Raw genomic sequence first — 57,671 nt, forward strand, 5'->3', positions numbered from 1 at the left:
AATTTGGCTTTGTGGCCCGGCATTAGTTACAACCGCATAGCCCTCTCCAATTTCATTGGCCGCAAAGATACGTCCCGCCGCCGCAACCAATGATCCTGTCGCCGAAAGTGCAACCTGATCGTTGTCGCCAAATCGGTTATAACGTCCCGTCAGGTAAGCTGCTCGTGCTCGGTAAGATGCATAGACCGATGCATTGTTTTCTTTTGCATCCTGATCTCGCTCAACATAGCCACCCCAGCCAAATGAACCAATTTGGGGTTCTGACAAACCGAATATTTCTTGGCGGTACCGTAGGCTACCGCTGTCACTAGATACACTCGTGATCGCATTCACTCTACTGGACGGGGTATATCGCAGCGCAAAATAAATGCCATAGTCCTTATGGTTTTCATAATCTTTATAAGCTGACGCATAAAAGCCCCAGTTCTTGTCCAGACTTCCACTTAAATTGCTAGACAGTAACTTGTAAGAGTTGTCACTATATTTAATCTGGTTATAACCCAGATAAACCCCATAGCCTGCATAAAAGTTATAGTTAATCCCTGCCCTGAAAATCTCATCTGCCAATGCGCTGTAGTTCAGGTAGTTCTGTGACTCGGCATTGATCTGGTTATCTTTTAAATATCTCACTTGAGATACACGGGCAAGGTCAAAATAGTTATCAAATACTTTGCGGTAACTGGTGTTAAATGAAATATTTTTACTGATGCGTCCTTCTAAACCCAGCAAGGCAGAATAGCCGTTTTCATCTTTATATTGGCTCGCTGCAATGTCAGCATTGATCACGCCAATACCCAAAACATTCTTGGCAAATCCTGTGCCGAGATTCGACAGACCATCTGTTGAAGCCTCTGCACCGCCACTTAAGGTCAGTGAATTGTTGTAGCCATATCGGATCGCACCTGAGGCAAAAGTGACATCATCATAATCATTTGAATAAAGCCCATAGTTGTAGCGTGGCATACCCACATCTACTGAAAACTCATTTATGCCTTTTGCCAGAATCTTCGATGAAAAATAGTACGGCTTTTTGGTAATGCTCTGCTGTCCCGTTGCATCGGTAGTCACCAGTGTGACTTCATTTCCCGAAATAAACGGGAGCTGTTTAATATCAAATGGACCTGATGGCACTAACCCCGAATAAATCTTTTGCTGATTGACATATAAATCTAGCGTTGAAGGCAGTGCTGCCGAGCCTGAGAATTGCGGGAGTGCCGAAGTGACAATATCACCGCGTTGACTATAAGCACTCGACCACTGAAAACCGGCAAGACGGACACTACTGCCCCAGTCTGGGCTATTAGAAATAAAATCCCCTAGGGTATATATCCTGATCTTTTCAGGGTCGACATATTGCCACTTACTTTCCAGTCGTACCCACTTTTCATGGCTATAACTATTTTCATTACTACCGTTATATAAAACGCCTGAAGAAAAGTTACCGATTGCACTGTTAAAGATCCCTTCTGCCGTACCTGAGAAAACATTCTCATCATTGGTTATGGTGTTATACAGACTGTAATTCAGAATGGCTGCATTTAAGGGTTTCATCTTTAGCAAATGTGGGCTAGTGACCTGCTGACCATTGAGGTCCACTGCATAGCCTGTCAACATATCCGATGGAACATTTAGGTTTAAAGACTGCTCATTCTCGAGATATTTAAACTGGATTCCGTTTAGATCGTTGATACATACCCACTGGTTATCTGGGATATGTTCATCCATTTTTAGTCTTAAAGTTTTTAAGGCACTAGAACGAATATATAGTTTTCCATCCTTAGATTGCTTTACAGCAACCAAATCTTCAGAAGCATTTGAGTTAATCGAAATATTTAAAAATAGATGAATGAAATTAAGATCTTGCTCCTGCTCATTCGTTCCTACGTGTTTATATTTATTATCGTTACCAACAGATTTAGGAACACTCGGAACTGCAGTATTCGTATAATCTAGTAACTGTTCGGCAAAAGAATACGTAGGAAAATACGCAACACATAAGACACCTATAATGTATTTCATATAAGCCTCTTAAAGTGTGGTTTTCTTACCATTAACTGTTAGAGATACGCTGTATTTATGATTTGGTTGATAGGTAAAGTTACTAATCGAGTAACTTTTCGACTTCTCCGCAAGAATATAACCATTCACAGTATTTACTTTAATGGGATAACTTTTATTCGCTGTTGTATCTACAAGCGTTAAAGTATTTAACAACGCATGTCGGTTACCTATATTGCTAATATTTAAAGAAGGTGTGTTCTGGTTAACATCAATTTTCCAACTCAGTTTGGTAATTGCATCTTTATTGACAACAAATACAGGTAATGATGAGCGAAGTAATACATTTACTCCCTGAGCTGCTTTACGGCTATCAATTGGTTTTGGTAACTCATCAATTATAATACGATAAGTTTTTTCACCCGAAATAGGTTCTGGGTTAATTCTAACTACCCGTAAGTTATAAGAGTCACTAGGTTGTAGTTTTAAAAATGGTGGACTAACTACAATTTCATCCGTAGGGATTAACTGATCTTGACCAGCATTTTGTCTCCATTCAAATACACGCACCTGCAAATCAGCACTTTCATTTGACTGGTTATATAAACTAATTGAAGCAGCATTTTGATTACTTAATATTTCTACATTTACAGGTGAAAGACGGATTGTTGCGGCGTTAATAGAGCTAGATAAAGATAAGAATAATCCCGTAATAATAAAAATATTTTTTTTCATGATTTGCTCAAATATACATTTTTAATGTATTAGCCCTTTCAAAAGGGCTAACGTAATTCTAATTTATGCAAATTAATAAGTTACCGTTACAGTCACACTGTCAACATAGCTACCTGCACTTGGTAAAGTTGTTCCTGCAGGAATACGACCATATACATTTACAGTTTGAACATTACCCGTTCCGGTTCCACTGTAGGCAGTCGTTGCAATACCAATTGCTGTGGCACGTCCTGTGTCAGAGAAAAGGTTGTAAGGAATATATTCGTTGCTAGTCGCCCCGCCGATCATGCGACGTTGGGTTGATAAAACATTCTGACCACCATCAAATGACAAAGTCCATGGCACAGTATTATTACAAAGGACTTTAATTGAGGTACCACCAGTTGTTGTGGTATCTGCATCAACATTGCCAGCAAGTGAACTTAATGTACCAAAATCTAAAACGGCATTTGTTGTCGTGCCAGTTGCAGAGGTATTCAATACACAACTATTCGTTACTGCTGCTCTAACAGTTAATGTACCTGTTGCTGTAGCTGCATTTGCTGCATTAAGAGAAAATACTCCTGCAACAACTGCTGATAAATAAATAAAAGTCTTTTTCATGGCCAAAACCTTTTAAACTAAATTGTCGAATTAATAGATATAAAAAATTTAACCCTTATTCTTACAATCATTTTTATTTGACTGCTCTTTTAAAGCTTATTTTTTTATCCTACTTTCCAACATAATACATAAAAATAAATAAAATGCATGTTCACGTTATTATTTTAATTTCTAATCAATAAAACAAATTTACCTAAACCTATCTTACGGATACAAAAAAACAATAATTATAAAATTTAAGTTTTTGATTTAAATAAATTTAATAAAATTTTAAAAAAAATTATTTATTTAAATTTAAATAAATATGTCAAAAAATTATCAAACTTTATGAAATTAAATTCTATTTACATAAGTACTTAGTTATTTCCTGACTATACTTTTAATAGTAATTTTATATTATTACTTAAAAGTTTATCTCCAACAAAGTATTCAAGATTATAATTTATATGAAAATAAAATGATAAAACTTGATCTACAGATGAACTATAACAAGGATAGTTTTATTTATTTTAAAACTTGAAGAGCTATGAGATATAAAAAATAAAGGCCTCTTTAGAGACCTTTATTTAGTAATTTTAAATAATTAAACGCTCAGCATACTATTTAAGGTTTCAGAAACATTTTTCGATTTCACTTTAGGCTGCAATGCTTTTAAAGCTTGTTGAACTTGTGTTCGCTGAGGCTCTGCAAGCGTATACCAGCGAGATAACACCTGTAACAGACGTGAACCTAAAATCGGGTTTTTCTCGTCAAGATATTCTGCAAGATTAATAAAGTGAGCGACACCAAAGCCCCAAGTATTTTCAGGATTATTTGACAAGCCACCACTTACCGCACGAATACGATTTGGAGTTGTTAAATCATAGTCAGGATGTTGAGTTAAGTACTCGATTGTTTCTGTTGTCGCATTTGGGTTTGCAGCCTGAATCATAAACCACTGGTCTAAAGACAAGGCTTCATCTTTAAAGCGATCATAGAAATCAGCAAGTGCCTCTTGAGCTTGAGGTGCGTTTTGCCAAACCAATACACGTAGCGCACCTAAACGCTCAGACATATTGCCTGTGTTTTGGTATTGAACATGCGCTAATTCAAATGCACTTTGATCGCCTTGACGAGCCATCATCAGCAGCATGATATTTTTTAATGCACGAACACCCATCGCTAAAGAGAATTCTTTTTGCAAATCTGGGTCAAGTGTAAGGTAGGTATCTTTCCAAAACGCACCCAACTCTTGTGCCAAACGATTCAGTAAAGCTTCACGTTTTACATGAATATCGGCTGGTACATAGTTCTGATCAATACGACTACCCAAATAACCTTCACTTGGTACATCAAACAAACGTGATGCTAAAAGCGGGTCGCGACCAACCAACTCAGGCAAAGTACTTTGAATAGCTTGAATGTATGCATCTGCAGAATGGTCTTCTAGCAAAATACGCTCAAGCAAGGTTTGCGTTGCTTGCCATTGGTTAAAGCCGTTGGTTTCGTGTTGAATTAAGAATGCTAATTCTTCATCACTGTAATCAAATACAAGATTTACAGGTGCAGAGAAATTACGTAGTAGTGAAACAACAGGTTGCTCAGTTACCCCTGTAAACTCAATAGTTGCCTCATCTTGATCAAACAAGTACACGCCATCTTTAACATCATTTACGAATAGACTGTTACTGTGCAATGTATATTGTTCCCCTGTTTGAGCGTTAAAAAGCGCTAAAGCAACAGGAATTGGAACAGCTTTTAAGTTTGGATATTTCGGATGCGCTTTTAGGCTTTGTTTAAAGCTTAAACGGTAAGTTTGTGCTGTTGCATCGTACTCACCTTTTGCTTCAAGCTTTGGCGTACCTGGTTGGTTATACCAAGTTAAGAATGCAGATAAATCAACACCTGAACCCGCAGATAATGCAGCAACCCAGTCTTCTACTGTTACGGCTTGTCCATCATGACGGCGGAAATATTCATCGGTTCCTTGACGGTATTTTTCTTTACCGAGTAAGGTCGACATCATGCGGTTAATTTCCGCACCTTTTTCATAGACTGTCGCTGTATAGAAGTTATTAATTTCTACAAAGTGATCTGGGCGTGGTGGATGCGACAATGGACCAGCATCTTCAGGGAATTGATGCGATTTAAGTACAGCGACATCATCAATACGTTGAACTGCAGCAGATTGTAAATCTTCAGAGAAAGACTGGTCACGGAAAACCGTTAAACCTTCTTTTAAGCACAGCTGGAACCAGTCACGGCAAGTAATACGGTTACCTGTCCAGTTATGGAAATATTCATGCGCAATCACAGACTGTACTCGCATAATGGCTGCATCAGTTGTGTACTCTTCATCGGCAAGCACGCATGAGGTATTAAAGATGTTTAAACCTTTATTTTCCATGGCACCCATGTTGAACTGGCTAACAGCAACAATCATATAGTTATCGAGGTCATAAGCACGACCGTAGTGTTCTTCATCCCAACGCATTGAATGCTTTAATGCTTCCATTGCGATATGGCATTTTGGAATGTCTTTCTCGATTGCATAGATTTCTAAAGCAACATCGCGCCCTTCAGACGTCGTATAGCGGTCTTTAAGAACAGCTAAATCACCAATAACACAAGCAAACAAGTAGCTTGGTTTTTTAGTCGGGTCTTGCCAGATCGCAAAGTGGCGGTTTTCACCTACCTCACCTGTTTCAAGCAAATTACCATTGGCAAGTAACACTGGATATTTTTTGTCGGCTTCTACACGTGTCGTAAAGACTGAAAGTACATCTGGACGGTCTGGATAGAACGTGATTTTGCGGAAGCCTTCAGGTTCATTCTGGGTTACAAACAACTCATCTGCTTTATACAAACCTTCAAGCTGAGTGTTGGTTTCAGGATGAATAATCACTTGAGTTTGTAAAATGACTTCATCTGGTGCATCAGTGATCACCAGTTGTTCACTATCGAGTGAATATTGTGCAGGATTAAGATCTTGACCATTGAGCTGAATAGATTGCAACTCAAGATCACGACCTAATAATACCAAGTCTCCAGCAGTTTGACGCTTCATGACTAATGTTGAATCAACAATTGTTTTATCGTCATATACTTGAATATCAAGATTAATGGATTCAACCAAGAATGAAGGTTTTTGATAATCTTTTAAATAAACTGTTTGATCTGCCTGAACTGGAGGCTGCGCCGCAATATTCATCTTTATTCCTTATATACTTTTCGGAAACCGTAGTACGAATTTTATGAACTTGATCATACACATTCATACATACCGTGTTTGTTTACCTTTATAAAATTAATGGGACTTCATTTATACATTTCAAATTAGAATCGTCTTTTATTAGCACAGATTAGACCAAATTTACGATAATCGTTGCTTATATAATCAATCTATACAATAAAAATAAAACAACTTCAGCTTTTAACATTTTTTAGAGTCAGCTTACATTTTGGGCATGGTTCTTGCCTTCACTAATACACCAATATAAATATTTCAATCAGAACAAGAGGTGTCAGTATGGAATTAAAAGCACATTTTCATCGTTTAGAAAATATTAAAGCGATTCATGATCTAAACGCAGCAGGTCTCGATCACCATGTGATTGCGGTGTTTTTATCTGCAGAAGGTATTTCAATGACTGCTCAGGAGGTAACTTCTATCGTCAATACTTACGACGCTTTAGGTAAAGTAAAATTACCAAGTAAAAAAGTGCAGGCACTTATTAATGCCAAAAAGCTTGGACAGAATGATGAGAGCTTGCCGTGCCCTGTTTAATCTTAACTTTTAGTCTGTTATGAAAACCTAAAATCAAAATAAAGATTTTAGGTTTTCTATTTTGCACCAAACAAAAAGACAATCTCAGCTATCGGCAATGTGGCTGTGTATAATAGCTCTATCCTGACTAATTTATGCATTCGGAGCGAAATGGCCTTACAAATTCTACAGAAACAGCTAGATGAAAGTAGCCATTGTCCTCTCTGCCAAGCTTCAATGTACTGGGTAGATGCCGAGCAATTTGAGCAAGACATTCAGTTTCATGAATGCAGTCATTGTCAGCACCGTGTATTTAAAGATACGAAAATGACTTGTCATTGTGAAACATGCACAAAACAACGGAAAAAGCTTTTACAGCAAACACGCCTACAAGAACAACGCCAGTTTAAGTCAAAAGAGCAACCTCAACGTAGTCTGGAACAGCTCAGTTTTTTGCATAAACTTTTTTTACTCAGCCTGCTCGACGACTATGCACGAGACGATGTTGCTCATGACGAATATATTCACTGGGACAAAATTAAATATCATTCTATTACCCCGAACTGGATTTTTCAAAACTATCTGATTAAACAACTCCATAAAGATGGAATTTTAAACGCCCAAGATCAAGCTGATGAACCTCAGTGCTTTTATTTAAATATTCGCTTGGACGGTTATAGTGACCCAAGTTTATTTAGTGTAGCTCAGCAACTACGCCACTGGTTTTATGAAAATTTAAGTCTTGGTATTCCGTTTCGTAGTGCCGATGAAGTAAAAGACGTACTTTTTCAGGTGCTCTATCAAGAGATTATTCAGTTTATGCAGTTCTATTGCCGAACTTGGGGCATTCAAATTGCAGGAAGCTCTAATTTTCAAACTTTTTGCTATCGTTTAATGGATTCATTGGCAATTGGTCAGATTTATTATTTAATTCAAACCGCGCTCGAATATCTTTATAAACAGAAAGCCCTACAGCCGCGTAATGAAAAATTTATTAACACCAATTTGTTAAAGAAAACCTTAGAGCAATATCGCGAGAGAGCCTTAGCTGAAAAGTGGGAAACCTCAATGTTGCCTCGTCCTCACAATATTCCCTACAGTAAAATGAGTTATATTTTACTTAACCGCTTCTTAGGTTACGACGAACAGATCTTTGTACAACCTGTCTGGAAAGCATGGCGAAAAATTGAACCTCGATTAAACTTTTATTCAGTTAAACGTTGTATGCATTGTGGTTCAAACGATTTAAGTGTTGATTATGATGCGGCAGATTATGTTTCTTTGATTTGCCAAAGATGTAAGCATCAAGATCATTATTTTACTCACTAAATCTACAACCACTTTGGCTTAATAAGGATAATAACATGACATCAGCATCGACTTTGATTGAGCAGGTAATTGACGCTTGGCAAAACATGCAGGCAAAGACGCCTCTTGTGCAATGCATTACCAATAGCGTCGCGGCCAACTATACAGCCAATGTTTTACTTGCTTCTGGTGCTTCACCTGCCATGATTGATAATCCTTATGAAGCAGAAAGTTTTACCAAAATTTCATCGGCTTTAAGCATTAATTTGGGCACACCTACTTCAGAGCAAATGCAAGCCATGCAAATATCTGCCAAGACTGCACAGCTCAATGGCATTCCATGGGTGCTTGATCCAGTCGGCTATGGACCAATTTTAGCTTGGCGTAGTCAAATGACAGACGAGCTTTTACAGTTCAAGCCAAGCATTATTCGTGGTAATGCTTCAGAAATTAGTACACTTGCAGGCAACCAAGTTCAATCTAAAGGTGTGGATAGTACTTTAAGCAGTGATCAAGCCTATCAACAGGCTTATGCACTATTAGCACATACGGACTGTATCGCTATTTCAGGTGAGTCAGATTATATTTTGTCTAAAGAATTAGACATTGTGATTCAAGTAAACGGCGGAAGTCCTTTACAGCCCAAAATCACAGCAACTGGTTGTGCTTTGGGTGCGCTAATCGCAGCATATAGTGCTGTGACGACACCAACAATTGCTGCTCTTTCTGCTCATGTTCATTTTGCGATTGCGGGTAAACTTGCTGCAAATCAAGCGCAAACTATGGGAAGTTTTAGCACCATCTTTATGGATTACATCCACATGCTAGATGACAACTTGATTGAGCAATATGCAGATATTAAGCTTTTAGAGATACAGGCATAATCTAGGTTATACCTGTATCACGCTAGACTCACTTTAAAAGTAAGTAGATTTCTGTTCATTCGATAGCACTACTTTTACATAGTGCTAATCGCTATTCTTGATCGAAATTGCGCTTTTTAGTGTTATACAACTTGCTTGAAATAATCTTCTCTTGGCATATCGACAAGCTCAACGCACAATTGAATTTCTTTATTAAACTCTTGTTGTAGATATTTTTTATTACTAAGCGCCGCTAATAACTGCTCACCCATAAGCTGTTTTTGTTCAGCCGTTCTTCCCGACAAAATGTAGGCTTTTACATGAATATAGGCTTGATCAGCTCCCAAACCTATGAGGAAAACATCATCTTTACGCGCACGGCTTTTAATGTCTTCTGGACTAAATAGCTCTGTTTCAATCAGTGTGGTATTAATTTCTTCAAGTAATTGTTTTGCGTTTAATCCAGTTAAATTTTCTGAATAATCAACTACAACGTGCGGCATAGCCACCTCAATTTATATAATAAGTCATTAAGCGAATTAAACTTTATTCAATAAATAATAAAGCTAATCGGACCTGATCATATCCCATTCGAGGGCTGGTTGCTTCAACAATTGGTCTTAGTTTGATCGAACCATCATCAGAAAAATGATCTGGATTTTGACGCTTTTTCAGCTTCTTATAAATTTTACGAATTTCTTCGACCACCTCTTCACCCGGATGGGCAACCGAAATATCCAGCTTTTGCTCTTTATGCAGTCGAGCCAAATGATTAATAATCGTCGCTGGGGTTAAACCACGTTCATGCGCGATGTCTTCAATCTCATAGCCTTCTTCAAACAGCACACGTGTCTCATCTAAAGTTGCCGTAGCATAATTTTGCTTGCCACCTTTTGCGAGTTTCTTCTCATTACGAGAAATCTCAGTTTCATTCAACGTGCCGCCACAGTGACGAATAAATGCTTTATGTTGAGCCGTTAAATCTACATCTGCAAAGTTATCTTCGGCTTCTTTTGAAAGCTCTTGGAAACGGCGATCGGCTTTGACAGCTAAACTATCTAACTCTAAAGCTTGCTCGTTAATCCCTAATAGCTTTAACCCAGTTAAAGATTTTAAGCGCGACAATGCAACATAACCCTGACCTTTTTCAAAGGTGTTCATGAGGTTAATTTCAGCGGCTTCTAAAGTCATCCCTTGGCTTTTATGAATAGTAATCGCCCACGCTAAACGAAGCGGAATTTGCTGAAAACTTGCAATCACTTTGCCTGCTTCATTTTCAACGGACCAAGTTTCAGGAGCAACCAGCAAAGTCGTGCCATCAGTCAGTTTTACTTTCGGCAGTAAGCCATTTTCGTCATCTTCCTCAAAGCCGATGACTTCACCCAAACTTCCGTTGATATAGCCCATATCAAAGTTATTTTTTACAAACATGACTTTGGCATGCTTTTTAAGTGTGAGTTCTTCTGGCGCACGCACTGAAGATTTTAAAGTTTCTAATAACTTTTCATTACCATCTAAAACAGCATTGAATTGATGCCCTTCATTATCAATTTCATTTAAGTGCTGATAGTTGATGTTATCGACATCCATATTGTGTGTATAAAGACGAGTAAAGGTCTCACCAATATCATGTGCTCGTGATTGACGCAGTGCTTGCAAATGATCTGCTTGAATATTTTGCGCGCGAATAGCGTTTAAAATCTGATTCAGAATTTCATCATCTTGACGGTGTTGTTCTGTTAAATAACATACGCGGAATTTGGCTTCGACCCATGCATCTGACATAAAGCAGAACTTGTCACGATTGGCTTCACCATTACGTCCTACAGGCGGCAACTGGAAGAAATCTCCAGCCACAATGACTTGAATACCACCGAATGCTTCGTCGCTTTCTTTAAAATATTTTAGGACTTGATTGACCAGATTGAGCTGCTTCGCATGTAGCATCGAGATTTCATCAATTACAAGAACTTGCGCATTTTCAAGGTGTTCCTTGAGATATTTACGCTCTTTCATGCGTTTTAGATCGTCGTCAGTTAACAGATCTTTAATGCCAATGCCAGCCCAGGTATGAATGGTCATACCGTTCATATGTGTTGCTGCAATACCTGTAGATGCCGTAATTGCCACAGGCACTTTACGTGCTTTTAAGTATTGGATGTACTGATTAAGTGTATAGGTTTTCCCTGCACCAGCCGAACCGGTTAAAAAGACATTTTCACCTGCTTTAAGCAGTTTAAGCGCAGTTTCCTGTTTCATAATCTCATATGTACATCTTCAACAGCCCATAGCTTAACGATTTTCCCGAAAAATTTAAATGAATGTGCCAAACTTTCTAAAAAGCACATATAAATCAATAATTAAAAACAAAATAATATTTGGTAGGTTTTTGGTAGGTAGGAAAATAAACTTCACATCACAATACTAAGGCCATGGTGAGGCTCACCTGTAATAACAAACAATGGATTTATGGAAGAAGGAATCACTCCATGGCTTTTAAAAATATTGCAGATCAAACAAACGGTTTTTATATTCCATGCGTATCACTCTTTGGACCAGGATGTGCTAAAGAAATTGGTACAAAGGCACAAAACCTCGGCGCAAAAAAAGCATTAATTGTGACCGATGAAGGCTTATTTAAATTTGGTGTTGCAGATCTTATCGCAAACTATTTAACTGAAGCAGGCGTTGCAAGCCATATATTCCCAGGCGCAGAACCTAACCCAACCGATATTAATGTTCATAATGGCGTAAATGCCTATAACGACAATGGCTGTGACTTTATTGTGTCTTTAGGTGGCGGTTCATCTCACGACTGTGCAAAAGGGATTGGTTTAGTCACTGCGGGTGGTGGTCATATTCGTGACTACGAAGGCATCGATAAAAGTAAAGTACCAATGACGCCATTGATTGCAGTGAATACAACGGCTGGTACGGCATCTGAAATGACTCGTTTCTGTATTATTACCAATACTGATACTCACGTAAAAATGGCGATTGTTGACTGGCGTTGTACTCCACTTATCGCGATCGATGATCCGAAACTCATGATTGCAAAACCGGCTGGTTTAACCGCTGCAACAGGTATGGATGCATTAACCCATGCAGTTGAAGCATATGTTTCTACGGCGGCAAACCCAATTACTGATGCGTGTGCAGAAAAAGCGATTACGATGATTAGCCAGTGGTTACAACCTGCTGTCGCAAATGGTGAAAACATTGAAGCGCGTGATGCGATGAGCTATGCACAATATTTGGCTGGCATGGCATTTAACAATGCATCTTTAGGTTATGTTCACGCAATGGCGCACCAGTTAGGCGGTTTCTACAACCTACCGCACGGTGTATGTAATGCAATCTTGTTACCACACGTTTGTGAATTTAACTTAATTGCTTGCCCAGATCGTTACGCAAAAATCGCAGAGTTAATGGGTGTAAGAACTCACGGATTAACAGTGATGGAAGCTGCGTATGCTGCAATTGAGGCCATTCGTAAACTGTCTTCATCAATTGGTATTCCATCTGGCTTAACCGAGCTTGGTGTAAAAACTGAAGACCTTGCGGTGATGGCCGATAATGCTCAAAAAGATGCATGTATGCTCACCAACCCTCGTAAAGCAAATCATGCACAAGTTGTAGAGATTTTCAAAGCAGCACTTTAATACTGATGTAATGGCATATCCCTCTAGTAAGTCAAATCCCTCCGACCGTTGACTTACTTTTTTGGGGAATACTTAGCTCCAGCGGTATTCCCTTTTTTTAGAATCTATACTCCAACCTTTTCCAAACCTAATTGACAATTCACCCATTTCATTGAAGGATACTCTGCATGTCTTAATTACAATAGCTCGATAAAAATGAATACATCTTTAGCTAATCAAACTTATGTTCCAGATATTTTAGGCACAGGTTACGAACAGCTCACACTTAGTTTTCCTGATGATTATGAAGGGAAAGTTGTAGCAACCTTAGTGCGTAAAAAAGCCGCTCAATCTACTCAAAAAGCCGTGCTGTATATTCATGGTTTTTTAGATTATTTCTTTCAAACCGAAATGGCTGAGCAATTCAATGCTCATGGTTATGACTTCTATGCACTTGATTTAAGAAAATATGGCCGCTCAAAGCTGCCTCATCAAATTTTCTATAATGTGCTTGATTTAAATGAATACAACGCCGAAATTACTCAAGCATTACAGATTATTGGCGAAGAGCAACACACTCAGGTTTTACTCGCAGGGCATTCAACTGGTGGTTTGACAGCAACGCTTTATGCTGCCCATCATCCAGATCATCCTCTTATTAAAGCGCTATGGGCAAATAGTCCGTTTTACGACTTTAATTTAAGTCTAGTTGAAAAGAAATTTGGTATTCCAATGCTCAGTCGAGTAGGAAAATATCTACCAAAAGTTAAATTTCCAAGCCAATTAAACAAATGGTACACCACCAGTCTTCACAAGCAGCTCAAAGGTGAATGGGAGTTTAACCTTGACTGGAAACCAACCTCTGCCCCTACAGTTCAGCTCAGCTTTGTACATGCGATTCATACGGCACAAAAAGAGATTCACCGTGGGGTTAAACTGAACGTTCCCGCACTGATTATGCATTCGCATCAAACTAAAAACCCAAAAAAATGGGGACCAGATGCAACTCAAAGTGACGTGATTTTAGATGTTAATGACATTGAAAAACATGGTAAAAAAATTAAAGGTGATGTCTCGGTTGTCTCTATTCACAATGGATTACATGACTTAGTCCTTTCGGCCCAGCCAGTACGAGAACAAGTCTATCAACAATTGTTCCAGTGGCTGGATCAAAAAATTACTTAACTAAGCTTAGGTGAGTCAAGGTATTTCACCAGCAGTTGATGCGCAGGATGTTCACTCGGTAAGAGCTCCATAAGGCGTTCTACCGCATCAATTGCTTCAGGGAAATGAGCTAAATGCTTAAGTAATAAATCTGTTTCTTGAGTTTTAAAAATCGCATCGCTCAAGCGTGACTCAAGGCAATCGCGCCATGCACACAAAAACGGACTTTCAGTTTTTGCCAGAAATACACCTGTGTAAAGCTTTAAAGCAGAGGCCGCATATCCCGCATCGAGTGCTTGTTCCGCTTGTAAAAAATCGGCCTCTACATGTACAAGTAAACGATATGGACGAGAACCAAGTAAACCACCCAAAATATCTCGTAGTTGAGACATTTCAGCTTTAAGTGTGCCCATGCTTACTTTACGTTCGCCATAGAGCGCCTGATAAAGATGCTCTAAAGTTAAACCATGCGGACATAGTGCCAATATGGTTAAAATTTCAATTTGACGCGGCGTTAATAATAAACTTTTGCCATTAAATTTAACTTGCGGTGTCGAAAATGCACGAATATGTAATTGCTGGCGCTGCTGCTCTAACAAAGCAGACTGAATAATGGATGCACAACGTTCAGCGGCCAGAATTCCTAAACTATTATGGTTCTTCCAAGTGGTTGATAAATCAACGACACCAAGGGTTTGTTTTGAGTATGGATCGATAATCGGTGCGGCATAGCAAACCCACTCATGAATCGATTCCATATAATGTTCATTTGAAAAAACACAGCTTGATTGTTGAGTTTTTAAAGATAAAGCCAAGGCATTGGTGCCCACAAATTCTTCACGCCACTGACCACCTTGTACGAAATGTACACGCTCAGCAGCACTTTGCATTTGAGCACTTGGTGCCGTCCAGATAATCGTACTGCCAATATCACCGACAGCAATTACCATTGAAGATTGCTCTGCAATATGACGTAAGTCATCGGCACATTGGCTTAAAGCCATATCTAAAGCATTTTGTGAAGCAGTTTTTTTCTCGACTAATGGAGCAGCAAAACGCTCTTTAGGAATCGCGGCAGAAGCCGATCGTTCCCACGAGCTTGCAATACTTTGGCCGAGTTTGGCAGCGTTCTGAGGAGAGAGACTATTTTGCGTGCGCAGTTGATCAATCAACGTCCGTTGCTGCAATAAATCCTTTTTTGTGAACATTTGTAAATTCCTTATATATCCACATTTCTATTCCAACCTTTCTCCAACCTTCTTCTTTATATCCTAATTATACAAAGTACGAAAGTACCTACTGACAGGGTTCTTGTTAGTCTTTAGTCCTAAAAAGCAAAGGAATATTTATATGCGCTATATCGATCCAAATCAACCAGGCTCAAAAGTTCAATTTAAATCACAATATGAAAATTTTATTGGCGGTGAATGGGTGGCACCTATAAAGGGTGCATATTTTGATAATGTATCTCCTGTTGATGGAAAAGCTTTCACACGTATTCCACGCTCTAGTGCCGAAGATATTGAACTCGCTCTAGATGCAGCACATAAAGCGAAAGCAACATGGAATAAAGCATCACCAACAGTACGCTCAAATATACTTTTAAAAATTGCCGATCGTTTAGAAGCAAATCTTGAAATGCTTGCGGTTGCAGAAACTTGGGATAACGGTAAAGCAGTTCGTGAAACTTTAGCAGCTGACCTTCCGCTCGCGATCGACCATTTCCGTTATTTCGCTGGATGTATTCGTGCTCAAGAAGGCGGAATCTCTGAAATTGATGAAGATACCATTGCTTATCATTTCCATGAACCACTCGGTGTAGTTGGTCAAATTATTCCATGGAACTTCCCAATTTTGATGGCAGCATGGAAACTTGCACCTGCTTTAGCAGCAGGTAACTGTGTTGTGATTAAGCCAGCTGAACAAACTCCAGTGGGTATTTTGTTGGTGGCTGAACTCATCCAAGACATTTTACCGCCGGGTGTACTTAATATTGTCAATGGTTTCGGTTCAGAAGTCGGCCGCCCGTTAGCTACCAACCCACGTATTGCAAAAATCGCATTCACAGGTTCAACCCAAACTGGACAAATGGTAATGCAATATGCGACTGAAAATATTATTCCAGTCACTTTAGAACTTGGCGGTAAGTCACCAAACCTTTTCTTCGAAGATATCATGGATAAAGAAGACGACTTCTTAGAAAAAACGCTTGAAGGTTTTGCTATGTTTGCCTTAAACCAAGGTGAAGTATGTACTTGCCCTTCTCGTGCTTTAGTACAAGAAAGCATTGCTGATCAGTTCTTAGAGATGGCTGTCGAGCGTGTAAAACGTATTAAAACTGGTCATCCACTTGATACTGAAACGATGATTGGCGCACAAGCATCTTTGCAACAACAAGAGAAAATCTTACGTTGTATTAACACTGGTCGTGAAGAAGGTGCAGAGCTATTACTTGGCGGTAGCGGCCGTAAAGAAGTAGGCGATGGTTACTATGTCGATCCGACTATTTTTAAAGGTCACAATGGCATGCAAGTTTTCCAAGAAGAAATTTTTGGACCTGTACTTGCTGTGACAACATTCAAAGACTTTGACGATGCAATTAAAATTGCCAATGACACCATGTATGGTTTAGGTGCAGGTGTATGGTCACGTTCAGCTCACATTTCGTATCGTGCAGGTCGTGCTATTGAAGCTGGCCGTGTTTGGACAAACTGCTACAACATCTACCCTGCACATGCTGCATTTGGTGGCTACAAGAAGTCTGGTATTGGCCGTGAAAACCATAAAATGATGCTAGATCATTATCAACAAACTAAAAACTTGTTAGTGAGTTATTCAACTAAACCAATGGGCTTCTTCTAAGTTTCGCACCAAGTTGATACCAAACTATCAACACTAGAAAGAAGTAAGATAATTAATTATATAAGAAGCCAGTAATTTAGATTGCTGGCTTCTTTATTTCCGATTGTTAAGCTTGAATTTTTATTATTTAGAATAAAAAAGCTCCATCTACTCTCTAAAGTGCTTCATTTAGGCATTGCTTTTGCATTGATTCATACAAACCCACTCGCAGGAGTATTGTATGAATCAACCAGAAACAGCTTCCGTTATTTCCTCAAAGACAGAAGTCTCGTCAGCAGAATATTTTGCTCAGCGTCAACTCAAACAAGGTACGGTTGGTTGGTTACTCCTGATTGGTTTAGGCGTAGCTTATGTGATATCGGGTGATTTTGCTGGCTGGAACTTCGGCATAGCCCAAGGTGGTTGGGGTGGGATGTTTATTGCCACTGCACTCGCTGCAATCATGTACCTATGTCTATGTCTTTCTATGTCAGAAATGTCCACCATGATGCCGACAGCAGGCGGCGGTTATAGTTTTGCGCGTGCTGCTTTTGGTCCTTTTGGAGGCTATTTAACAGGAACAGCTATTTTAATTGAATACGCAATTGCTCCTGCGGCGATTGCCGTATTTATTGGCGGTTATTGCGAATCTCTATTTGGTATTAATGGCTGGGTGATTTACCTCGCCTGCTATGCCATTTTTATGGGCATACATCTAAAAGGTGCCGGCGAAGCCTTAAAAATCATGTTCGCAATTACGCTTGTCGCTGCTGTTGCCCTGGTTGTGTTTATTATGGCAATGATTCCACACTTTAATGCACAAAATTTATTTGATATTCCAGTTGGCACAGCAGCTGGTGCAAGTCGTTTTCTACCTCATGGCTATTTAGGCATCTGGGCCGCAGTTCCCTTTGCAATCTGGTTTTTCCTTGCAGTTGAAGGTGTGCCATTAGCCGCCGAAGAAGCAAAAGATCCAGCAAAATCCCTGCCACGCAGTTTAATCGGAGCAATGCTCATCTTAACGGCCTTTGCCATGCTCATTTTATTCTTAGGTGCAGGTGCAGCGGGTGCAAGTACTTTACAAAACTCTGGCGCTCCCCTCTTCGATGCTCTGGTTAAAGTGTATGGCACTAATACTTGGCTTGCGACTTTTGTTAACTTTGTTGGTTTAGCAGGTTTAATCGCGAGTTTCTTTTCAATTATCTATGCCTATTCGCGTCAAATTTTTGCACTCTCTCGTGCTGGTTACTTACCTACTTCACTCTCTTTAACCAATAAAAATAAAGCCCCTTATCTCGCAATTATTATTCCAGGTATTATCGGGTTCTTGCTTTCACTCACCAAAGAAGGTGATTCACTCATTTTAATCGCTGTTTTTGGTGCCACCATTTCCTATGTATTGATTCTTTTATCTCACATCAAACTACGCCTATCTAAACCCGACATGCCTCGTCCTTATAAAACTCCTGGAGGAATCTTCACTTCAAGCATTGCACTGATTTTAGCAGTCGCTGCTGTGGTCGCAGGCTTTGTTGTTAATCCGAAAGTTTGGTTTATTGCTGCCGCTATTTATATCGTATTTATTGCTTACTTTTTATTCTATAGCCGTTATCATTTAGTGAAAGGTACACCAGAAGAAGAGTTTGCAAATATTAAAGCCGCAGAACAAGAACTATAAAAAGGATTCAACTATGAGTTATCGCAATATTGTCGCCAATCAACAGTATCACTTTGCTGACTTGAAGACCTTGATGGCAAAAGCTACACCGTTACGTTCAGGCGATGAGTTAGCAGGTGTAGCTGCCAGAGATGCAACCGAACATGTTGCGGCACAAATGACTTTGGCCGATGTACCGCTTAAAACTTTTTTAAATGAGGTTGTGGTCGATTATGAAACTGATGAGATTACCCGTTTAATTATTGATGAACATGATCTGGCAGCCTTTGCCCCTATTTCACACTTTACAGTAGGCGATTTTCGAAATTGGTTACTTGGTGAAGAAGCCACTGCTCAAAGCTTAAAAGCTTTAGCATCAGGTTTAACTCCAGAAATGGTGGCTGCAGTCAGCAAAATTATGCGCAATCAAGATTTGATTTATGTCGCCAGCAAATGCGAAGTGGTCACCCAATTTCGCAACACAATCGGTTTAAAAGGTCATCTTTCTACCCGTTTACAACCCAATCACCCGACCGATGATGTGCTCGGTATTTCTGCCAGTATTTTAGATGGTTTAATGTATGGCAATGGTGATGCCGTAATTGGCATTAACCCCGCCACAGATAATCTTCATAATTTGTCAGAGCTACTAAAATTACTTGATCATGTCATTCAGGAATATCAGATTCCAACACAATCTTGTGTTCTCACACATATCAGCTCAGGCATTCAACTTGCTGAAAAAAATGTGCCAATTGATTTAATGTTCCAATCAATCGCTGGTACCCAGCTAGCAAACGAAGGATTTGGAATTTCACTCGATTTACTACAAGAAGGATATGAAGCCACACTTGCACTCAAGCGCGGAACCATTGGACAAAACGTCATGTACTTTGAAACGGGTCAAGGCAGTGCCCTATCCAGCAATGCACATCACGGAGTGGACCAACAAACATTAGAAACTCGCGCTTATGCAGTCGCCCGTAAATATAATCCGCTTTTAGTGAATACAGTCGTTGGTTTTATTGGTCCTGAATACCTTTTTAACGGTAAACAAATTATACGTGCGGGACTAGAAGATCACTTCTGCGGTAAGTTGCTTGGCGTGCCAATGGGCTGCGACATTTGCTATACCAATCATGCTGATGCCGACCAAAATGATATGGATGTTCTCCTTACTCTATTTGGTGCCGCTGGCATTAACTTTATAATGGGGATTCCGGGTTCAGACGATGTCATGCTCAACTATCAAACAACATCATTCCATGATGCCCTCTATTTAAGACAACTCCTCGGTTTAAAACCCGCTCCTGAGTTTTCAGCTTGGCTTGAACAGCAAGGTATTTTTAAACAACAAAACTCTCAAATCTGTTGGGCAGACCACATGCCCGACCAATTCTCTCGTCTGCTCATGAACTAGGGAGAACGCCATGAAACTGAACCGTGATATTGAATATCCATCCTCTACCCATCAAGATCAGTGGGAAAAACTTAAACAGTTTACTGATGCCCGTATTGCTCTGGGCCGTGCGGGTTGTAGCATTCCAACACGTGCCTTACTTGAGTTCCAGTTGTCGCATGCGCAAGCAAAAGATGCGGTTTATCAAGAGATGGATGTTTCCTACCTCTCGGAGCAATTAACGCAACGGCAGCTGCAAAGTCTTCATGTACAAAGTAATGCACCTAATAAGGAAATTTATCTTAAACGTCCAGATTTAGGACGTCAGCTTTCAGAACAATCAAAAGAAGCCTTAATTAAGAAGTATGCAGAAAACACGCAACAGTATGATGTTTGTATTGTGGTCGGTGACGGTCTCTCCGCAAGAGCGATTGAAGCGAATGCTATCTCATTCATTACAATGCTGAATGAACAAATTCAGCAAGAAAACTGGAGCCTTGCACCAATTACAATTGCGACAGGCAGTCGGGTTGCATTAGGCGATGAAGTCGCAGAAATCTTTAAAGCAACCATGCTTGTGATGCTAATCGGTGAGCGCCCTGGTTTAAGCTCTCCTGATAGTATGGGAATTTACTACACATGGAATGCATATTCAGGCTGCCTCGATGCTAAACGTAATTGTATTTCCAATGTCCGTTCAGCAGGCTTAAGTATTCCAGTTGCAGTGCAACGGTTAATGGCACTCATGAAAAAATCCAAACAACTTGGTTTCTCAGGAGTTAATCTAAAAGATGAGCATCAACTTTCAAATATAGATTTTGAAGAAACTCAAAAGCTATTATTTTAAGCAATGGAATATGCAAAGAGATTTATTGGAAAATAGATAATCCTTTGCATAACAATATTATCTTAACGAAAAATATCAATTTTCAGGTATTGACGATTTATACAGATATTTTCTTCTTTATATTTATCGCTATACTCCACCTATTGATCTTCTATGAATCATTTGTATGAACACAACAAACGCCTTCCCTAAAACTATTTATGCCATTCAGCATCTTGCTTTCGAAGACTTAGGTTCATTAGAAGATGTCTTTTATCAACTCGGATTTCGCGTCCGTTATTTTGAAGCAGGTGTAGATGATTTAACTGCTGCTTTTGCACACGATGGATTAATTATTATTTTAGGTGGTCCAATCGGGGTTTATGAAACTGAAGATTATCCATTTTTAAAAGATGAAATTGCTTTACTCAAACAACGTTTAGCAGCAGATAAACCTACACTTGGTATTTGCTTAGGTGCGCAGCTGATTGCCCATGCGCTTGGCGCAAAAGTATATGCAGGACATCAAAAAGAAATTGGTTGGGGACCACTGAGCTTAAGCCTACGTGCCAATCAGGTGTTATCTCCTTTGCTTAATAATGTCCATGTTCTACATTGGCATGGCGATACTTTCGACCTCCCTGAAAACGCGGTGTTATTAGCTAGTTCAGAGATTTATACCAATCAAGCATTTGAAGTTGGAAATAATATTCTCGCATTGCAGTTTCATATTGAAACAACAGAAGAAAATTTTGAGAAATGGTTAATTGGCCATACATGTGAACTTCGTAATGCCAAGATTTCGATTCAGAAACTTCGCGAAGAAAACTTACAATATGCTCAAGCACTTGAACATGCTGCATTTGAGGTTATTCAAAGATTCTTAAAAAGAATTGGTTATAGTGGATAAACTATAAAGACTGTAATGTGCGCGAATATTAAATTTTACCATTTGGTATGATTGCTTGCTTATTTTTCAAACAAAGAGAGTGCTATATTCGCCTTTAACAAACATTTAATAAAATTTTCAGTGTATTATTAATTTGTAACACAAAATATACGTTGATTTACTATGGATATCTGGAAATTTCTTAAAAGCTTTAATACGGTCAATACTTATTTATTGCTTTCATGTATTCTCCTTATAATCTTGGTTCTTTATTTTTATGTGATTAATCCAACCTAAGCTAATTTGCCAGGGATATTAATCATAAAGAAAAAGAAAATATGAGAAGACATCTAAAAAAAAAGCCCAACTGAGTTGGGCTTTTTTATATCTGCTTTTTACTCACAACATATTGTTCGTCTTGCGAAAAAGTAAGAGATAATCAATCTCTTACTTTTTCTCAGGCTTGAAGCTATCTTTTAAATCGAGAATACGGTTGAAAACCGGTTTCTCTGGCGAATGATCATATTGATCAGCGACAAAATAGCCTTCACGCTCAAATTGGAAACGATCTTCAGGATTCGCTTGTGCCAAAGCTGGCTCAATGACAGCTTGTACCACTTTCAATGATTCAGGATTAAGATTTGCCAAGAAGTCATCGTCTGCATCAGGTGCGGCTTCAGTAAATAAACGATCGTAAATACGCACTTCAGCAGGAATCCCTTTAGTCGCAGATACCCAGTGAATCACGCCTTTAACTTTACGGCCTTCCGGATTCTTTCCTAGAGTTTCAGGGTCAATTGAACATTTCAATTCAATCACTTCACCATTTGCATCTTTAATAACTTCATCACATTTAATCACGTAAGCATGGCGTAAACGCACTTCACCGTCAGGAATTAAACGTTTAAAGCCTTTTGGCGGTACTTCTTCAAAATCTTTACGATCAATATAGATTTCCTTAGTTAAAGGAATCACACGATCACCCATATCAACATTAGGATGGCGAGCATGCGTAAGATCCATATCTTCAGGTAAATTAGTTAAAGTCACTTTAAGTGGACTTAAAACAGCCATACCACGCGCAGCAGTATTTTCTAAAGATTGACGAATACAGAACTCAAGCATTGCAACATCAACAATACCATCAGTTTTTGACACGCCTACACGCTTACAAAAATCACGTAAACCTTCAGGAGTAAAACCACGACGGCGCATACCGACTACGGTTGGCATACGTGGATCATCCCAACCATTTACATACGCACCTTCCACCAATTTACGTAATTTACGTTTTGATGTGATGGTGTAATCCACGTTTAAACGTGAAGATTCATACTGATGCGGAACAGCTTTAGATTTTACTTTTTCAACAATCCAGTCATAAAACGGACGGTGATCTTGGAATTCTAATGTACAAAGCGAATGGGTAATTCCTTCAATGGCATCAGACAATGGATGAGCATAGTCATACATTGGGTAGATTTTCCATTTATCGCCAGTTTGGTGATGCTCTGAATGTAATACGCGATATAAAATCGGATCACGCATATGTACATTTGTACTTGCCATATCAATCTTGGCACGTAAAACTGCTTCACCCTCTTTAAACTCACCGCTACGCATTTTTTCAAATCGAGCAAGATTCTCTTCAATAGAAGCATCACGGTATGGAGAGTTTTTACCTGGTTCAACAAAGCTACCGCGGTTTAACTTAATTTCTTCTGGAGATTGTAAATCTACATATGCATCGCCTTGTTCAATAAGTTGAACTGCCCATGCATATAATTGATCAAAATAACCCGATGCATAGCGTGGTTCACCATTCCAGTTAAAACCAAGCCATTTCACATCGTTAGCAATACCATCAACATACTCTTGTTCTTCAGCATCCGGGTTTGTATCGTCAAAACGCAAATTACACAAACCATCAAATTCTTCAGCCACACCAAAGTTTAAGCAAATCGCTTTTACATGGCCAATATGTAAATAACCATTTGGTTCTGGTGGAAAACGCGTTACGATCTGCTTTGCACGTCCCGTAGCCAAATCATCAGTAATGACTTGGCGAACAAAATCTAAGCCAGCCTGTTGTTCTTGCTGCGCAGAATCGACAGAGGCATGAGTATTCGGTGTCGGGTTATTAGGCAGGCTCGAGACAACATCATTAGGCTTCATAGTGTATCAATCACTTCTTTGTAGATAAATTTCGAAAAATTTAAACGCTATCTTCATTTTTCACAAAGATTTTAACGTTTTTTACTTGCCTTGTAGTTTACAGTTTGCTTATGCTTCTCTCAACCAAAAACCCATGGTCATAAGCCCATGTTTAGGAGATTAATGTAATGAGTTTTCCTCAAGTCGAATTAAACACCAATAAAGGTCGTATTGTTCTTGAACTAAATACTGAAAAAGCACCAAAAACAGTAGCAAACTTTTTAGAATATGTACGTGACGGTTTTTATGACGGCGTTATTTTCCACCGTGTCATTGATGGCTTCATGATCCAAGGTGGCGGGATGGATGAAAACTTCAAAGAAAAAGCAACTCGTGATTCTATCGAAAACGAAGCTGACAACGGTTTAAGCAATGATGTTGGTACGATTGCTATGGCACGTACTCAAGCACCTCACTCTGCTTCTGCACAGTTCTTCATTAACGTAAAAAATAACTCTTTCTTAAACCATACCTCTAAAACTGCTCAAGGTTGGGGTTATGCTGTATTTGGTAAAGTTGTTGAAGGTATGGATGTTGTTGAAGCGATCAAAGGTGTTCGCACTGGCAACCGTGGTTACCACGCTGACGTTCCTTTAGAAAATGTTGTAATCGAATCTGCTAAAATTATTTCTGAATAATTTTAGGAATAAGCTGTGACTTATCTGTTTATCTCTGATTTACACTTGTCACCTGAACACCCTCGACTTGTTCGAGGGTTTTTAGATTTATTGGTGCATTATCAAAATAAACAAACACAGCTTTATATTTTAGGTGACTGGTTTAACGCTTGGATTGGCGATGATTACTCAGCACCATGGCTCGATGAAATTGTTGAGGCATTAAAAGACTTTAACAAAAAAGGAAATCGGGTTTACTTCCAAGTAGGTAATCGTGATTTTGCCTTAAATCAGGTTTTCCTTAATAAATTTAACGGAGTACTACTACCTGACATTTATTATCTTAATATTGCTGGACATCAGTACCGTTTAGAACACGGTGATGCCCTATGTACAGATGATATTTCTTATCAAAGATTTAAGAAGATTATTCGAAATCCGCTCTTAGTTGCTCTTTTACGCCGTACACCACTGAGTTTTCGTACCAAACTGGTTAATGGCTTTCGAAAAAGAAGCTCCGCAGATAAACAGCAAAAAAGCTATGAAATTATGGATGTGAATGAACAAGCCGTTATTTCTGCTTTAGAAGATGCAGATATACTGATTCATGGGCATACCCATCGCCCTTCACTTCATAAAGTAGAAGCTAAACAACGAATTGTTCTTGGCGATTGGCGTGAAGATCAAGCTTATATTTTGGAAATTGATCCATCTTCAAATACGCAACAGCTTGAATTGATTATCTGGAATTATTAACTAAAAATTAGTCACTTTTTATTTGAACTTTCAATTCTTTAATTTTGTTATTTAAATCAAAATTGTAAATCGCACACATACTGGCAATAAATACAAATTTCCAGCTTATATGTGCATGATTGTGATACTCAATGTATAAAATCAAAAGACTCAAAATAAATGCAAAAATGATAAAGGCTTTCACAATTCTAATTTCCCGCAGCTTACTCTTTGCATCTGTTGGCATTAAATCAATCATTTTCAATAGATTACTAAAACTTTATATGAAATTATATTTCTTTATCAAACTACACAGGAAATGTTTTTAAATAAAATAGCGTATGATGGCAAAGATTAAATTCTCTCAATTGCTATAAAACTGATATGGAGTAAAGTATGGATTTATTAAATACGGTTAAAAGTCGCTATACAACAAAAGCGTATGATTCTGAAAAGAAAATTCCTCAAGAAAAAATTAAGAAATTATTAGAAATTTTACGTTTTACCCCATCTTCAGTAAATATTCAGCCTTGGCACTTTGTAGTTGCAGATAATCTTGCAGCTAAAGAACGAATCGCAAAAGCATTAACAGGAAAGTATGCTTACAATGCTCCTAAAGTGCTTGAGTCATCACATACACTTGTATTCTGTACAAAAACGGATATTACATCTGAGTACTTAAATCAACTACTTGAGCAAGATGATTTAAGTGGCCGTTTTAAAGATGAAAAAGCAAAATTAGGTCAAAAAGATACTCGCCATGGCTACGTCGAGTTCTACCGAAATGAACAGAAAAATTTATTCGGGTGGATGGAAAATCAAACATTCATTGCTTTAGGACAGCTACTCTTTGCTGCTGGCTTAGAAGGCATCGATGCAACTCCAATGGGTGGATTTGATGAAGAAGTTCTAAATACTGAGCTCGGGTTAACTGAAAAAGGCTTACGAAGCTCTGTGATTGTTTCTCTAGGCTACCGCAGTGAAAATGACTTTAATGCTAAGCTTCCTAAATCACGTCTGCCAGATGAAGTGATTTTCACATATTTATAAAAATCTCTATAGTTCAAGAGATTCTATTCTCTTGAACTATCAAGCCATTGCGCTAGCTAAACAAACTACTCCACTTATTCCTAAAAGAATCCCCAAAATGGTAGGCCATTTTAATTTTTCTTTATATAAAATCACTCCGCTTAAAATTCCCAATAACACAACAAGAATATTCATGCTTGCAAAAACAATTGCAGGAGAATCTTTTAAAAGAATATGAGCTTTTACATATAAAGCAATATTTGAAAAATTGAGTATTCCTAATATTAATCCAGCTATCGTACTTTTAAACTGCCACTTTTGAGTCTTCTGTAGCAATAAATATGAAATCGACAATATAAAAGCAGTAATAAAAATAAGATTTAAAGTGAGTGCAAACTGCAGACCTAAACTACTTGTATATTTCAAGAGAATATCTACTGCTGCATAACCACACCATACACTTAAAAGAGCAAAGATCGCTTTTCGAGATTGGTGATTTGCTGAAGAATTGATTTGCCCAAATAATACGAGTAAGACCGCAGAAATCCCTAGGCCTACACCCCACAGTTTTAAGGTATTAAATTGTTCATGAAAAAAGAAATATGCCGCAAGTAAAGAAAGAACAACTGAAAGACGCTGTGCAAGTTCGGTTCTCACAATTCCTGCATACTCTAATGATTTAGCAAGACATAAAAAAATACTAGGTAAAATTATTCCTAAAGCAAAGATTAACCACCAAGGCGTATGTTGTATTGAAACATGTTGAATATCAGGCTGAAACCACCAAAAACAAAAAAGACTTGCGCTTACATAGTTCCATGCAATCATTTGTAGTGGTTGATAACCTTTTCTCTTTAAATTTTTTAATAGGATAGATACCAAGACGCTGCTAAAAGCAGCAGCTAATATTAATAGCATTCATTAAAGCCCTATTTATTTAAATAAAATTAGTCATCATGGCAAATCATTCTCCATGACCAGTTAAATATTCTGAATCAACTTTTAAATACACATAAAAAAACCAGTCATTGTCTGACTGGTTTCTTTTTAAGATTTCAATTAACGATTATTTTCGTCGTCTTGACCATCTTCAAATTTAGAATCGTTGTCAAAACCACCTTGATGACCACCGAAACCACCTTGACCACCGAAGCCACCTTGACCACCGAAGCCACCTTGACCACCAAAGCCACCTTGACCACCGAAGCCACCTTGACCACCGAAGCCACCTTGAGCGCCACCGAAGCCACCTTGAGCGCCACCGAAGCCACCGCCTTGACCGCCGCCAAAGCCGCTACCTTGACCACCAAAACCGCCTTGAGTGCCGCCTTGTGCTGGGAAGCCTGTACCTTGAGCGCCTGCTGGACGAGGGTTACGTGCTGGAACAACAGTTGAAATCGCGTGTTTGTAAACCATTTGACTTACAGTATTTTTTAATAAAACAACATATTGGTCAAAAGATTCAATATGACCCTGTAATTTAATACCGTTCACAAGGAAAATAGAAACAGGGATACGTTCTTTACGGAGAGAATTTAAGAACGGATCTTGTAAAGTTTGACCTTTAGACATTTTTAACTCCAAAAAAAATTTTTAAATCAGCGCAAAAAAACTATCTTTATTTTTCAACTAAAAATTATAAAAAGACAGTGTGCAAATTTTGCTTTATCCATAAGAGTTTCGCAAGTCTTCTTTCGCCTGCTTTATCGTCAAGTAAGTTTTAAAATCGTGTATTTCTTGCAAAGAACGTAACCACGTATATTGACGTTTGGCAAGTTGTCGTGTTGCAAATAAAGCTTTATCCTCCATTTCACGTTTACTTTTGAGACTTAGATCACTTTTTAATAGAAATTCTAGTGCTTGTCGATAACCCACCGAACGCACTGAGGGTAAATTTTCATCTAAATCGTATTTTTCAATTAGAGCTTCAACTTCACTCAAAAAACCGATATCCCACATTTTGCTTAATCTTTGCTCAATGCGTTGATGTAATTCTACCCGATCTGGAAGTAAAGCGTAGTTATGAAATATGTATCGATATGGTACGTTTTTTGGTTGTTCTGCCTGCAATTTAGTAATTGGTTCACCGGTAATTTTATAAACTTCCAGTGCCCGAATAATTCTTTGCTTATCAGTTACATTAAACTTTATAGCGGCAGCAGGGTCTACAGAAACCAACTCATCATAAACTGCTTGCCATCCTTCATTTAGAGCTTTTTCTTCAATTGCAGCTCGAACTTGAGCATCAGCACTTGGTAGATTACCAGATAATCCTTCTAACAATGCCTTAAAATATAACATTGTCCCTCCTACTAAAATAGGAGTTTTGCCACGTGAATGCATTTCATCAATCAATTTACATGCATCTTCAACAAACTGAGCAGCTGAATAGACTTCCAGAGGAGTAATAATATCAATAAGATGATGAGGATAGAGTTCTTGCTCTTCACGAGTTGGTTTAGCCGTGCCGATATCCATATCTTTATAGACAAGAGCGGAATCAACAGAAATTAGCTCAAAATTTCCACGCTCGTATAATTCACATGCCAAAGCGGTTTTTCCGCTCGCAGTTGGTCCCATTAAATTGATGACGGGCAATTGATTTGACATGTAAAACTACTCTCCTCGAGCAAATAATTTATCTAATTGAGGTAATGGAAATGCACGCCAAGTTGGCCGCCCATGGTTACATTGGCTCGCAAATTCGGTTTGTTCCATTTGACGAAGTAAAGCATTCATTTCTGAAAGACTGAGTTGTCGATGTGCACGTACTGCTCCATGACATGCCATTCCAGCTAACAACTCATCTCTTTTTTGAAGTAATCCTTGTGCTTCATCATTTGGATCTAAATCATTTAAAAGCTCTGGAATAAGATTTTCAAAATCAGCTTTTTGTAATATAGCTGGCACACCGCGAACAATAACTTGCTCATCACCATATAAATCAATTTCCAAACCTAAGCGCTCAAGCTGAGGTTTTAATTCTTCGACCCTAACGGCTTGCATACGGCTAATGGAAATCACCTTAGGTATAAGCAATTGCTGAGATGTCCAAAATTCAGGTTTATCCCAAGCGTTTTTCATTTGCTGTAATAAAATACGTTCATGTGCCGCATGCATATCAACAATAATAAGCCCTTCGGTATTCTGCGCTAAAATATAAATTCCATGCAGTTGAGCAATTGCGATACCTAATGGAAATTCATCTACTTTAGCAACTGGCTCAATATCCTCATTTACCGAAAAACTAGTAGGTTGGTCGCGAAGTGGGGCTAAATAAGTTTTTAAAGCATTATTTAGTTGAGCAGAACCATTATATTTTGGTGTTTGATCTGCATAGTGAACAGCTTGCGGACGACTAGCGTTAAAATCAGTTAATAATTCTGTCGGTGCAGGCTGAGTTCGTGCTTCACTGTCAGAATTTAAAGTTTCATTTGCACGGTGCAATGAAAATTGCTCTTGATATTTGGGCTGAGGTTGTACTGAATAATCTGAGCTTTCATCCGCTTTCATCGCTTGAGCTAGATCAGCACTCGCTGTCTGAAATTGTGCGAGAGTTTCTTTTGCATAATGTCTTACAAACTCATGCACTTCTCTTTGATTTAAAAATCGAATCTCATGTTTAGTAGGATGGACATTGACATCAATATTTTCAGGGTCAACTTCTAAAAAAAGTAAATAAGATGAATGTTGATGACCATGTAAAATACCGTCATAGGCCATGCGTAGCGCATGCGAAATCGTTTTATCTTTGACAATACGACCATTTACATAGACATATTGCATATCAGCCTGTGCACGTGCATCTGAAGGATGACCAAGCCAACCTGATAAACGCATACTAATACTTTCAGCATCAATCCAATATGCATTTTGAACAAATTGTGAGCCTAATAATTGCTGAACTCGCTGAAAACGTAGCTCTCCGCTATCCGCTATAGGTAAATTAATTCTTATATTATCATTATGTTCAAGCACAAAACGTATATCGAAATGTGTTAGGGCTAGACGACGAACAATCTCTTCAATATGACCAAATTCTGTAGTTGGCTTTTTTAAGAATTTACGGCGAGCAGGAACATTAAAAAATAAGTCTTGAACTCGAATATGGGTACCCTTTTGCGCTGCAACAGCTTGTACCTCTTGATGATCAAATGCTGTTCCATTTACTTCAACTTGATGGCCGATACCACTTTCATCTTGGCTACTGGTCAAAGTCAATCTTGAGACAGCAGCAATCGAAGCTAAGGCTTCCCCACGGAATCCCAAACTCACAATCGCATGTAAATCTTCAGCAGTTTTAATCTTACTTGTGGCATGACGCATGACAGCAAGCGCTAAATCATCCGGATGAATACCATGCCCATTATCAATGATTTCGATTAAAGTCGAACCACCTTGAGCAATCCGTACAATCAGCTCAGTTGCACCTGCATCAATTGAGTTTTCTAATAATTCTTTGACCACAGAAGAAGGACGCTCAATCACCTCACCTGCTGCAATCTGGTTCGCTAACGCTGCGTCTAATGTATGAATACGACGTTGTGTTAGCTTTTCATCAGTCATGAAGCTGTTCCTGCAAAGTCTGATACAAATTTTCTGTTGGTAAAGTTAACATTACTAAACGAGTCAACTCATCATCTGACTTCTGAATGTCAATGATGATATCCGCTTGTGGAATTTCATCACCACCTTTAGAAGGCCATTCAAATAGAAATAACGCATCTGTGATATCTAAATAATCACGGATTCCCATTAATTCAAGTTCGTAGGGGTCATTCAAACGATATAAATCAAAATGAAAAATTTCTTTATCATTAATTTTATACGGCTCAACAAGCGTATAAGTTGGGCTTTTAACAGAACCTTTATGACCCAAAGCCTGTAAGAAATAGCGCGTAAGTGTGGTTTTACCCGCACCTAGGTCCCCAATTAAATAAATTACACCCGACTGAACATGCTGCGCCAAAGCTTGAGCTAAACGCTCAGTATCTTCTTCATGATTTAAGACCAATTTCAATGAATACGACATAGCACACATAACATGATTCAAAATAATCGATATGATAACATTGCCCTGCCTTAAAAGCCTACTTAAGCCCTAGAAGTTGGCTTTTTTTATATCAATTTTCTTAAATATTCACACTTTTTTATGTCTAGTCCAAACGAATTTCTACCGCCCATGATTGATGGAGTAAGTGCGAGTCAAGTCTATCTTCCTGTACAAACAGATGCTCAAACGATTTATGAGTATCTCTGTGGTCACTTTCCACATATTAAAACTGAAGAATGGGAACAAAGATTTCAGGACGGCCTTATATATGCAGCAAATGGGGATAAATTAACTTTAACCAGTCCGTATGTCGGCAACACCCATATTTTTTATTATCGCTTTCTTGCTTATGAAGTCCACGTTCCATTTGAACATCGGATTTTATTTGAGAATGATGATTTATTAGTGGTCGATAAACCACATTTTTTAACAATTAGCCCGACAGGACAATATGTTCAAGAAACTCTTTTAGTGCGGCTAAAAAAACAAACTGGCAATGAATTTTTAACCCCTATTCATCGCTTAGACCGCGAAACCGCGGGTGTTGTTCTATTTTGCAAGCGGGTTGAGTCGCGTGGTATTTATCAACAATTATTTGCAGAGCGCCGAGTCAATAAAATTTATCACGCTATTGCACCTTATAAAAAAGATTTAAATTTTCCTCAAACATTATATTTGCATTTAGATAAAGGCCATCCTTTTTATACGATGCAGGTTATAGAAAATGCGAAAGCCAATACCCAGACTGATATTGAGCTTATCGAGCATAACCAGATTTGGGCAAAATATCGCTTAACCCCTACAACGGGGAAACAGCACCAACTTCGAGTGCATCTTAATTACTTAGAAATTCCGATTAAAAATGATCCATTTTATCCAGCAGTTCAGCACAAAGCTGAGGATGACTTCTCGGAACCATTACAGCTTCTGGCTAAGCATATTTCATTTACAGACCCCCTCACAAAAGAGGGAATGTCTTTTAATTCCGAGTTTGAATTGACACTGTAATGTAACCGTAATGACAAAAAGATTATTTTTTATGCCAAAAAGCATTGAAATTACATTGCGATGGTTTAAAATAAATTCCTAAAAATTAAAATCATTTGGTTTTGTTATTCATGCGAAAAACAGAAGTTTATCAGGTTCGACTTGACTCCCAAGAAAAAAAGCAGGCTTTTGCTGTTTTTAAACAACTGGGAATTACCCCTGCCCAAGCAGTACGACTTTTTTTTAAACAGGTCGTATTAACTAAATCTATTCCTTTTGCGATCGAAAATCAGAATATTAATATGGAACAATTATTAAAACTGAGAAAAGCAAAAGCATCTTCATTAAACCAAAATTCATCAACTTTAGCTGAAGATGATGACCATGAAGATTTATTTGAAGAGTTGAATGCACTTCTTGGTGAAAGCGACAAAACTTAACACTGTTGCATTTATAAACAAGTTTTAACGTCAAAAAGCTCTTTTTTTCGTTATGCTCTCTTTGTAAAAACATAATGATAAGTTACAAGGAGTGCCAAATGATCGTTAGACGAGCGACTTTTGAAGATTTAGAGCAACTCGCCGTTTTATTTGATGAATATCGCCAATTTTATGGGGCCTCTTCTAATTTTAATGAATCACTTCACTTCCTAAAACAACGTTTTGAGAATAGAGAAAGTGTGTTCTTCATTCATATTAAAGACGATAAAATTACGGGTTTTATTTTACTCTATTTAGGTTTTTCTTCAGTTGCTTGTTCAACTTACTATATTTTAGATGATGTATATGTTACGCCCGTTTTTCGTCGTCAAGGTTCTGCTAAACAGCTAATCGATACAGCAATCTTATTTGCAAAGCAAGAAAATGCTTTGCGGATTAGTTTGGAAACTCAAAGCAACAATCATGAATCTCATCGCTTATATGAACAAATGGGATTTATTCGAGATAGTGAGTTCCAAACCTTCCATTGTTTTCTCAAATGATATTTTGAGCAAGCTGTTTTTGTTGTTCAGATAAATAAACCCATTCACCATCTTCAAGTTCAGGTAAAACCAATTGCCCGACTTGATGGCGATGTAATGCTTCTACTTTATTTCCCACAGCTGCAATCATTCTTTTTACTTGATGATAAACACCTTGATGAATCGTCATGGTTAATTGATGCGTTTCTAATATCGCTACATCCGTTGCAGCGAAAACACCTTTTTCCTGATGTAGGCTCACACCTTGGCTCAGCATTTCAATTTGCTCAGGTGTAACCGGATCTATGGTCGTAACATGATAAACCTTTGGAACATGCTTACGGGGATGAGTTAAAGCTTGAAGATATTTACCATCATCGGTAAGCAAAAGTAAGCCAGTTGTATCTTGATCTAGACGGCCAATGGCTTGCACACCACGTTGAATCATGATTTCCGGTAAAAGGCTAAATACGCTTTGATGATGGTGAGGTTGGTGTGAACATTCAAAATCTTTCGGTTTTTTTAGCGCAAGATAAACTTTTTCTCGATATCGATAAGTTTCCCCGAAAAGAGAAAATTCTAAATTTTCTGGAGAGAATTGCTTTTTGAGATCATATGCAACCTCTCCATCAACACTTACAGATCCGTTTTTTATTAACTGCTGACAATATTTACGAGAACCAAACCCTTGTGATTGTAAAATTTTTTCCAGCAGCATGAAGTTTTCTCATTAGAACTAAGCTGTAATTTTAACGTAGTTTCCATTTTTTACTAAACACTACTCGCTACTGTTTTCATCTACTTGAACTAGCTCGCACCCTTACTCTTCAACGACTCGATAAATATTTTCGTTCTGTTCGCTTTCAAATAATAATTCTGTAGTAGGCAAAATAATTTCATTATCAACAATAATATGCTCAATTCGTTGGCTTAGTTTTAAAGATTCATTTTCATGTTCCACTAAATTTTTCTTTAGTTGTGCTTTTGCATCATGAATCTTATCAAACTGATCTTTGATCTTGATATCTATAATGTCCATAAAAATATCCCGTACTCATGAGTAATGATTATTTTTATATCATTATTTTTAAATGCGATAATTTTTAACTTGTTAATTTATATAACATTGTGTCCATGCGTAACTAAAAATTAAAACTCCTTATCATTGAGAGATATACACTCAATTTTTAATTAAGAAGAGCCGAAATCAGCTGTATCTTTTAAAGCTTTCACATTCCAACTCTTAAATATTATACAATTCCATTTATTTATAATGCCCTCCGCTCGCCATGCTTGCCCAATTTGATGTTAATTTAATTGTTCTACTCGTTCTGCTTGTCTGCGGCTTATTAAGTCAAAATGCAGCTGTAACTATTGCAGCAGGTGTGTTGATTGTCGTTAAAATCACACCATTAAATGAGTTTTTCCCTTATATTCAAGCTCATGGTCTTAATTTAGGAATTCTTATTTTAACCATTGGCGTACTCACTCCAATTGCCAGTGGGAAACTCAGTGGAGAGAGTATTTTAAAATCCTTTATTAGTGTTAAGTCTATTATGGCTATCGCAATTGGCCTGTTAGTCGCCTGGCTAGGTGGTCGCGGAGTAAAACTAATGTCGAGCCAACCTGACGTGGTTGCAGGTTTATTCATTGGTACAGTTGCTGGCGTCGCCTTACTCCGTGGTGTACCAGTCGGTCCTCTAATTGCAGCAGGCTTACTCTCTTTATTTATTGGCAAATAAAAAATCAACATGAAAAAGGTGCAATAAAGCACCTTTTTAAGACTTAGGCTAAATTATTTTTTAGCCAGAGTAATAGGCGTTTCGTTTTAAAGAGAACTTTTCCAACTGCTTTAAAAAGCCTTCAAAATAACTTTTCTCTTTTTCTTCAGTTCGGTAGCCTGCATATAAAGTTCGTCTTAAACCTGTAGGAGAAACACAATCTAAACGACGACTAGTAACCCATCCCTTTTGTTCATATTCATTGACTACCCAATCAGGTAAAGCAGCAATACCTCGTCCACTTGCAACGAGTTGAATAAGCATTTGAGTTAAATCTGTTGTCCGTATTTGTTTAGGCTGAATATTCGCGGGGATGAAAAGTTTAGACATAATATCTAAACGGTGCTTATCAACCGGATAAGTAATTAAAACTTCTTCGGCCAACTCTTGAACTGTAATATTTTCAGCCCGCACCAAAGGGTGAGTATTTGATAAGACTAACCGTGACTCATATTCAAAAATCGGAAAATACTCAATTCCTTTTAACGCAATTGGATCAGCTGTAATCAGTAAATCAAATTCTGCATTTTGTAAGAGTTCATGCGGATTGGCTTCAAAACCCGAAGCAAAGTCTAAATCGACGTCAGGATATTGCTGGCGATACTGATTTAATAAAGGCATTAACCAGTCAAAGCAACTATGGCATTCCGATGAAAAAATAATTCTACCTGTCTGTCCATGCACAATGCGTGTGATATCACTATGTGTAATCTGGATTTGTGGTAAAACATCATCAGCCAATTTTAATAAGCGCTGTCCAACATTAGAAAAACTAACAGGTCTACTTCGACGATTAACTACTTCCACCCCGTACCAATGATCTAATTCTTTTAATTGATGGGAAATAGCAGATGGCGTCAAACAAAGGTCATTAGCTGCGGAAACTAATGAACCATGCTCACGTAAAGCAACTAAAGTTTTAAGGTGGCGTATTTCTAACATGGGCCCAAGCCTAAAAAACAGATTTATCTATAAATGGTTAAAGCTCATCTTTGCTTTTCCATAAAACTTTCGACAAATCTTTATTAATGAATTTTATTCACTTTAACATAAAATTAGTTAGTTTGTCTCAACATGAATTTTATTTCATTATCTTTTACTTGCAATGAATTTTTGTTTCCTCTGAAACTAAAGTGAAATTAAACGTTTTAATAAAGTTTTTTTAATGAGTAAGAATATGAAAACTAAAAATAGGCCTAATAAAGACCTATTTTTTAAAACACTAAAAACTATTGCGCTAAAACATTTAAGCTAATAATCGTATAGCTCTGATCTTTAGGTTTTAATTTCAAATTTAGAGGAGCTGTTACTTCTACTAGGTACTCTCCAACTTTTGGAAACGTAAGTTCGACTTGACCGTTGCCTCCCGCCTTAAACTGCTGCGCTTGCTTGTCAGTTGCACCCTTTTCTCTTAAATTCACTTCAGCATAAGCTAAAGGATGTCCTTTTTCAGTTATGGTTAATTTAACAGGTTGAACAGCTTTAATCTGGTTAGGATGTACAGAGAAACTAACTTTAATCGGTGTATTCGGAAGTTGAATATCTGAAACTTTTCCTTTAGAAAGATAACTCTGCAATATCCACTCACGTGTTACTTGTTCTGTTTTAATTGTTTTTGTTTTAAGGTCAGTCGGAATCAAATATTCACGTTCTGCTTTCGGTGGAGCTTTATCAGCTGGCATATCAAAAAATAAATGCCATGCTTTTTGGTCGTATACATATTTCAAAGGATAACTTGCCTGAGTTTGAACAATGTATGTGCCTTCTTCAGGTAGATCTACATCAAAAACAGTAGCAGACTTATGCAGGGCTTCTGAATTGATGGTTTTAAGCTCATTTTTAGGTGTAATTACAGTAAGCTTAGCATCCTTTAAAGCATATTCACTATTTAATGCTTCTTCCGCATAACCAGCAATTACGGGTACTTGAGTCTGTTCAGTTTTATAAGCTACAGGAGCTACATAAGGTTCATGAGCAAAGCCTGTTGTACATATCAATGCAAGTGACGTCATTAGAAATCTATTCATTATTACAAAATCCTGTTATACGCAAAGTTAAAAATTTCAGACAAAATATAAGCGGATACAGTATACACAAATAAAAATAATTCTTATTATCATTAATAAATTTAATTTTACTTTAAAAAGAAATACGTAATCTTTCTCTCAATATTTTAGTTTTTTATTATTCTGTTCTCTTTTCCCTTATACTTCTCTTTTTGAGTCTTCCCTTAACTTATTATGGCGTCCCTGCAATCTCCTCTTTCCACACCTCAACATTACTCTCTCTTTTTAGCAATTTTCTCACTCGCTGTAGGTGGTTTTTGTATTGGAACCACTGAATTCGTCGCAATGGGACTGATTCAGGAAATTGCAAATAATTTAAATATTACAGTACCTGAAGCTGGTCACTTTATTAGTGCTTATGCATTGGGTGTAGTTATTGGTGCTCCTATCATCGCTATTCTCGGAGCCAAAGTACCTAGAAAAACTTTATTGCTCGGCTTAATGCTGTTTTATGGTGTTGCGAATGCCTGTACTGCTTTAGCTCATACACCTGAAACTGTTTTAATCTCACGTTTCATTGCAGGTTTACCACACGGAGCATATTTTGGAGTCGGTGCGTTAGTTGCAGCTGAACTAGCGGGTCCGTCAAGAAGAGCTTCTGCAGTCGCCCAAATGATGATGGGGCTTACAGTCGCAACTGTCATTGGTGTTCCTTTAGCAACTTGGTTAGGTCAAAACTTTGGCTGGAGAGCAGGTTTTGAGTTTTCAGCAACTATTGCTTTCGTCACTTTAATTGCTGTTGGCTTCTTTGTACCCAATATCCCAGTTCAAGCTACTGCCAGTATAAAAACTGAATTAGCTGGCCTTAAAAATATCAATATGTGGTTAACACTAGCAGTGGGTGCAATCGGTTTTGGAGGCATGTTTTCAGTTTATAGCTATGTCTCACCAATTTTGACTGAATACACACAAGTTAATATCCAAATCGTTCCTATCGCTTTAGCTATCTGGGGTATAGGTATGGTTATTGGTGGCTTAGCGGCAGGATGGCTTGCAGATAAGAACCTCAACAAAACTATAGTAGGTGTATTAATTAGCTCAGCTATCGCTTTTGTTGTCGCTAGTTTTTTAATGAGTAATATCTATACTGCCATCGCATCTTTATTTTTAATTGGTCTCACGGTAATGGGGTTAGGTGGAGCATTACAAACTCGTCTAATGGATGTCGCAGGTGATGCCCAAACTTTAGCTGCCTCACTCAACCACTCTGCATTTAATATGGCCAATGCATTAGGTGCATTTTTAGGGGGCTGGGTACTCAGTCACCAAATGGGTTGGATCGCTCCAATCTGGGTAGGTTTTGTTTTAAGCCTTGGCGGTCTGGTTATTTTACTTATCGCATTTGCAGTAGAAAAAGCCAGCAAAAAAGCTTAATTAAAAAAAAGGCTAACTTATTACTTCTAATCAGTTAGCTTTCCACCACAGTGTGGGCAATAACATTTTTTCTCTCGGACGGACTCTTCTTCCTCTAATACTTTTTCACGCATAATTTGAATAATCAGGTTATGCGCTTGCTCTTTTGGCAATCCTACTTTTTGACGGACCCGCTCAATTTCAACTTCATCATGTAAAATATCAATACCTCGTGCTTGAAGTAGCTCACGAAACTCTTGCTCTAGTCTCTGATTCCGTTGATTAAGCTCATTTGCAAGTCCAGACGCCAAAATACCGGCAGGCAATGCTGCAATACCCACACCTAAAATAGTAATAAGCGCCCCTAATAACTTTCCTAGGCTAGTTACAGGAGTGACATCGCCATACCCCACTGTAGTTAAGGTAACCACTGCCCACCACATAGATTTAGGTATTGAACTAAAAGCTTCTGGCTGAGCTTTGTTTTCAACCACATAAATTCCAGAAGCAGTCATAATAATCATGATAATTAAAATAAAGATAACTGCTTGAAAAGATCCCTTCTCGCGTTTAATCACACATAACAATATCTGTAGTGAGATGAAATAGCGTGTTAATTTTAATAAACGAAGTAGACGTAAAATCCGAAGCATACGAAGATCGATTCGTACAAAGAAATTCAGGTAAGCTGGCAAAATTGCCATCAAATCAATAGTTGCTTCCCCACTTTTCATCCAATTCAAGCGAGTTTTCCATGCGGATTGTGTCGTATCTCGATCTGCAACACTCCACAACCTTAATAAATACTCAATACTAAAAATTGCGATTGAAATATTCTCAAAGTAGTCAAACCAAATACGATAATTTGAGTACAAATCATTTACTGTTTCCAATAAAACAGCAGCAACGTTACCAATAATTAAAATAACTAAAAAATAGTTAATGCATTTACTTACCGTCGTTTCATAGTCATGGTTATGAAGATTATTATAAAAAAACTTACGTAATCCCTTCCAAGCTAAATTATGCATATTGATCTGACCACTTAATATTGTAGATATAGTAAGCTCATAGCCTCTATTCACCAATATCGTCTCTAACAATTTTTGTTTTACTTACCCCAATATTTGAGCCTTAATTTTTTTCATCAATTCGTGGCTACACATCGAAATTCATTCTCTTCCCACCACATCACATCATAGATGCCTGGATGCGATTTTAAGATAATATTTATATAATTTTGCAACACCATAATATGATGAGTAATATCAATTTTTCTAAATAGAAATTTTCTTAAAATCGGAGTATTTGGAGAAATAAAAATTGCGAATCCATTACTATATTCTTCATAAACACTAATTCCGAGATACATTGTTATTTCAGCTAAGGGAATCTCAATTTCCCACCCCCAGCTTTCACTATATAACTCTACATTTAAATGATATCTATTCTTTAATATACTAAAAATATATTGTGCAATATCTTCAGTTTTTTGAACTAAAATACCACCTTCATCAGCATAAGTTTTTTGGTCATATAATTGATAATCATCAAATTTAAATTCAACAATTGTCTTTAGCATTCTTAAGTTCCCTATATAAAATACTCATATTTTTTTTAATTATTTTCAAGTTCGTTCAAATATTCTAAAACAAAAATCAATTTAATATCTAGAGTAATATTTATTTTTACATTTTCATTAAATAAAATTTGATCTATTTATTATTTTCTAAGTCTAATAATGTACAAAGTCTCATTTAAAATAAAAAGGAGCTGAATAATCAGCTCCTTTTTTGTACTAAATCGACGTATTAAGTCAATTGAGCAGCTTGGATTTTCTTAGTATCAACTTGATCAGCTTCTTTAGTATATTCGCTCATCTTGTCGAAGTTTAAGTATTTGTAGATGTCAGCAGAAGCACTGTCGATTTGTGAAGCGTACTGTTGATATTCTTCTGGGCTTGGTAATTTACCAAGAACCGCAGCTACAGATGCAAGCTCAGCAGACGCTAAGTAAACGTTTGCGCCTTGACCTAAACGGTTCGGGAAGTTACGAGTAGAAGTTGATACACAAGTTGTGTTCGGCGCTACACGTGCTTGGTTACCCATACATAATGAACAGCCCGGCATCTCTGTACGTGCACCAGCACGGCCATAGATGTTATACAAGCCTTCTTCCATTAATTGGTGCTCGTCCATACGAGTTGGTGGAGCCAACCATAAACGAGTAGACAATGAACCACCAGGTACTTTGTCAAGTAACTGACCAGCTGCACGGAAGTGACCGATGTTCGTCATACAAGAACCGATGAATACTTCATCAATCTTGTCGCCTTGAACGTCAGAAAGAAGTTTCGCGTCATCTGGATCGTTCGGGCAACAAAGAATTGGTTCTTTGATGTCAGCTAGATCGATTTCGTAAACTTTTAGGTATTCTGCATCAGCATCAGCTTTTAACAAGCTTGGGTTATCTAACCACTTCTGCATGTTTTCAGCACGACGCGCAAGTGTACGTGCATCGCCATAACCTTCTGCGATCATCCACTTCAACATCGTGATGTTAGAACGTAGGTATTCAGCAACTTTCTCTTCAGAAAGTGTAATTGAACAGCCAGCAGCAGAACGTTCAGCTGACGCATCAGAAAGTTCGAATGCTTGCTCAACAGTCAAGTCATTTTCCATTTCTGATAAATCGATCTCAAGGATACGACCAGAGAAGATATTTTTCTTACCTTTCTTCTCTACAGTTAAATCACCCGCTTGAATTGCGTAGTAAGGAATTGCATGTACAAGGTCACGTAAAGTGATACCAGGTTGCATTTTACCTTTGAATTTAACAAGTACAGATTCAGGCATATCAAGTGGCATAACACCAGTTGCTGCTGCGAACGCAACAAGACCAGAACCCGCTGGGAATGAAATACCGATTGGGAAACGAGTATGTGAGTCACCACCAGTACCTACTGTATCTGGAAGTAACATACGGTTTAACCAAGAGTGGATAATACCGTCACCTGGACGTAAAGATACACCACCACGGTTCATGATGAAGTCAGGTAATGTATGGTGAGTTGTTACGTCAACTGGTTTTGGATACGCAGCAGTGTGACAGAAAGACTGCATTACCAAGTCAGATGAGAAGCCCAAGCATGCTAAGTCTTTTAACTCGTCACGAGTCATTGGACCTGTTGTATCTTGAGAACCAACAGTTGTCATCTTAGGTTCACAGTAAGTTCCTGGACGGATACCTTGACCTTCTGGTAAACCACATGCGCGGCCAACCATTTTTTGAGCTTGTGTGAAGCCTTTGCCAGTGTCAGCAGGTTGTACTGGAGTACGGAACAATGTAGAAGGTGCAAGACCTAGTTCTTCACGTGCTTTAGCAGTTAAACCACGACCAATAATCAAGTTAATACGACCACCCGCACGTACTTCGTCTAAAAGTACTGGAGTTTTAAGATCTGCTTCAGAGATTTGTACGCCATCTTTAAAGGCAGTTACTTTTGCAGCAGCATGGTCAATTTTCAATACTACTTCGTCGCCCATGTTCATGTTAGCAACGTCGATTTCTACAGGTAATGCACCTGCATCTTCCATAGTATTGAAGAAAATTGGAGCGATCTTAGAACCTAAGCACACACCACCGTCTTTTTTGTTTGGAATGTGTGGAAGTTCATCACCAAAGAACCAAAGAACAGAGTTAGTTGCAGACTTACGGCTTGAACCTGTACCAACAACGTCACCTACGTAAGCAACTTGATTGCCTTTCGCGATAAGTTCTTTAATTTGGCTTAATGGACCAACTTCACCTGGTTTTTCAGGGTTGATACCATCACGCTCGTTTTTCAACATTGCATTTGCGTGTAATGGAATGTCTGGACGGCTCCAAGCATCTTGAGCTGGAGACAAGTCATCAGTGTTTGTTTCACCAGTTACTTTGAACACAGTGATTTTGATTTCTTCTGGAACGTCAGGACGGCTAGTGAACCATTCTGCTTCAGCCCAAGATTGTAAAACAGCTTTAGCAGCTTCATTACCAGCTTTTGCTTTATCTGCTACATCATGGAATGCATCAAATACAAGAAGAGTTTTCTTTAATGCCTCAGCAGCTAAGCCTGCAAGTTCAGCATTGTCAAGAAGCTCAACAAGTGGTGCTACGTTATAACCACCTAGCATAGTACCAAGTAAGTAAACTGCACGTTCTTTAGAAACGAGTGGTGAAGTTGCTTCGCCTTTTGCAATCGCTGCCAAGAATGCTGCCTTTACGTAAGCTGCTTGGTCAACACCTGCAGGAACACGGTTTTCAAGCAAATCTACCAAGAACGCTTCTTCGCCTGCTGGTGGATTTTTTAATAGTTCAACAAGCTGAGCTGTTTGAGCGTCATCAAGTGGCTTCGGTGGGACTCCGAGTGCGGCACGTTCTTCAACGTGTTGGCGGTAAGCTTCTAGCACGGTGTTCATTCCTCTTTTTTTGAAAAATTACTTGCAAATTCCAGCTTTCTTAAAAGCTTCACAAGTAATATGGACTACAAAAGTTTACTAGAGTTCAAGGTAAAAGTTAATGAGCGCGGGGTGTTTCTCCGTGATGCCCATTATTTTGTATCTAAATACCTATGTTCAAATAATGAGCATATTGGGTAAAATTGAGCTATTTTTAAGCAAAAAGAGCTTCAGCCAGATGAAAATTCAATAACCTCATCCACAATTAGAATGATTTATATTTTGGCATTTTGTCATGAGGGGTTGCCAAACATTCATTCATCATTTGCTTTCTAACTTTTTCTTGGATTGCTTGGGGATCTTTTGTCAGTTCTTCTTTTGGAATTGCATAAACTTTTTCAATAACATTAAGAATGAATTTTTTAGTTATCTCATCTTCAATCTTATTTGCATGCTCAACTGCCTGCGTTTTTTCAATTGCTTGCTGACGATCAAAAACAATACTTCTTGCAGCATTTCCTACGCTAGTACAAAAGCCATGCCACTGCTCTTCTGGTGTTAATGGTTTCTTTTCTGAACAACCCACAAAGAGCAAACTCATTGCAATCAATAAAATCTTTTTCATCATTTCACTACACTAATTATTGCTGTCCATATCATACGGAAAATCATCGTTTTTGCCAAAACTGCTATAAAAAACCGAGATCAAAAAATCTCGGTCTTTTGTATTAAGCATTAGACATGCCTGTTTCATGTTTTGGATTAATTAAAGAATTTAATATCCGTAGGTGTTGATATTTTTGCTGCATCGCCAGCTGGTTTTAAGGTGCCATTTTTTGCATCAAAACGGAATAAACTAATATTGTTACTATAAACATTGGTTACATATAGATATTTACCAGATGCATCAAATGAGAAGGCACGTGGTTCAATACCATTCGCTTTATAAGCAACTGGCTTAGCTAGCAATCCATTCTGTTGGATTTTAAATACTAAAAGTTTGTTGTCTGCACCTCGATTGGCAGCAATCACATATTTACCATTTGGGCTAAGGATAATTCCACTCGCACTCTTAAATTCAGGTGTTTTGTCCTCGTGGATTAGTTTTAGCTCAGCCACTTTTTTCAAATGACCATCTTGCACGTTAAATGTCACAATTTCACTTCGCATTTCTGCGGTAACATACGCATGTTTGCCATTTGGTGAAAAGACCATATGACGCGGGCCAGAACCATGCGTAAAAGTTACATCGCGGTTAGTATCCGCTTCAAGTGGCTGAGCCTTATTTGGGTTATAATGAAATGTATAGACTTTGTCATTTCCAAGATCGCTAGCATATAAATACTTACCATCTGGACTGAAAGTTGTCGAATGAGCATGACCACTTTCTTGGCGACCTTTAACGTGGCCAGAACCTTCCTCAAAAACTATATTTTGTACTTTTTCACCCAAATGGCCATTTGGTAAAATTGGCAAAACAGCCACACCACCACGGCCTTTATCGAATGCAGAATAGTTCGATACAAACAGGAACTTACCATCTAAACTGATTGTTGCATGTGTTGGATGTCCACCATGACTATCCACAGTGTTCAACACTTCCACCTTTCCGTTTTGAATAGATAATGCAGTCACCGCACCTTCGTTTTCTTCATTAGTGGTATATGCAAAACGACCATCTTTCGATTTCACAATCCAAGAAGGACTTTTCATTTTCAGCACTTTAACAGGAGTTAAAGTTCCATCCTTATTCACTTGAAGCTGGTACAAACCTTCACTGGCTTGTTTTGGTTTTTGCGCAAGCGGTGCATTAGGAATTGATGTCCATGTTCCTACTAAAGCAATTTGTTGTTGTGCAGCATTTACGGTGGAGCACCATCCAAATGACAAGAGCGTCAATGACAATGTTGCTGTTAATTTTTGAATTAGGCCACGATATTTAACGTTGATATCGTTTTCCTTGCCATTTTTAATTTCAACATAAGTATCTATATTCACTACTATATCCTTGAAAAAAACCACCTTATTTGCATTTATCAACAAGGTATATCAATCTAATTTCATTTAATGTTTCTGAAAACTAATTTATAAAACAGCAATTTTCAAGTGAATTTTCTTTAACCAATACCTATCCAAGGCTTCTTTACTCTTAAGAGAAGCGATACTTTAGATGATAAACACTCAACTTTTTTAAATGTTATGAAGACGTTATTAAATTAAAAGCCCACAATAGTGAGCTTTTAATTCATTCATTATTGGTTTCAATCAACTAAAAGCGCCAATTGTAGAATAAGTCGATCGCTCTTTCTAAAGACTGACTTGCTTCTAGGTATAAACGTCGATTCATTTGATAACGTAAAGTGAGTTTATTTACAGGAGTAAACACCCCAACACCATAGCGAATAAACAGATCTGGTGTGATATAACCCGTTAAACTCACTTGCGTATCATCACCTGTACCTTGTGCATCTAAAGCTAAACCGCTCAAACCAAACGTACGTCCAATCTGGTTAGTTAAAGCACGTGTACCACCCAAGCCCATACTAATACCTGCAGCTGCAATGGTGTTGTTTACATCAGATTTAAAACCTTCTGCATTACTCAAGCCACTCGAACCTTCATTAATACGACCAGTAACAAGCGCATTTAATGCTTCTTGCTCAGATAAGCCTGCATCGTTATAGACCTGAATGTTTGGTGATGTCGCAGTACCTGTAACACGTACCCCAACCATACTGCCCTGAACATTTTTGTTCGCATCGATATCTAAAGTCGGGTTAGCCAATGGTCCATTAAAACGGGCAATTGCTCGGTTCAAGTCTAGACTTTGTCCATAGGCTTCAATTTTCACTTTTTGGCTGACACCAATTGCCCCATTAGCTCTCATCGCAGTTTCATAACCACGTTGGCTTAAGTTGAGACGACCAACTAAAGGAATATTACTATTAAAGCCTTGGAAGATGACTTGTTTTCCAATATTAACAGCAATGTCAGCTCGAATATCCCAAGGTTTAGCTGCCCGTAAAATTGCAAGTGGGTCTTGACCTTGGCGTACGATACGAACATCTGATGACGTATTAATGATTGGAGCAGTTGTTTCTGGCATTGATATACGTGCACGAGGAACATCTACTGATCCTTTTAAGCTTAAACGCTTATCAAAAGGATACATATCAAGTGTCAGATTCGGATTGGCAATTGCAGTAATTAATGGCGCTTGGCGTACTAGTAAATTATCACCTTTAAGATTTAATTGAAGGCGCGGCGCATCTTTCCATTCAAAACTACCTTTAAGCAAGCCTACACCTTGCCCACTGTTAAATGCCCCATCAATTGTTGCCATATCCTGACGAATTGATGAATACACCTGAACATTAGTTAAATTTACTGGCAGAGAAATCATGCTGATTGCACCATTTTTCAGACGCATTTCACCAGTAAACTGAGGTTGAGTTAATGTACCGTTGACTTTACCAGCCAAAGCTAACGTCCCACTCATTGAGCGAACATCTTGAATAAATGGTTTCAAGACTTTTAATTGGACATCATTAAAGGCCACTTCACCATGCATTGGCATTGAAGACTGGAATGGGTTGATAATAACGTTCGCATAACCCGTACCAATATCTGGTGTTTTAACATCTACACGGAATAGCAGACCCTCTGATACACTTTTTGCAACCACCCCTAACTCATCATAAGCCAGAGTAGTTGCAGGATCTTGTGGATCCTCAGCAGCTAAACCAATTTCACCTTTACGTGTAATTAAACGTGCATCAAGTTTTGGATTGCCTCCATTTACCCACGATGCCTTAGCGTAACCATTTAATTGTCCGGTCATTGCCAAACCTTCTGGCATAAATGCCGCAAAGTCGCTTAAATCCATGTTTTGAGTTACAAAGGAAATATTACCTCGCGCTTTACTCACCCGTACAGGCTGATCAAAACAGAGCTGACTGTTGGTACTTTGCCAGCAATGTTGACCCACATATAGCTCAGATTTCGCCGAAGAAAAAATTACCGGAGCATTTTGATTTTGTGCCAGACGGATTCGTCGTGAATCAAAACTTCCTTTCTGGATTTGTCCTAACCAATCATTATTTTGGTTAAACCCGCCTGCCAGCTGAACATAGAACTTGGAAATACTATTATTGCCAAGCACTTTCAATAAATGGGCTTTTCTTGTTCCTGTCAAATTCACTTCAGCAGATTGAATTTGTCTATTTCCACTACGCAAATTATCTAATTTTGCGGTTAATTGAGTTGGTGTTGTTTCCGATGTTGGAAGTTCACCCTGAATACTCAATCTCTTCACACTTACTAATGTGTTAAAAGCAAAATTATCTACTGCAATATTTGCTGTTGCTTTTAAACGCGGTTGCGATTGAACATTCAAATCACCATAAGCTCGACCACGCAGTCCAGGATATAACTCGTATAGGGCTGGTGCATTCAGCTTAATTTTTAGATTTTGTGCGTTGCCAGTAGCCTGTAGCTGGTTCTGCCCATACACTAAAAATAAGTTATTTGCTTCAAACTGTTGTGGTAAAAAGCCATTTTGATTGGAATCCATCAATAGAGATAGATTACCTTTACCTCGAACAGGTTTATTATTTAAAAAGCCTGCAAGATTCAATTGCTGAATATTAATTCGCTTCAAGTGATCAGACCAAACCCCTTGGGTTTTCAGATTCCCTGAAATTTCACCTTTAACAGTTGAGGCAAAATATTGAGGTTTAAAGCGCACTAATGAACTATTAATATCCCATGCGATACGGTCTTTTAAATTGACAGAACCAGTAGCATAGATTTTTCCAGCCACCCCATCGTGTTGTAACTGGCTAATTCGAATAAAATCTGGCGTGCCCGCTATAGAAAACTTCAACAAACCATTTGCCTGCTTTAAGGCTTTTAAAGATCCATCATAATTAACCGCAAAGCCTTTAAAGCCACCACCAGCTTTCACGTCATGAAATAACAATGCTGCTGTACTTTTCCCGCCTAAACTTACAGTTTCTTGACCTGCTTGAGCCAATCGACCAGTTAAGTCAATTTTCTCAAACTGAATAATTTGCTGGTTTGGTTTAGCAAAACCATTTGCCTTAATCGAACCATTTAGTAGATTGACTGGCGCTGCTGCATGAATACTTTGCGGATTAAAATCTTTTGCATTTAATAAAGCATTCCAAGCGAGCTGACGTTTTTCAGTAGGTAATAAAACTTTGGCCTGACCTGTTAAGCTACCTTTTTCAGCAGCAAAACTAAAATTAGGGACATTTAAGATATTATCTTTAACATTAAGATTGGCTAGATATTGTCCTGCTGGCAATAAAGTTTTTTCATGCTGATATACTTTTGTAGCAACCTTAATATCTTGTTGACCATCACGTAATGTTAAATCGACTTGACCATTGTCACTACTTAACCATCCAATATAAGGCATTGCACGGTCTATATTCGCCCACGCCACATTCATGAGCATTGGCTGAGGTTTATTATTTTTTTCAGGTGCCTGATTAAGCTTGAGTTTCCAAGACTCGTAACGGTCAAAATCAACGTTAGCAAATACTTCTGTACCTTTTTCCAAAGACCCAGTTGAAGCAATAGCTGCATCTAAACTTGGAGGTAAAAAGTCTTGAACCACCTGAGGAATCGCTTTGTCTTTAGGATTAATACGATCTAAACGACCTTTAATGTCCCAAGTAACATGATCTTTCCAATTTACCAAACCTTTAAGATTAACGGCACCTTTCATAACTTGGCCATTGAAATCTGTAATATTAAGCTGATGAACTAAATCAGTATTCATTAAAGCGTTGTACTGGCCTTCAGGTAAATTTTCACCCTTTAAATCTGTATCAAGTGCTAAATTAAGTTGTTTAATATCACCTTGAAACTTGATCACACCATTTTTTGCAAAGAGTTTTTGTTCTTGTAGCAAAGGTAAATGATAGTTTTTTAATAATAATTCACCTTGCATTGGAACTTCATCACGAACAGGATGTAAGATTACCCAACCTGTTAATAAATCAGGAGTAGTTGTTGCAACCCCAGCTTTTAAAGTATCTAAACTTCCGCGAGCAGCAACTTTAATATTTTGAATATTTAAACTTTTTAAAGATGGGATTCTTAAATCTGCTGTGGCATCTAATGGATATTTACCACTGAAATCCATTTTACCAGTTGCGTTGTGAACTGAAAGATAGCCCATATCCATACTGGATTTTTCAAATTCTAGTTTTGTCTCCGACCAGAGCGCATCTTGCAAATGGACATTATAGAAACTTACATCTGAACTCGACAATTTAAGCTCTAAATGATCAACATCACCTTCATCTACACGTAGAACAAACGGTAATTTGATTGGTTTAAATTCAAACGGTTTACCAGAAGGCGGAGTTTTATTAATAATACGTAAGTTGCGTACATCAGCATGGCTCAAATGTACTTCTTTTTCTAATAATAAAGAGCGCCATCCTAAGCCTACATCAGCTCGATCTAAAGAAACATCCACATCTTTTAATTGCACCAACACATTTTTGAGAATGATGCCACGCAATAAGTTGCCACCTTCATATTCATATTTAATTATTTTCTGAGCTTCTAAAACTCGATCTAATAAAAAACGGCTTCCACGATCCGTTGACATCATGATGACTAACGAAGAAGCCAATAATAACAATATGATTAATATCGTCAGCAAGAAGCTACGCAAAATGCGATGCTTCTTCTTAGGAGAGCTTGGTGCCGAAGTGGGCTGCTGTTCTACTTCCGCCATAAAATAAACCTAATAAAATTTTATTTTTAAAGTTGTGGGCCTATAAAGAAATGTAAACGAATCGGATGGTTCTCATCTGAAATACCCGAAGCGACATCTAAACGGATTGGCCCAATTGGAGACTTCCAGCGAATTCCGACCCCAACACTATAAGCTGCTGGATTATTAAAGTCTTTATCGTAAGCATTACCAAAGTCAGAGAAAACGGCTGCTCGCCATCCATCTTTGAACTGATAGTTATATTCTAAAGAGCCTACAGCTAAAGCCTGGCCCCCAATTTTATATCCATCTACTTCTGGAGAAAGACTTTTATAGTCAAATCCACGAATCGTTTGGTCACCACCCGTAAAGAATCTAAGATTGTATGGAACTTTGTCAAAGTCATCTGTAAAGATATAGCTGAGGTCAGATCTTCCGACGAATTGGTGATCATCATTTTTACCTAGAGAATAAATAAATCTCCAGCCTGCACTCGCAATTGCCATATTGGCATCTGAGAGTAAACTCTCGCTGCCTAATTCTAATTTATAAGTTTGTTTAAAAGCTTTAGTTGGGTTTAACCGTGTATTACTTGAGGTTTTAGATGTTTCATAACTAAACAATAATGCTTCTTGCTCAGATGCAGCTGTTTTAAACGCATCTGGTAATTCAGAAATATCAACATTACCTTTTTGGGTCAAACGATCTAAACGATAACGAACACCAATAGTATGCTGCCAATTTCCTAATGGACGTTTGATTACGCGCTCCCCACCCACAACAGCAGATTCGGTTAACAGGCTTACATCTGGACCAATATCATCCCGTGTTTCACGCTCATAACCGCCCACAATATTGAAATAGTCATTTAACGGATGTTTATAGGGAATACTATATCGACCATCAATCGATTGGCGAATTTCAGAAACTTCCAAGTTGGCATCAAATGAATGACCATATTTATTTACGATAGAACGGCGATATTGACTACGTAAACGTGCACCCGTATCGGTTCCATAACCAATACCAGTTTCCAAACTATTTAGCTTGTCAGCATTTAAAGTCACAATAACTGGAATTCTTTTTGTTTCACGTGCTTGAGCTTGTAAATGATCCTGTTCATCATGCTGAGCTGCGGCGCTTTGCAACATCGCAGTTTGAGGCTCTGCCTGTTTTGCATTTTGTGTTCCGGCAAACTGTTTTTCATCGACTACGTTTTGCGTAACTTCTTTATTTGATGTCGCTAATTGACGTGCTTTCGCAAGTTGTCGTTGTTCTGGTGAAAGTAAATTAGACTCATCAACATCAATATTTTGTTCATCCACCAAAGCTTGTAAATCTGGTGGTAGCTCAAGTGGCTTTTCAATTGGGTCTGGTTTAATGCTATCAACCAAAGTGTAATTGAAATAACGTGAGTTGGTTAGGTTATTTGCGAGCACGTTTACACGCCAGAAGGCATAGTCATCACCTTCTTTCCAAGGCGCCATACTTTCTAAGATATTTTGGTTTAATGGCAAAGGTTTCGAAGGATCACTCATACGAAACTCGACCTTGTCTAATTTATAGCGCTCACCAGTCTCGTAGCGTAAATTGATATCGGCCTTATTTTCTGGCTGACTTACTTTTACATCATGCAATCGCCAATAAGCATCAAAATAACCATTATTAGATGCGGCATCAACAATACGGGTTTTAGTAGTTTCATATAAACCGTGGTTAAAGATATCCCCTACATCTTGATCGGGAACTAAACGAATAACCTGAAATTGCGGCTGCTTTTCGCCTGGACCTGTAAACTCAATATTTTGCTCATTAATTCGTACTGGTTCATTTGGTGTCACCCTGACACGCACACGACTCGGACTTAATTTTTCAAATCGGAACTCAGCATTATAGTAACCAACAGCTTGAGCAGCCTGATTACTTAATGTTCTAAGCTGAGGTAAAGCAGCATTAAAGTCTTCAAAAGATTCTTGAGTAAAAGTTGAAAGCTTACCTTTAATATTTTTAGCTAACACATCTGAAGCGCCTTCTACCTCTGCGCTAATACGCGGTACTTGTTCCATCGGAATTGCACGCGGCGGACGTACTTTATTTAAAATACGTTTAAAGAAACCAGCTTGCTCAGGTGGTTCTTCGGCCTCTGGTGTCAATTCAGGCAGTGTTTTTCCAGTCTCATTGGCTTCAACTACAATCTTACTGTCAGACTTAATCTCTTGCATAAGCTGATCAATATTTACAGGCGCCTGATTAATTTGATTTAATTCAGATTGAGTTGCATCGCTTACAGTAACTTCAGGGAGTTTCTGAGTCCCATTTTGAAAGTTCTGTGCTTCATTCTTTGCTTCTTCCGCTACCCTATAAATTTCATTTGCCATGTTCTGATCAACAGGCATATCAGGTAAATCTTCAAGGTTATCAAGAGTAATTGGCTTAAATTCATCAATTTGATTTGGAAATTGTTCTTGTTGTTGCAATATAGCCAAGCTATCTTGTTGCTGCTGAGCTTGGGTTACAAGTGTAGCGATATCTGTAACTGGAGCAGTATATTGCTCATTAACCTGAGCTGATTGTTCAGTTGACTCATCAGATACTGTCTGGTTTAAAGTTGTTGATGAACTATTCTCAACAGAAGTTTGAGCAAAACTTGGCGTTACGCAAACGCTTAACAACAAGCTGCTACAAATAAGTTTAGGAATGCCCTGCATTTTTAAAATTAAATGCATAGAATGTGAGAGAGTTGACTGTTTAAACTTAATTTTAGAAGGCATAGAAAACTCTAGACTTATTTTTTAATAAAACGCACCAATGTGAGTGTAAAACTCACTCAAAACCATTGATTTTTCATTTAATCAAGCGTTAAAAATATCATACATGGTTTTCGATGCAAATTAACACTCGGTCACATTTTTTTATAAAACACAATGAAGTTTGCACATGATGAAACAAGATGAGCACCTGATGACCTCACGTCGGTTTGTACCGATGTTTTTTACCCAGTTTTTTGGCGCATTAAATGATAACGTTTTTAAGCAAGCTTTATTATTGGTGATTACTTATGGATGGATTCAGCAACAATCTGCTCCCGTAAGTACTCTTAATAATTTGGCAGCCCTCTTGTTTATTCTGCCATATTTCTTTTTTTCAGCCACAGCTGGACAAATCGCCGACAAATACGAACGATCTCAACTCGTCCGTGGTATTAAAATTTTAGAAATCATCATTATGCTCATCGGTACTGCAGGTTTCCTGTTAGGAAACTTATGGCTACTTCTTTTTGCTTTATTTTTGATGGGTACACATTCGACGTTCTTCGGCCCGATTAAATACGCAATTTTGCCTGAAATCTTAAAACCGAACGAGTTAATGTCTGGTAATGCGCTATTTCAATCCGGCACATCCATGGCGATCTTGTTCGGGATGATCTTAGGTGGCGCCGTAATTGCCTCATCAGATGGTAATTTATTGTGGATTAGTATCACCGTAGTGGCTATTGCTTGCATAGGCTATTTATTTAGTCGCTTCATTTTGCCGCAAAAAGTTGCTGCACCTGACTTAAAGATTGACTGGAATTTCATCCGTACCAGCTTTCAAACCATTAAATATGCCAAAAGCTTACCGTTAGTATTCACAATTTTGCTAGGCAACTCATGGTACTGGTTTTATGGCGCGACTTATTTAACTCAAATTCCGCAGCTTACCCAGCAAAACCTTCATGCATCAGAAAATGTCGTTAGCCTGTTACTGACTTTCTTTTCAGTCGGTATTGGTGTGGGTTCTCTTCTTTGCCGTAAAATTGGTGGTTCAGAAATTAATATTAAAATGGTGCCGATTGGTGCAATTGGCCTTACTGTTTTTGCGCTCTACCTTGCTGCCAGTTTAGCTTTTGTACCAGAAAGAACCGGAGCATTACTTACCTTAAAAGACGTTTTCACCCAAGGCTGGGTTTACTACCATGTCATGATTGCTGTGACTTTATTGGGGATTAGTGGCGGTTTTTATATTGTTCCCCTATATGCCATGATGCAGGCTTATTCACCACGTTCACATCGTGCACGAGTTGTTGCAGCGAATAACATCTTAAATGCCGTTTTTATGGTTTCTTCTGCAATTTTTTCAATCTTAATCTTAAGTGTTTTAAAAATTGATATTAAAATACTATTTATTATTACAGCTGTACTTAGTGCAATCTTTAGTATCTGGCTTCTCGCTAGACTAAAACCAATGCTTGCCACAGCCCACCTTTCTTTAGAGGACTAATTTATGCGCCACTATACTGGAATTGATCAACTTATTAACTCATTTGATCAGGCATTGCGTAGTCTTGTTCCGGGTGCAACAGCAGCACAGCGTCAAAATCCAGCTGAAACAGTAGAAACAAAACTTGGTGTAGAAGATGCTCGCCATGTCGCAGGTTTAATGCGTGTTAACCACAGTGGTGAAGTATGTGCTCAAGCACTTTACCATGGGCAAGCATTAACGGCGAAATTGCCAAATGTACGCCAAGAAATGCAACAAGCAGCGATTGAAGAACAAGATCATTTAGCTTGGTGCGAAGACCGTTTAAAAGAATTAAACAGTCATACAAGTTTGTTAAACCCAATCTGGTACGGGTTGTCATATGGCATGGGTGCCCTTGCTGGTATTGCAGGTGATAAATATAGCTTAGGTTTTGTTGCTGAAACTGAGCGTCAGGTTAGTCTGCATTTGCAAGATCATTTAAACCAGTTACCTGCTCAAGATGAACGCTCTCGTAAAATTTTAGAGCAAATGAATGAAGATGAATTGCATCACCGTCATACTGCACTTGAAGCAGGCGGTGTTGAATTACCATATGCAGTAAAAATTACGATGACTGCTATTTCAAAGTTAATGACAAAAACGAGTTATTATCTTTAAAAACCAAAGGATTGATCTCATTCGGATCAATCCTGTTTTAAATATTATTTTAAGCCGTGATCATATTTGAAACGTTCGATATCTCGAATTGAATTCCAATAGTTTCTGTTAATACGGTCACGATCAATTTGTAATTCTCTTAAAAGCTTACGATAACGCTCACGCTCTTCTGGCTTTAATTTTTCGTTGTAAGCATTATCAGAATATTGCTTAAACTTCTCGTCATAACGATCATATTCAGCTTTTGCATTGTAGTAATCTGAGGCTGCTCGATAATAAGGTCTTAAACGATTACGCTGCTCAACTGGGCATACATTAATATTGCCGTTACCCTCTAAAGCATTATAAAAAATATTTGATGGCTGGCAATAATACCCTAAGCCCTCTTTATACCCACGTTCATATGACTTTTGATCTGGAACAATATTGGCTTTTCCACACGCTTTGTAATATTGATCTAAACGTGGCGAAGACCCCTTTGAACCATCTTTCTCACCCACTAATGACCAATTCGCAGTCTTACATTCTTCTACGCTCATTGCAGCACAACCTGAAAGGCTGATTGCTAAAATGGCTAAACCGATATTTTTCATATTAAGAAAACTCAAAAATAAAATTTAAAAAACGCAAAAAATAAAATTCCAGTAAACACCCTAAAAGATCCTGCTCTATTCAAGACTTCAAAAATAAGTGATTCACTGGATAAGTCTTAAGTTTAAATCAGTTTATCCCTCTCACCAAATGAGACGCTTAAATTTTTAGCTTTGTTTAATTTTAAAAAAGAGAAATCAGTAAAATTTTATAATGCGCTGACTGCTCTTATACGCTAATTTTACTTTAAAAATTGATTATAAACATGAGACTCAATATATTGATTATAAATATAAAAAATCAAATTGCTCATAAAATATTGTTCAACCATCTTTACTCTTTTTTTACGCGATTTCCTTCAAAGGCTAAGGTAGGATTTTAGCTAAATAACCACCAAGGTTTTTTATAATGAGTACACTTATTTACCCAAATTTAAACTTAAAAGATCCTCACTTTAAGGCATTTAAAATATCAGATAATTTTATTTCTCCGACACAATCTGGTACTTTCCAATCAGATCTTTTTTTAAAAGAAGTTGATGAATATTTAAGTTTATATCCTCACACTCAGCACATTGATATTTGTCTACATGACTTAAACGGGCATATTCGTGGCAAACGTATTGATGTTAAGAGTCTGAAAAATCTCTCTCATGGATGTTATTTTCCACTTTCTGTTTATGCCATGAGTCTAGATGGAAAAGTAATTGAAGAAACAGGCCTGGGAAAATATATTGGTGAACCAGATAGACTTTGCCTGCCCATTTTAGGCAGCTTGCAACCAAGTGCTTTATCCCCAGAATTAAATGCTCAGCTTTACCTATCAATGCAAGAAGAAGATGGTACAGACTGCCGCTATGAACCACGTAATATATTAAAAAAATTATTAAATCAGTTACATACTAATAATTATTTTCCTGTCATGGCTGCCGAGCTAGAGTTTTACCTTTTCTCACCTCAACAACAATCTGAGACATGTTCAGAAAACCAATGTTTTGATATAGATGCACCAAATAACTACCAACAAGTCCTAGATGAAGTTGAAAAAGCAGCCCTACTTCAATCTATTGAAATTACCGCTATTGTTGCGGAATCATCCCCTGGACAATACGAATTAAATCTTCAACACAGTCATGACATTTTAAAACTCTGCGATCAAATTAATGCTTTAAAAAGAATTGTAAAGCAAGTCGCAAGAAAACATGACTTAACTGCTTGTTTCATGGCGAAACCGAACTTGGCAAAAGCTGGTAGTGGTATGCATTTTCATATGAGCATACTTAATCAATACCATGAAAATATATTTAGTTCAGAAGTAGAAAAAGATCAGCTTTCAGCCAAATTATTGAGCGCGATTAGTGGCCTAATTGAGTTAATGCCTGCATCTATGGCGATTTTAGCGCCTAATATTAATTCTTATAGACGTTTTAAAATTGGTCATCACGTGCCATTAGAAGCCAATTGGGATACTAACAACCGAAATGTTGCAATCCGAATTCCATGCTCAGATGTACAAAATCAACGCTTAGAATATCGTGTTGCTGGAGCTGACTGTAATCCCTATCTGGTTACAGCGACTATTTTAGCGGGCGTATCTTATGGCTTATCTCATAAATTACCGCTGCCAAAACCTGCACATCTTTTAAAGTTTCCAGACGAGCACATTTTATTAGCCAACAATCAGCCGGAAGCCTTAAAAATATTTAAAGGAAGTCTTATTTTAAAAGGGTATTTAGGGGCAGACTTTGTAGAACACTGGTACACGGTTAAACAGGCTGAATATCAAAACATTTATAGTCAAATGACTGAAGCAGAACAACATTGGGATATATAAATAAAAAAAGCAAAAAAACTATAAACCACTTTGCAAACCCTTAGGGAGAAATACCCTAAGGTTTTTTTATATCTAATTAGTGATTTTTCTGTTTAGCTAAAAAACGTAACCCAACACCTGGTTCAGTAGCAATATAACGTGGCTGAATCGCATTATCTCCCAGTTTACTGCGTAACTTGCCCACTAAAATACGTAAATAGTGCGTATCTTCCTGATGGGTGGGTCCCCATAGCTCTTTTAAGAGCTGAGGCTGTGTTAAAAGCTGCCCTTGATAGCGCATTAATAGTGTCAAAAGTTGAAACTCTTTTCGAGTTAAAGTAATTGGTTGTTGCTCGATCCAAACTAAACGTTGCATGACATCAACCTTGAGATAACCATCGTCATACACATGAGCTTCTTGCTGAATCGGTTGATTTCTTAAAATGACACGTATGCGCGCCAAAAGCTCTTGCACACTAAAAGGCTTGGTCATGTAGTCATTTGCGCCTGCGTCTAGCAAGGTAACTTTTTCATATTCATCAGCACGTACAGATAACACAATAACGGGAACATTCGACCAGCTACGTAATTCCTGAAGCACTTCTTTTCCATCTAAATCGGGTAAGCCTAAGTCTAAAATAACCAAATCAGCCCCTTGGGTTGCCAAAGCCTCTAGGCCTTTGTAACCCGTTTCGCAGAGCGTGGTTT

Annotated in this window: 48 protein-coding genes (1 of these 48 running past the window's edge); 21 read left to right on the forward strand and 27 right to left on the reverse strand. The window is 38.0% G+C overall.

Annotated features, from left to right (window positions below; all coding sequences use genetic code 11):
* The 4 genes from MKL51_RS16595 to pepN form a co-directional block, all read right to left on the reverse strand.
* The coding region (locus tag MKL51_RS16595; protein WP_270904361.1) for a fimbria/pilus outer membrane usher protein at positions 1–2,019 on the reverse strand (2,019 nt) is incomplete at its 3' end.
* A 9-nt stretch (positions 2,020–2,028) separates the two neighbouring features.
* Entirely contained in the window at positions 2,029–2,733 is a 705-nt protein-coding gene (locus MKL51_RS16600) for a fimbrial biogenesis chaperone (RefSeq protein ID WP_017480889.1), read from the reverse strand.
* Between the two features lie 72 nt (positions 2,734–2,805).
* Positions 2,806–3,336, reverse strand: coding sequence for a Csu type fimbrial protein (locus MKL51_RS16605; protein WP_017480888.1), 531 nt, complete (start codon positions 3,334–3,336; stop codon positions 2,806–2,808).
* 583 nt (positions 3,337–3,919) lie between these two features.
* On the reverse strand, positions 3,920–6,526 hold the full coding sequence (pepN, locus tag MKL51_RS16610; protein WP_032005534.1) for an aminopeptidase N: 2,607 nt from the start codon (positions 6,524–6,526) through the stop codon (positions 3,920–3,922).
* A 318-nt stretch (positions 6,527–6,844) separates the two neighbouring features.
* Between pepN and MKL51_RS16615 the strand changes: the two genes are divergently transcribed.
* The 3 genes from MKL51_RS16615 (at position 6,845) to thiM (ending at position 9,273) form a co-directional block, all read left to right on the forward strand.
* On the forward strand, positions 6,845–7,102 hold the full coding sequence (locus MKL51_RS16615) for a hypothetical protein (protein ID WP_002119338.1): 258 nt from the start codon (positions 6,845–6,847) through the stop codon (positions 7,100–7,102).
* A gap of 150 nt (positions 7,103–7,252) precedes the next feature.
* On the forward strand, positions 7,253–8,410 hold the full coding sequence (locus MKL51_RS16620; RefSeq protein WP_017480886.1) for a hypothetical protein: 1,158 nt from the start codon (positions 7,253–7,255) through the stop codon (positions 8,408–8,410).
* 35 nt (positions 8,411–8,445) lie between these two features.
* Complete coding sequence (gene thiM, locus MKL51_RS16625; protein ID WP_017480885.1) at positions 8,446–9,273, forward strand: hydroxyethylthiazole kinase; 828 nt, start codon at positions 8,446–8,448, stop codon at positions 9,271–9,273.
* A gap of 122 nt (positions 9,274–9,395) precedes the next feature.
* On the opposite strand, the gene MKL51_RS16630 is transcribed toward thiM, so the two are convergent.
* Together MKL51_RS16630 and MKL51_RS16635 are read right to left on the reverse strand one after the other, a co-directional pair.
* A complete protein-coding gene (locus MKL51_RS16630) occupies positions 9,396–9,755 on the reverse strand; it encodes a 5-carboxymethyl-2-hydroxymuconate Delta-isomerase (protein WP_017480884.1) in 360 nt (119 codons plus the stop codon).
* Positions 9,756–9,798: 43 nt separating this feature from the next.
* Positions 9,799–11,511 (reverse strand): AAA family ATPase, encoded by a 1,713-nt coding sequence (locus MKL51_RS16635; RefSeq protein ID WP_005073697.1) that lies wholly within the window; start codon positions 11,509–11,511, stop codon positions 9,799–9,801.
* Positions 11,512–11,741: 230 nt separating this feature from the next.
* On the opposite strand from MKL51_RS16635, the gene mdh reads away from it, so the two are divergent.
* Both mdh and MKL51_RS16645 read left to right on the forward strand, forming a co-directional pair.
* The gene (gene mdh, locus MKL51_RS16640; RefSeq protein WP_032005529.1) at positions 11,742–12,914 is read left to right on the forward strand and encodes an iron-dependent methanol dehydrogenase; all 1,173 of its coding nucleotides are present in this window, start codon (positions 11,742–11,744) and stop codon (positions 12,912–12,914) included.
* A 195-nt stretch (positions 12,915–13,109) separates the two neighbouring features.
* Positions 13,110–14,078, forward strand: coding sequence for an alpha/beta hydrolase (locus MKL51_RS16645; protein ID WP_032005528.1), 969 nt, complete (start codon positions 13,110–13,112; stop codon positions 14,076–14,078).
* Here the strand turns inward: MKL51_RS16645 and MKL51_RS16650 are convergent.
* Positions 14,075–15,265, reverse strand: coding sequence for a helix-turn-helix domain-containing protein (locus MKL51_RS16650; RefSeq protein ID WP_032005526.1), 1,191 nt, complete (start codon positions 15,263–15,265; stop codon positions 14,075–14,077). The two genes, MKL51_RS16645 and MKL51_RS16650, sit on opposite strands and share 4 nt — an antisense overlap.
* A 142-nt stretch (positions 15,266–15,407) precedes the next feature.
* Here MKL51_RS16650 and exaC point away from each other — a divergent pair, with 142 nt between their 5' ends.
* From exaC to MKL51_RS16675, 5 genes are all read left to right on the forward strand, one after another.
* A complete protein-coding gene (exaC, locus tag MKL51_RS16655; RefSeq protein WP_002119354.1) occupies positions 15,408–16,919 on the forward strand; it encodes an acetaldehyde dehydrogenase ExaC in 1,512 nt (503 codons plus the stop codon).
* Positions 16,920–17,139: 220 nt separating this feature from the next.
* Positions 17,140–18,576 (forward strand): ethanolamine permease, encoded by a 1,437-nt coding sequence (eat, locus tag MKL51_RS16660; protein ID WP_270904362.1) that lies wholly within the window; start codon positions 17,140–17,142, stop codon positions 18,574–18,576.
* A gap of 13 nt (positions 18,577–18,589) precedes the next feature.
* Positions 18,590–19,975 carry an ethanolamine ammonia-lyase subunit EutB gene (locus MKL51_RS16665; protein ID WP_005046422.1) on the forward strand — a complete coding sequence of 462 codons (1,386 nt, stop codon included), beginning with the start codon at positions 18,590–18,592 and terminating at the stop codon, positions 19,973–19,975.
* A 10-nt stretch (positions 19,976–19,985) separates the two neighbouring features.
* On the forward strand, positions 19,986–20,801 hold the full coding sequence (eutC, locus tag MKL51_RS16670; protein WP_032005524.1) for an ethanolamine ammonia-lyase subunit EutC: 816 nt from the start codon (positions 19,986–19,988) through the stop codon (positions 20,799–20,801).
* Between the two features lie 166 nt (positions 20,802–20,967).
* Positions 20,968–21,690, forward strand: a complete 723-nt coding sequence (locus tag MKL51_RS16675) for a glutamine amidotransferase (protein WP_032005522.1) — start codon at positions 20,968–20,970, stop codon at positions 21,688–21,690.
* Positions 21,691–22,116: 426 nt separating this feature from the next.
* Here MKL51_RS16675 and MKL51_RS16680 read toward each other — a convergent pair whose 3' ends face one another.
* The gene (locus tag MKL51_RS16680; protein ID WP_017385407.1) at positions 22,117–23,844 is read right to left on the reverse strand and encodes a glutamine--tRNA ligase/YqeY domain fusion protein; all 1,728 of its coding nucleotides are present in this window, start codon (positions 23,842–23,844) and stop codon (positions 22,117–22,119) included.
* A gap of 167 nt (positions 23,845–24,011) precedes the next feature.
* Here MKL51_RS16680 and MKL51_RS16685 point away from each other — a divergent pair, with 167 nt between their 5' ends.
* Positions 24,012–24,521 carry a peptidylprolyl isomerase gene (locus tag MKL51_RS16685; RefSeq protein WP_002122280.1) on the forward strand — a complete coding sequence of 170 codons (510 nt, stop codon included), beginning with the start codon at positions 24,012–24,014 and terminating at the stop codon, positions 24,519–24,521.
* Positions 24,522–24,536: 15 nt separating this feature from the next.
* Entirely contained in the window at positions 24,537–25,256 is a 720-nt protein-coding gene (locus tag MKL51_RS16690; RefSeq protein ID WP_032007741.1) for a UDP-2,3-diacylglucosamine diphosphatase, read from the forward strand.
* A gap of 7 nt (positions 25,257–25,263) precedes the next feature.
* On the opposite strand, the gene MKL51_RS16695 is transcribed toward MKL51_RS16690, so the two are convergent.
* The gene (locus tag MKL51_RS16695; protein WP_032005518.1) at positions 25,264–25,494 is read right to left on the reverse strand and encodes a hypothetical protein; all 231 of its coding nucleotides are present in this window, start codon (positions 25,492–25,494) and stop codon (positions 25,264–25,266) included.
* Positions 25,495–25,631: 137 nt separating this feature from the next.
* Here MKL51_RS16695 and nfsB point away from each other — a divergent pair, with 137 nt between their 5' ends.
* Complete coding sequence (gene nfsB, locus MKL51_RS16700; RefSeq protein WP_014207095.1) at positions 25,632–26,285, forward strand: oxygen-insensitive NAD(P)H nitroreductase; 654 nt, start codon at positions 25,632–25,634, stop codon at positions 26,283–26,285.
* A gap of 39 nt (positions 26,286–26,324) precedes the next feature.
* Here nfsB and MKL51_RS16705 read toward each other — a convergent pair whose 3' ends face one another.
* The 5 genes from MKL51_RS16705 to tsaE all read right to left on the reverse strand — a co-directional run bounded on the left by MKL51_RS16705 (position 26,325) and on the right by tsaE (position 31,296).
* Positions 26,325–27,182, reverse strand: a complete 858-nt coding sequence (locus MKL51_RS16705; RefSeq protein ID WP_032005517.1) for a DMT family transporter — start codon at positions 27,180–27,182, stop codon at positions 26,325–26,327.
* A 141-nt stretch (positions 27,183–27,323) separates the two neighbouring features.
* On the reverse strand, positions 27,324–27,836 hold the full coding sequence (gene hfq, locus MKL51_RS16710) for an RNA chaperone Hfq (protein ID WP_002122267.1): 513 nt from the start codon (positions 27,834–27,836) through the stop codon (positions 27,324–27,326).
* Between the two features lie 93 nt (positions 27,837–27,929).
* Positions 27,930–28,874, reverse strand: a complete 945-nt coding sequence (gene miaA, locus MKL51_RS16715) for a tRNA (adenosine(37)-N6)-dimethylallyltransferase MiaA (RefSeq protein WP_032005515.1) — start codon at positions 28,872–28,874, stop codon at positions 27,930–27,932.
* A gap of 6 nt (positions 28,875–28,880) precedes the next feature.
* Positions 28,881–30,830 carry a DNA mismatch repair endonuclease MutL gene (gene mutL, locus MKL51_RS16720; RefSeq protein WP_032005513.1) on the reverse strand — a complete coding sequence of 650 codons (1,950 nt, stop codon included), beginning with the start codon at positions 30,828–30,830 and terminating at the stop codon, positions 28,881–28,883.
* Entirely contained in the window at positions 30,823–31,296 is a 474-nt protein-coding gene (gene tsaE, locus MKL51_RS16725) for a tRNA (adenosine(37)-N6)-threonylcarbamoyltransferase complex ATPase subunit type 1 TsaE (protein ID WP_032005511.1), read from the reverse strand. The genes mutL and tsaE overlap by 8 nt, the downstream gene beginning before the upstream one ends.
* Positions 31,297–31,416: 120 nt before the next feature.
* Between tsaE and MKL51_RS16730 the strand changes: the two genes are divergently transcribed.
* The 3 genes from MKL51_RS16730 (at position 31,417) to MKL51_RS16740 (ending at position 33,286) form a co-directional block, all read left to right on the forward strand.
* Positions 31,417–32,325 carry a pseudouridine synthase gene (locus MKL51_RS16730; protein ID WP_032005509.1) on the forward strand — a complete coding sequence of 303 codons (909 nt, stop codon included), beginning with the start codon at positions 31,417–31,419 and terminating at the stop codon, positions 32,323–32,325.
* A gap of 110 nt (positions 32,326–32,435) precedes the next feature.
* Positions 32,436–32,744: a type II toxin-antitoxin system RelB/DinJ family antitoxin gene (locus MKL51_RS16735; protein ID WP_002122138.1), complete on the forward strand. Its 309-nt coding sequence runs from the start codon at positions 32,436–32,438 to the stop codon at positions 32,742–32,744.
* A gap of 98 nt (positions 32,745–32,842) precedes the next feature.
* Complete coding sequence (locus MKL51_RS16740; RefSeq protein WP_002122286.1) at positions 32,843–33,286, forward strand: GNAT family N-acetyltransferase; 444 nt, start codon at positions 32,843–32,845, stop codon at positions 33,284–33,286.
* Here the strand turns inward: MKL51_RS16740 and MKL51_RS16745 are convergent.
* A complete protein-coding gene (locus MKL51_RS16745; RefSeq protein ID WP_270904363.1) occupies positions 33,279–33,983 on the reverse strand; it encodes a pseudouridine synthase in 705 nt (234 codons plus the stop codon). The two genes, MKL51_RS16740 and MKL51_RS16745, sit on opposite strands and share 8 nt — an antisense overlap.
* Positions 33,984–34,085: 102 nt before the next feature.
* Entirely contained in the window at positions 34,086–34,304 is a 219-nt protein-coding gene (locus MKL51_RS16750) for a hypothetical protein (protein ID WP_002122273.1), read from the reverse strand.
* A gap of 250 nt (positions 34,305–34,554) precedes the next feature.
* Between MKL51_RS16750 and MKL51_RS16755 the strand changes: the two genes are divergently transcribed.
* Entirely contained in the window at positions 34,555–35,007 is a 453-nt protein-coding gene (locus tag MKL51_RS16755; RefSeq protein ID WP_270904364.1) for a DUF441 domain-containing protein, read from the forward strand.
* Positions 35,008–35,067: 60 nt separating this feature from the next.
* On the opposite strand, the gene MKL51_RS16760 is transcribed toward MKL51_RS16755, so the two are convergent.
* Both MKL51_RS16760 and MKL51_RS16765 read right to left on the reverse strand, forming a co-directional pair.
* Complete coding sequence (locus MKL51_RS16760; protein WP_002122195.1) at positions 35,068–35,988, reverse strand: LysR family transcriptional regulator; 921 nt, start codon at positions 35,986–35,988, stop codon at positions 35,068–35,070.
* A gap of 287 nt (positions 35,989–36,275) precedes the next feature.
* Positions 36,276–37,073, reverse strand: coding sequence for a DUF4198 domain-containing protein (locus MKL51_RS16765; protein ID WP_032005499.1), 798 nt, complete (start codon positions 37,071–37,073; stop codon positions 36,276–36,278).
* 213 nt (positions 37,074–37,286) lie between these two features.
* Between MKL51_RS16765 and MKL51_RS16770 the strand changes: the two genes are divergently transcribed.
* Positions 37,287–38,486, forward strand: a complete 1,200-nt coding sequence (locus MKL51_RS16770) for an MFS transporter (RefSeq protein ID WP_032005446.1) — start codon at positions 37,287–37,289, stop codon at positions 38,484–38,486.
* 26 nt (positions 38,487–38,512) lie between these two features.
* Here MKL51_RS16770 and MKL51_RS16775 read toward each other — a convergent pair whose 3' ends face one another.
* The 7 genes from MKL51_RS16775 to MKL51_RS16805 all read right to left on the reverse strand — a co-directional run bounded on the left by MKL51_RS16775 (position 38,513) and on the right by MKL51_RS16805 (position 52,432).
* Positions 38,513–39,496, reverse strand: a complete 984-nt coding sequence (locus MKL51_RS16775) for an ion transporter (RefSeq protein ID WP_032005444.1) — start codon at positions 39,494–39,496, stop codon at positions 38,513–38,515.
* Between the two features lie 116 nt (positions 39,497–39,612).
* Positions 39,613–40,047, reverse strand: coding sequence for a hypothetical protein (locus tag MKL51_RS16780; RefSeq protein WP_005068573.1), 435 nt, complete (start codon positions 40,045–40,047; stop codon positions 39,613–39,615).
* A gap of 229 nt (positions 40,048–40,276) precedes the next feature.
* On the reverse strand, positions 40,277–42,916 hold the full coding sequence (locus MKL51_RS16785; protein ID WP_005068571.1) for a bifunctional aconitate hydratase 2/2-methylisocitrate dehydratase: 2,640 nt from the start codon (positions 42,914–42,916) through the stop codon (positions 40,277–40,279).
* A gap of 253 nt (positions 42,917–43,169) precedes the next feature.
* Positions 43,170–43,532 carry a hypothetical protein gene (locus MKL51_RS16790; RefSeq protein ID WP_005073636.1) on the reverse strand — a complete coding sequence of 121 codons (363 nt, stop codon included), beginning with the start codon at positions 43,530–43,532 and terminating at the stop codon, positions 43,170–43,172.
* Positions 43,533–43,666: 134 nt separating this feature from the next.
* Entirely contained in the window at positions 43,667–44,902 is a 1,236-nt protein-coding gene (locus MKL51_RS16795) for a lactonase family protein (RefSeq protein WP_002119597.1), read from the reverse strand.
* A 271-nt stretch (positions 44,903–45,173) separates the two neighbouring features.
* Positions 45,174–49,682: a translocation/assembly module TamB domain-containing protein gene (locus MKL51_RS16800; protein ID WP_032042257.1), complete on the reverse strand. Its 4,509-nt coding sequence runs from the start codon at positions 49,680–49,682 to the stop codon at positions 45,174–45,176.
* 26 nt (positions 49,683–49,708) lie between these two features.
* Entirely contained in the window at positions 49,709–52,432 is a 2,724-nt protein-coding gene (locus MKL51_RS16805) for an autotransporter assembly complex protein TamA (protein WP_032005440.1), read from the reverse strand.
* 166 nt (positions 52,433–52,598) lie between these two features.
* Here MKL51_RS16805 and MKL51_RS16810 point away from each other — a divergent pair, with 166 nt between their 5' ends.
* Together MKL51_RS16810 and coq7 are read left to right on the forward strand one after the other, a co-directional pair.
* Positions 52,599–53,921, forward strand: coding sequence for an MFS transporter (locus MKL51_RS16810; protein WP_014207111.1), 1,323 nt, complete (start codon positions 52,599–52,601; stop codon positions 53,919–53,921).
* Positions 53,922–53,924: 3 nt separating this feature from the next.
* Positions 53,925–54,560, forward strand: coding sequence for a 2-polyprenyl-3-methyl-6-methoxy-1,4-benzoquinone monooxygenase (coq7, locus tag MKL51_RS16815; protein ID WP_002119684.1), 636 nt, complete (start codon positions 53,925–53,927; stop codon positions 54,558–54,560).
* A 44-nt stretch (positions 54,561–54,604) separates the two neighbouring features.
* Here the strand turns inward: coq7 and MKL51_RS16820 are convergent, their stop codons facing one another.
* Positions 54,605–55,153 carry a DUF2799 domain-containing protein gene (locus MKL51_RS16820; protein ID WP_002132149.1) on the reverse strand — a complete coding sequence of 183 codons (549 nt, stop codon included), beginning with the start codon at positions 55,151–55,153 and terminating at the stop codon, positions 54,605–54,607.
* A gap of 406 nt (positions 55,154–55,559) precedes the next feature.
* Here MKL51_RS16820 and MKL51_RS16825 point away from each other — a divergent pair, with 406 nt between their 5' ends.
* Positions 55,560–56,984, forward strand: coding sequence for a glutamine synthetase family protein (locus MKL51_RS16825; protein WP_032005437.1), 1,425 nt, complete (start codon positions 55,560–55,562; stop codon positions 56,982–56,984).
* Positions 56,985–57,060: 76 nt separating this feature from the next.
* Here the strand turns inward: MKL51_RS16825 and MKL51_RS16830 are convergent, their stop codons facing one another.
* On the reverse strand, positions 57,061–57,671 hold the 3' portion of the coding sequence (locus tag MKL51_RS16830) for a response regulator (protein ID WP_017480855.1). The gene runs 106 nt beyond the window's last position; the window shows 611 of its 717 coding nt (coding positions 107–717); its start codon lies off the right edge, out of view — the gene reads right to left on this strand; the stop codon is at positions 57,061–57,063.

Origin of the sequence: Acinetobacter sp. AOR18_HL (genome assembly GCF_027855145.1) — a bacterium.
Lineage (GTDB): Bacteria > Pseudomonadota > Gammaproteobacteria > Pseudomonadales > Moraxellaceae > Acinetobacter > Acinetobacter pittii.

What these genes read in the sequence shown, in the direction of transcription:
- MKL51_RS16600 (WP_017480889.1), bottom strand. Translation starts at nt 2,733, where the DNA reads ATGAAAAAAAATATTTTTATTATTACGGGATTATTCTTATCTTTATCT.
- MKL51_RS16605 (WP_017480888.1), bottom strand. Translation starts at nt 3,336, where the DNA reads ATGAAAAAGACTTTTATTTATTTATCAGCAGTTGTTGCAGGAGTATTT.
- pepN (WP_032005534.1), bottom strand. Translation starts at nt 6,526, where the DNA reads ATGAATATTGCGGCGCAGCCTCCAGTTCAGGCAGATCAAACAGTTTAT.
- MKL51_RS16615 (WP_002119338.1), top strand. Translation starts at nt 6,845, where the DNA reads ATGGAATTAAAAGCACATTTTCATCGTTTAGAAAATATTAAAGCGATT.
- MKL51_RS16620 (WP_017480886.1), top strand. Translation starts at nt 7,253, where the DNA reads ATGGCCTTACAAATTCTACAGAAACAGCTAGATGAAAGTAGCCATTGT.
- thiM (WP_017480885.1), top strand. Translation starts at nt 8,446, where the DNA reads ATGACATCAGCATCGACTTTGATTGAGCAGGTAATTGACGCTTGGCAA.
- MKL51_RS16630 (WP_017480884.1), bottom strand. Translation starts at nt 9,755, where the DNA reads ATGCCGCACGTTGTAGTTGATTATTCAGAAAATTTAACTGGATTAAAC.
- MKL51_RS16635 (WP_005073697.1), bottom strand. Translation starts at nt 11,511, where the DNA reads ATGAAACAGGAAACTGCGCTTAAACTGCTTAAAGCAGGTGAAAATGTC.
- mdh (WP_032005529.1), top strand. Translation starts at nt 11,742, where the DNA reads ATGGCTTTTAAAAATATTGCAGATCAAACAAACGGTTTTTATATTCCA.
- MKL51_RS16645 (WP_032005528.1), top strand. Translation starts at nt 13,110, where the DNA reads ATGAATACATCTTTAGCTAATCAAACTTATGTTCCAGATATTTTAGGC.
- MKL51_RS16650 (WP_032005526.1), bottom strand. Translation starts at nt 15,265, where the DNA reads ATGTTCACAAAAAAGGATTTATTGCAGCAACGGACGTTGATTGATCAA.
- exaC (WP_002119354.1), top strand. Translation starts at nt 15,408, where the DNA reads ATGCGCTATATCGATCCAAATCAACCAGGCTCAAAAGTTCAATTTAAA.
- eat (WP_270904362.1), top strand. Translation starts at nt 17,140, where the DNA reads ATGAATCAACCAGAAACAGCTTCCGTTATTTCCTCAAAGACAGAAGTC.
- MKL51_RS16665 (WP_005046422.1), top strand. Translation starts at nt 18,590, where the DNA reads ATGAGTTATCGCAATATTGTCGCCAATCAACAGTATCACTTTGCTGAC.
- eutC (WP_032005524.1), top strand. Translation starts at nt 19,986, where the DNA reads ATGAAACTGAACCGTGATATTGAATATCCATCCTCTACCCATCAAGAT.
- MKL51_RS16675 (WP_032005522.1), top strand. Translation starts at nt 20,968, where the DNA reads ATGAACACAACAAACGCCTTCCCTAAAACTATTTATGCCATTCAGCAT.
- MKL51_RS16680 (WP_017385407.1), bottom strand. Translation starts at nt 23,844, where the DNA reads ATGAAGCCTAATGATGTTGTCTCGAGCCTGCCTAATAACCCGACACCG.
- MKL51_RS16685 (WP_002122280.1), top strand. Translation starts at nt 24,012, where the DNA reads ATGAGTTTTCCTCAAGTCGAATTAAACACCAATAAAGGTCGTATTGTT.
- MKL51_RS16695 (WP_032005518.1), bottom strand. Translation starts at nt 25,494, where the DNA reads ATGATTGATTTAATGCCAACAGATGCAAAGAGTAAGCTGCGGGAAATT.
- nfsB (WP_014207095.1), top strand. Translation starts at nt 25,632, where the DNA reads ATGGATTTATTAAATACGGTTAAAAGTCGCTATACAACAAAAGCGTAT.
- MKL51_RS16705 (WP_032005517.1), bottom strand. Translation starts at nt 27,182, where the DNA reads ATGCTATTAATATTAGCTGCTGCTTTTAGCAGCGTCTTGGTATCTATC.
- hfq (WP_002122267.1), bottom strand. Translation starts at nt 27,836, where the DNA reads ATGTCTAAAGGTCAAACTTTACAAGATCCGTTCTTAAATTCTCTCCGT.
- miaA (WP_032005515.1), bottom strand. Translation starts at nt 28,874, where the DNA reads ATGTCAAATCAATTGCCCGTCATCAATTTAATGGGACCAACTGCGAGC.
- mutL (WP_032005513.1), bottom strand. Translation starts at nt 30,830, where the DNA reads ATGACTGATGAAAAGCTAACACAACGTCGTATTCATACATTAGACGCA.
- tsaE (WP_032005511.1), bottom strand. Translation starts at nt 31,296, where the DNA reads ATGTCGTATTCATTGAAATTGGTCTTAAATCATGAAGAAGATACTGAG.
- MKL51_RS16730 (WP_032005509.1), top strand. Translation starts at nt 31,417, where the DNA reads ATGTCTAGTCCAAACGAATTTCTACCGCCCATGATTGATGGAGTAAGT.
- MKL51_RS16735 (WP_002122138.1), top strand. Translation starts at nt 32,436, where the DNA reads ATGCGAAAAACAGAAGTTTATCAGGTTCGACTTGACTCCCAAGAAAAA.
- MKL51_RS16740 (WP_002122286.1), top strand. Translation starts at nt 32,843, where the DNA reads ATGATCGTTAGACGAGCGACTTTTGAAGATTTAGAGCAACTCGCCGTT.
- MKL51_RS16745 (WP_270904363.1), bottom strand. Translation starts at nt 33,983, where the DNA reads ATGCTGCTGGAAAAAATTTTACAATCACAAGGGTTTGGTTCTCGTAAA.
- MKL51_RS16750 (WP_002122273.1), bottom strand. Translation starts at nt 34,304, where the DNA reads ATGGACATTATAGATATCAAGATCAAAGATCAGTTTGATAAGATTCAT.
- MKL51_RS16755 (WP_270904364.1), top strand. Translation starts at nt 34,555, where the DNA reads ATGCTTGCCCAATTTGATGTTAATTTAATTGTTCTACTCGTTCTGCTT.
- MKL51_RS16760 (WP_002122195.1), bottom strand. Translation starts at nt 35,988, where the DNA reads ATGTTAGAAATACGCCACCTTAAAACTTTAGTTGCTTTACGTGAGCAT.
- MKL51_RS16765 (WP_032005499.1), bottom strand. Translation starts at nt 37,073, where the DNA reads ATGAATAGATTTCTAATGACGTCACTTGCATTGATATGTACAACAGGC.
- MKL51_RS16770 (WP_032005446.1), top strand. Translation starts at nt 37,287, where the DNA reads ATGGCGTCCCTGCAATCTCCTCTTTCCACACCTCAACATTACTCTCTC.
- MKL51_RS16775 (WP_032005444.1), bottom strand. Translation starts at nt 39,496, where the DNA reads ATGCATAATTTAGCTTGGAAGGGATTACGTAAGTTTTTTTATAATAAT.
- MKL51_RS16780 (WP_005068573.1), bottom strand. Translation starts at nt 40,047, where the DNA reads ATGCTAAAGACAATTGTTGAATTTAAATTTGATGATTATCAATTATAT.
- MKL51_RS16790 (WP_005073636.1), bottom strand. Translation starts at nt 43,532, where the DNA reads ATGATGAAAAAGATTTTATTGATTGCAATGAGTTTGCTCTTTGTGGGT.
- MKL51_RS16800 (WP_032042257.1), bottom strand. Translation starts at nt 49,682, where the DNA reads ATGGCGGAAGTAGAACAGCAGCCCACTTCGGCACCAAGCTCTCCTAAG.
- MKL51_RS16805 (WP_032005440.1), bottom strand. Translation starts at nt 52,432, where the DNA reads ATGCCTTCTAAAATTAAGTTTAAACAGTCAACTCTCTCACATTCTATG.
- MKL51_RS16810 (WP_014207111.1), top strand. Translation starts at nt 52,599, where the DNA reads ATGATGAAACAAGATGAGCACCTGATGACCTCACGTCGGTTTGTACCG.
- coq7 (WP_002119684.1), top strand. Translation starts at nt 53,925, where the DNA reads ATGCGCCACTATACTGGAATTGATCAACTTATTAACTCATTTGATCAG.
- MKL51_RS16820 (WP_002132149.1), bottom strand. Translation starts at nt 55,153, where the DNA reads ATGAAAAATATCGGTTTAGCCATTTTAGCAATCAGCCTTTCAGGTTGT.
- MKL51_RS16825 (WP_032005437.1), top strand. Translation starts at nt 55,560, where the DNA reads ATGAGTACACTTATTTACCCAAATTTAAACTTAAAAGATCCTCACTTT.